The organism is Ruegeria sp. SAZA006, from assembly GCF_059613465.1.
In genome coordinates, this window is the sequence record NZ_JBXWSO010000003.1 from 220,192 (window position 1) to 274,281 (window position 54,090).

Annotated in this window: 62 protein-coding genes (2 of these 62 cut by a window edge); 24 read left to right on the plus strand and 38 right to left on the minus strand. The window is 61.9% G+C overall.

Translation table 11 applies throughout. The annotated features are described in order from the left end of the window. On the minus strand, positions 1-216 hold the 5' portion of the coding sequence (locus tag AC2FNZ_RS02040; RefSeq protein ID WP_496832101.1) for a DUF4956 domain-containing protein. Its footprint begins 543 nt before the window's first position; 216 of the gene's 759 nt are visible here — the first part of the coding sequence; its start codon is at positions 214-216; the stop codon falls past the left edge of the window. Positions 217-411: 195 nt separating this feature from the next. On the opposite strand from AC2FNZ_RS02040, the gene AC2FNZ_RS02045 reads away from it, so the two are divergent. Then, positions 412-1,326, plus strand: coding sequence for an SdiA-regulated domain-containing protein (locus AC2FNZ_RS02045; protein WP_496839373.1), 915 nt, complete (start codon positions 412-414; stop codon positions 1,324-1,326). Positions 1,327-1,517: 191 nt separating this feature from the next. On the opposite strand, the gene gyrB is transcribed toward AC2FNZ_RS02045, so the two are convergent. Together gyrB and AC2FNZ_RS02055 are read right to left on the minus strand one after the other, a co-directional pair. Further along, entirely contained in the window at positions 1,518-3,935 is a 2,418-nt protein-coding gene (gene gyrB, locus AC2FNZ_RS02050; RefSeq protein WP_093963605.1) for a DNA topoisomerase (ATP-hydrolyzing) subunit B, read from the minus strand. Positions 3,936-4,060: 125 nt separating this feature from the next. Further along, a complete protein-coding gene (locus AC2FNZ_RS02055) occupies positions 4,061-4,633 on the minus strand; it encodes a TetR/AcrR family transcriptional regulator (protein WP_093963606.1) in 573 nt (190 codons plus the stop codon). A gap of 97 nt (positions 4,634-4,730) precedes the next feature. On the opposite strand from AC2FNZ_RS02055, the gene AC2FNZ_RS02060 reads away from it, so the two are divergent. Further along, complete coding sequence (locus AC2FNZ_RS02060) at positions 4,731-5,297, plus strand: carboxymuconolactone decarboxylase family protein (protein ID WP_496839374.1); 567 nt, start codon at positions 4,731-4,733, stop codon at positions 5,295-5,297. A 5-nt stretch (positions 5,298-5,302) separates the two neighbouring features. Here AC2FNZ_RS02060 and recF read toward each other — a convergent pair whose 3' ends face one another. From recF to mutM, 6 genes are all read right to left on the minus strand, one after another. Continuing rightward, complete coding sequence (recF, locus tag AC2FNZ_RS02065) at positions 5,303-6,403, minus strand: DNA replication/repair protein RecF (RefSeq protein WP_176432468.1); 1,101 nt, start codon at positions 6,401-6,403, stop codon at positions 5,303-5,305. Positions 6,404-6,462: 59 nt separating this feature from the next. Beyond that, positions 6,463-7,584 carry a DNA polymerase III subunit beta gene (dnaN, locus tag AC2FNZ_RS02070; RefSeq protein ID WP_093963609.1) on the minus strand — a complete coding sequence of 374 codons (1,122 nt, stop codon included), beginning with the start codon at positions 7,582-7,584 and terminating at the stop codon, positions 6,463-6,465. Positions 7,585-7,805: 221 nt separating this feature from the next. Beyond that, positions 7,806-9,197 carry a chromosomal replication initiator protein DnaA gene (gene dnaA, locus AC2FNZ_RS02075; protein WP_093963610.1) on the minus strand — a complete coding sequence of 464 codons (1,392 nt, stop codon included), beginning with the start codon at positions 9,195-9,197 and terminating at the stop codon, positions 7,806-7,808. 542 nt (positions 9,198-9,739) lie between these two features. Continuing rightward, complete coding sequence (gene rpsT / locus AC2FNZ_RS02080; protein ID WP_093963612.1) at positions 9,740-10,003, minus strand: 30S ribosomal protein S20; 264 nt, start codon at positions 10,001-10,003, stop codon at positions 9,740-9,742. 230 nt (positions 10,004-10,233) lie between these two features. Then, on the minus strand, positions 10,234-11,010 hold the full coding sequence (gene acuK, locus AC2FNZ_RS02085) for an acryloyl-CoA hydratase (RefSeq protein WP_093963613.1): 777 nt from the start codon (positions 11,008-11,010) through the stop codon (positions 10,234-10,236). 66 nt (positions 11,011-11,076) lie between these two features. Next, positions 11,077-11,928, minus strand: coding sequence for a bifunctional DNA-formamidopyrimidine glycosylase/DNA-(apurinic or apyrimidinic site) lyase (gene mutM, locus AC2FNZ_RS02090; RefSeq protein ID WP_093963614.1), 852 nt, complete (start codon positions 11,926-11,928; stop codon positions 11,077-11,079). An 86-nt stretch (positions 11,929-12,014) separates the two neighbouring features. Between mutM and ubiE the strand changes: the two genes are divergently transcribed. After that, complete coding sequence (ubiE, locus tag AC2FNZ_RS02095; protein WP_093963615.1) at positions 12,015-12,767, plus strand: bifunctional demethylmenaquinone methyltransferase/2-methoxy-6-polyprenyl-1,4-benzoquinol methylase UbiE; 753 nt, start codon at positions 12,015-12,017, stop codon at positions 12,765-12,767. A gap of 3 nt (positions 12,768-12,770) precedes the next feature. Next, a complete protein-coding gene (ubiB, locus tag AC2FNZ_RS02100) occupies positions 12,771-14,300 on the plus strand; it encodes a 2-polyprenylphenol 6-hydroxylase (protein ID WP_496839375.1) in 1,530 nt (509 codons plus the stop codon). A gap of 94 nt (positions 14,301-14,394) precedes the next feature. On the opposite strand, the gene AC2FNZ_RS02105 is transcribed toward ubiB, so the two are convergent. Beyond that, positions 14,395-15,570, minus strand: coding sequence for an acetyl-CoA C-acyltransferase family protein (locus AC2FNZ_RS02105; RefSeq protein ID WP_496839376.1), 1,176 nt, complete (start codon positions 15,568-15,570; stop codon positions 14,395-14,397). 117 nt (positions 15,571-15,687) lie between these two features. Here AC2FNZ_RS02105 and AC2FNZ_RS02110 point away from each other — a divergent pair, with 117 nt between their 5' ends. From AC2FNZ_RS02110 to AC2FNZ_RS02135, 6 genes are all read left to right on the plus strand, one after another. Beyond that, a complete protein-coding gene (locus tag AC2FNZ_RS02110) occupies positions 15,688-16,254 on the plus strand; it encodes a helix-turn-helix domain-containing protein (protein ID WP_496839377.1) in 567 nt (188 codons plus the stop codon). Positions 16,255-16,371: 117 nt separating this feature from the next. After that, positions 16,372-17,556 (plus strand): glycine C-acetyltransferase, encoded by a 1,185-nt coding sequence (locus tag AC2FNZ_RS02115; RefSeq protein ID WP_496839378.1) that lies wholly within the window; start codon positions 16,372-16,374, stop codon positions 17,554-17,556. Beyond that, positions 17,556-18,506 carry a PLP-dependent cysteine synthase family protein gene (locus tag AC2FNZ_RS02120; RefSeq protein ID WP_170342413.1) on the plus strand — a complete coding sequence of 317 codons (951 nt, stop codon included), beginning with the start codon at positions 17,556-17,558 and terminating at the stop codon, positions 18,504-18,506. The genes AC2FNZ_RS02115 and AC2FNZ_RS02120 overlap by 1 nt, the downstream gene beginning before the upstream one ends. Positions 18,507-18,526: 20 nt before the next feature. Then, positions 18,527-19,555: an L-threonine 3-dehydrogenase gene (gene tdh, locus AC2FNZ_RS02125; protein ID WP_496839449.1), complete on the plus strand. Its 1,029-nt coding sequence runs from the start codon at positions 18,527-18,529 to the stop codon at positions 19,553-19,555. A 64-nt stretch (positions 19,556-19,619) separates the two neighbouring features. Continuing rightward, positions 19,620-20,507 carry a tryptophan 2,3-dioxygenase gene (locus tag AC2FNZ_RS02130; RefSeq protein ID WP_496839379.1) on the plus strand — a complete coding sequence of 296 codons (888 nt, stop codon included), beginning with the start codon at positions 19,620-19,622 and terminating at the stop codon, positions 20,505-20,507. 3 nt (positions 20,508-20,510) lie between these two features. Beyond that, positions 20,511-21,338: an alpha/beta hydrolase gene (locus AC2FNZ_RS02135; protein ID WP_496839380.1), complete on the plus strand. Its 828-nt coding sequence runs from the start codon at positions 20,511-20,513 to the stop codon at positions 21,336-21,338. Between the two features lie 52 nt (positions 21,339-21,390). Here AC2FNZ_RS02135 and infB read toward each other — a convergent pair whose 3' ends face one another. The 6 genes from infB to pip form a co-directional block, all read right to left on the minus strand. Continuing rightward, the gene (gene infB, locus AC2FNZ_RS02140) at positions 21,391-23,877 is read right to left on the minus strand and encodes a translation initiation factor IF-2 (RefSeq protein WP_496839381.1); all 2,487 of its coding nucleotides are present in this window, start codon (positions 23,875-23,877) and stop codon (positions 21,391-21,393) included. Positions 23,878-23,885: 8 nt separating this feature from the next. Continuing rightward, positions 23,886-24,509, minus strand: a complete 624-nt coding sequence (locus AC2FNZ_RS02145; RefSeq protein ID WP_093963623.1) for an RNA-binding protein — start codon at positions 24,507-24,509, stop codon at positions 23,886-23,888. A 22-nt stretch (positions 24,510-24,531) separates the two neighbouring features. Continuing rightward, positions 24,532-26,151 (minus strand): transcription termination factor NusA, encoded by a 1,620-nt coding sequence (gene nusA / locus AC2FNZ_RS02150; RefSeq protein WP_093963624.1) that lies wholly within the window; start codon positions 26,149-26,151, stop codon positions 24,532-24,534. Then, the gene (rimP, locus tag AC2FNZ_RS02155) at positions 26,151-26,741 is read right to left on the minus strand and encodes a ribosome maturation factor RimP (protein WP_093963625.1); all 591 of its coding nucleotides are present in this window, start codon (positions 26,739-26,741) and stop codon (positions 26,151-26,153) included. The genes nusA and rimP overlap by 1 nt, the downstream gene beginning before the upstream one ends. Before the next feature lie 182 nt (positions 26,742-26,923). Then, the gene (locus AC2FNZ_RS02160; RefSeq protein ID WP_496839383.1) at positions 26,924-27,745 is read right to left on the minus strand and encodes an ABC transporter substrate-binding protein; all 822 of its coding nucleotides are present in this window, start codon (positions 27,743-27,745) and stop codon (positions 26,924-26,926) included. Then, positions 27,742-28,719 (minus strand): prolyl aminopeptidase, encoded by a 978-nt coding sequence (pip, locus tag AC2FNZ_RS02165; protein WP_496839384.1) that lies wholly within the window; start codon positions 28,717-28,719, stop codon positions 27,742-27,744. The genes AC2FNZ_RS02160 and pip overlap by 4 nt, the downstream gene beginning before the upstream one ends. A gap of 48 nt (positions 28,720-28,767) precedes the next feature. Here pip and ubiG point away from each other — a divergent pair, with 48 nt between their 5' ends. Beyond that, positions 28,768-29,514: a bifunctional 2-polyprenyl-6-hydroxyphenol methylase/3-demethylubiquinol 3-O-methyltransferase UbiG gene (ubiG, locus tag AC2FNZ_RS02170; protein ID WP_496839385.1), complete on the plus strand. Its 747-nt coding sequence runs from the start codon at positions 28,768-28,770 to the stop codon at positions 29,512-29,514. A 3-nt stretch (positions 29,515-29,517) separates the two neighbouring features. Here ubiG and AC2FNZ_RS02175 read toward each other — a convergent pair whose 3' ends face one another. Genes AC2FNZ_RS02175 through AC2FNZ_RS02190 form a run of 4 tightly spaced genes read right to left on the minus strand, consistent with a single transcriptional unit; the run spans position 29,518 to position 31,760 of the window. Then, positions 29,518-29,958: a MarR family winged helix-turn-helix transcriptional regulator gene (locus tag AC2FNZ_RS02175; RefSeq protein ID WP_093963629.1), complete on the minus strand. Its 441-nt coding sequence runs from the start codon at positions 29,956-29,958 to the stop codon at positions 29,518-29,520. A gap of 14 nt (positions 29,959-29,972) precedes the next feature. Further along, positions 29,973-30,803 (minus strand): carbon-nitrogen hydrolase family protein, encoded by an 831-nt coding sequence (locus AC2FNZ_RS02180; protein WP_496687532.1) that lies wholly within the window; start codon positions 30,801-30,803, stop codon positions 29,973-29,975. After that, complete coding sequence (grxC, locus tag AC2FNZ_RS02185; protein WP_005979317.1) at positions 30,803-31,060, minus strand: glutaredoxin 3; 258 nt, start codon at positions 31,058-31,060, stop codon at positions 30,803-30,805. The genes AC2FNZ_RS02180 and grxC overlap by 1 nt, the downstream gene beginning before the upstream one ends. Before the next feature lie 37 nt (positions 31,061-31,097). Further along, positions 31,098-31,760 carry a ComF family protein gene (locus AC2FNZ_RS02190; RefSeq protein WP_254432982.1) on the minus strand — a complete coding sequence of 221 codons (663 nt, stop codon included), beginning with the start codon at positions 31,758-31,760 and terminating at the stop codon, positions 31,098-31,100. A gap of 82 nt (positions 31,761-31,842) precedes the next feature. Between AC2FNZ_RS02190 and AC2FNZ_RS02195 the strand changes: the two genes are divergently transcribed. Both AC2FNZ_RS02195 and hemH read left to right on the plus strand, forming a co-directional pair. After that, positions 31,843-32,673: a methyltransferase domain-containing protein gene (locus tag AC2FNZ_RS02195; RefSeq protein WP_496839386.1), complete on the plus strand. Its 831-nt coding sequence runs from the start codon at positions 31,843-31,845 to the stop codon at positions 32,671-32,673. 55 nt (positions 32,674-32,728) lie between these two features. Then, on the plus strand, positions 32,729-33,778 hold the full coding sequence (gene hemH, locus AC2FNZ_RS02200; RefSeq protein WP_496839387.1) for a ferrochelatase: 1,050 nt from the start codon (positions 32,729-32,731) through the stop codon (positions 33,776-33,778). Between the two features lie 74 nt (positions 33,779-33,852). On the opposite strand, the gene AC2FNZ_RS02205 is transcribed toward hemH, so the two are convergent. Further along, positions 33,853-34,035, minus strand: a complete 183-nt coding sequence (locus tag AC2FNZ_RS02205) for a hypothetical protein (RefSeq protein WP_005979327.1) — start codon at positions 34,033-34,035, stop codon at positions 33,853-33,855. Between the two features lie 138 nt (positions 34,036-34,173). After that, a complete protein-coding gene (locus AC2FNZ_RS02210) occupies positions 34,174-34,773 on the minus strand; it encodes a L,D-transpeptidase (protein ID WP_093963635.1) in 600 nt (199 codons plus the stop codon). A gap of 169 nt (positions 34,774-34,942) precedes the next feature. Here AC2FNZ_RS02210 and dalA point away from each other — a divergent pair, with 169 nt between their 5' ends. Further along, on the plus strand, positions 34,943-35,461 hold the full coding sequence (gene dalA / locus AC2FNZ_RS02215; RefSeq protein WP_093963636.1) for a divisome-associated lipoprotein DalA: 519 nt from the start codon (positions 34,943-34,945) through the stop codon (positions 35,459-35,461). 59 nt (positions 35,462-35,520) lie between these two features. Here dalA and ptsN read toward each other — a convergent pair whose 3' ends face one another. The 7 genes from ptsN to AC2FNZ_RS02250 form a co-directional block, all read right to left on the minus strand. Then, entirely contained in the window at positions 35,521-35,985 is a 465-nt protein-coding gene (ptsN, locus tag AC2FNZ_RS02220) for a PTS IIA-like nitrogen regulatory protein PtsN (protein WP_093963782.1), read from the minus strand. A gap of 63 nt (positions 35,986-36,048) precedes the next feature. Beyond that, positions 36,049-36,612 carry a ribosome hibernation-promoting factor, HPF/YfiA family gene (gene hpf, locus AC2FNZ_RS02225; protein ID WP_170342438.1) on the minus strand — a complete coding sequence of 188 codons (564 nt, stop codon included), beginning with the start codon at positions 36,610-36,612 and terminating at the stop codon, positions 36,049-36,051. Between the two features lie 252 nt (positions 36,613-36,864). Further along, positions 36,865-37,623 carry an LPS export ABC transporter ATP-binding protein gene (gene lptB / locus AC2FNZ_RS02230; protein ID WP_093963638.1) on the minus strand — a complete coding sequence of 253 codons (759 nt, stop codon included), beginning with the start codon at positions 37,621-37,623 and terminating at the stop codon, positions 36,865-36,867. Then, the gene (locus tag AC2FNZ_RS02235) at positions 37,623-38,114 is read right to left on the minus strand and encodes an LptA/OstA family protein (protein ID WP_170343140.1); all 492 of its coding nucleotides are present in this window, start codon (positions 38,112-38,114) and stop codon (positions 37,623-37,625) included. The genes lptB and AC2FNZ_RS02235 overlap by 1 nt, the downstream gene beginning before the upstream one ends. Before the next feature lie 3 nt (positions 38,115-38,117). Then, entirely contained in the window at positions 38,118-38,717 is a 600-nt protein-coding gene (gene lptC, locus AC2FNZ_RS02240; RefSeq protein ID WP_170359908.1) for an LPS export ABC transporter periplasmic protein LptC, read from the minus strand. Between the two features lie 12 nt (positions 38,718-38,729). Then, on the minus strand, positions 38,730-39,698 hold the full coding sequence (locus tag AC2FNZ_RS02245; protein WP_170372450.1) for a KpsF/GutQ family sugar-phosphate isomerase: 969 nt from the start codon (positions 39,696-39,698) through the stop codon (positions 38,730-38,732). Beyond that, positions 39,695-40,309 (minus strand): ribonuclease D, encoded by a 615-nt coding sequence (locus AC2FNZ_RS02250; protein WP_496839388.1) that lies wholly within the window; start codon positions 40,307-40,309, stop codon positions 39,695-39,697. The genes AC2FNZ_RS02245 and AC2FNZ_RS02250 overlap by 4 nt, the downstream gene beginning before the upstream one ends. 132 nt (positions 40,310-40,441) lie before the next feature. On the opposite strand from AC2FNZ_RS02250, the gene AC2FNZ_RS02255 reads away from it, so the two are divergent. The 8 genes from AC2FNZ_RS02255 to AC2FNZ_RS02290 all read left to right on the plus strand — a co-directional run bounded on the left by AC2FNZ_RS02255 (position 40,442) and on the right by AC2FNZ_RS02290 (position 47,606). After that, on the plus strand, positions 40,442-40,696 hold the full coding sequence (locus AC2FNZ_RS02255) for a metal-sensing transcriptional repressor (protein WP_496839389.1): 255 nt from the start codon (positions 40,442-40,444) through the stop codon (positions 40,694-40,696). After that, complete coding sequence (locus tag AC2FNZ_RS02260) at positions 40,696-42,015, plus strand: MFS transporter (RefSeq protein WP_496839390.1); 1,320 nt, start codon at positions 40,696-40,698, stop codon at positions 42,013-42,015. The genes AC2FNZ_RS02255 and AC2FNZ_RS02260 overlap by 1 nt, the downstream gene beginning before the upstream one ends. 56 nt (positions 42,016-42,071) lie before the next feature. Next, on the plus strand, positions 42,072-42,500 hold the full coding sequence (locus AC2FNZ_RS02265) for an Lrp/AsnC family transcriptional regulator (protein ID WP_093963783.1): 429 nt from the start codon (positions 42,072-42,074) through the stop codon (positions 42,498-42,500). 72 nt (positions 42,501-42,572) lie between these two features. Beyond that, on the plus strand, positions 42,573-43,277 hold the full coding sequence (locus AC2FNZ_RS02270; protein WP_496839391.1) for a transglycosylase SLT domain-containing protein: 705 nt from the start codon (positions 42,573-42,575) through the stop codon (positions 43,275-43,277). 63 nt (positions 43,278-43,340) lie between these two features. Continuing rightward, the gene (gene flhA, locus AC2FNZ_RS02275) at positions 43,341-45,368 is read left to right on the plus strand and encodes a flagellar biosynthesis protein FlhA (protein ID WP_496839451.1); all 2,028 of its coding nucleotides are present in this window, start codon (positions 43,341-43,343) and stop codon (positions 45,366-45,368) included. After that, a complete protein-coding gene (locus AC2FNZ_RS02280) occupies positions 45,365-46,138 on the plus strand; it encodes a flagellar biosynthetic protein FliR (RefSeq protein WP_496839393.1) in 774 nt (257 codons plus the stop codon). Before flhA ends, AC2FNZ_RS02280 begins: the two co-directional genes overlap by 4 nt. Next, positions 46,135-47,223, plus strand: coding sequence for a flagellar type III secretion system protein FlhB (gene flhB / locus AC2FNZ_RS02285; protein WP_496839394.1), 1,089 nt, complete (start codon positions 46,135-46,137; stop codon positions 47,221-47,223). Before AC2FNZ_RS02280 ends, flhB begins: the two co-directional genes overlap by 4 nt. Continuing rightward, positions 47,220-47,606: a hypothetical protein gene (locus AC2FNZ_RS02290; RefSeq protein ID WP_093963649.1), complete on the plus strand. Its 387-nt coding sequence runs from the start codon at positions 47,220-47,222 to the stop codon at positions 47,604-47,606. The genes flhB and AC2FNZ_RS02290 overlap by 4 nt, the downstream gene beginning before the upstream one ends. A gap of 28 nt (positions 47,607-47,634) precedes the next feature. Here the strand turns inward: AC2FNZ_RS02290 and AC2FNZ_RS02295 are convergent, their stop codons facing one another. From AC2FNZ_RS02295 to AC2FNZ_RS02335, 9 genes are read right to left on the minus strand one after another with little or no spacing between them, the layout of a single operon-like run. Beyond that, on the minus strand, positions 47,635-48,147 hold the full coding sequence (locus AC2FNZ_RS02295) for a flagellar basal body-associated FliL family protein (protein ID WP_496839395.1): 513 nt from the start codon (positions 48,145-48,147) through the stop codon (positions 47,635-47,637). A gap of 12 nt (positions 48,148-48,159) precedes the next feature. Next, positions 48,160-48,888 (minus strand): flagellar basal body L-ring protein FlgH, encoded by a 729-nt coding sequence (gene flgH / locus AC2FNZ_RS02300; protein WP_170369927.1) that lies wholly within the window; start codon positions 48,886-48,888, stop codon positions 48,160-48,162. A 2-nt stretch (positions 48,889-48,890) separates the two neighbouring features. Beyond that, a complete protein-coding gene (flgA, locus tag AC2FNZ_RS02305) occupies positions 48,891-49,307 on the minus strand; it encodes a flagellar basal body P-ring formation chaperone FlgA (RefSeq protein WP_170369929.1) in 417 nt (138 codons plus the stop codon). Continuing rightward, positions 49,307-50,092 carry a flagellar basal-body rod protein FlgG gene (gene flgG, locus AC2FNZ_RS02310; RefSeq protein ID WP_496839396.1) on the minus strand — a complete coding sequence of 262 codons (786 nt, stop codon included), beginning with the start codon at positions 50,090-50,092 and terminating at the stop codon, positions 49,307-49,309. Before flgG ends, flgA begins: the two co-directional genes overlap by 1 nt. A 24-nt stretch (positions 50,093-50,116) precedes the next feature. Continuing rightward, positions 50,117-50,827, minus strand: a complete 711-nt coding sequence (locus tag AC2FNZ_RS02315) for a flagellar hook-basal body complex protein (protein WP_496839397.1) — start codon at positions 50,825-50,827, stop codon at positions 50,117-50,119. Then, positions 50,827-51,099, minus strand: a complete 273-nt coding sequence (locus AC2FNZ_RS02320; RefSeq protein WP_093963653.1) for a flagellar biosynthetic protein FliQ — start codon at positions 51,097-51,099, stop codon at positions 50,827-50,829. Before AC2FNZ_RS02320 ends, AC2FNZ_RS02315 begins: the two co-directional genes overlap by 1 nt. 3 nt (positions 51,100-51,102) lie before the next feature. Further along, the gene (fliE, locus tag AC2FNZ_RS02325) at positions 51,103-51,393 is read right to left on the minus strand and encodes a flagellar hook-basal body complex protein FliE (RefSeq protein WP_170407017.1); all 291 of its coding nucleotides are present in this window, start codon (positions 51,391-51,393) and stop codon (positions 51,103-51,105) included. Between the two features lie 12 nt (positions 51,394-51,405). Continuing rightward, positions 51,406-51,792 carry a flagellar basal body rod protein FlgC gene (gene flgC / locus AC2FNZ_RS02330; protein WP_480633932.1) on the minus strand — a complete coding sequence of 129 codons (387 nt, stop codon included), beginning with the start codon at positions 51,790-51,792 and terminating at the stop codon, positions 51,406-51,408. Positions 51,793-51,802: 10 nt separating this feature from the next. Continuing rightward, the gene (locus AC2FNZ_RS02335) at positions 51,803-52,192 is read right to left on the minus strand and encodes a FlgB family protein (protein WP_170359880.1); all 390 of its coding nucleotides are present in this window, start codon (positions 52,190-52,192) and stop codon (positions 51,803-51,805) included. 87 nt (positions 52,193-52,279) lie between these two features. On the opposite strand from AC2FNZ_RS02335, the gene AC2FNZ_RS02340 reads away from it, so the two are divergent. Both AC2FNZ_RS02340 and AC2FNZ_RS02345 read left to right on the plus strand, forming a co-directional pair. Next, positions 52,280-53,617: a FliI/YscN family ATPase gene (locus tag AC2FNZ_RS02340; RefSeq protein WP_496839398.1), complete on the plus strand. Its 1,338-nt coding sequence runs from the start codon at positions 52,280-52,282 to the stop codon at positions 53,615-53,617. A 94-nt stretch (positions 53,618-53,711) separates the two neighbouring features. Further along, positions 53,712-54,090, plus strand: the 5' end (the start) of a protein-coding gene (locus tag AC2FNZ_RS02345) for an OmpA/MotB family protein (RefSeq protein WP_170583021.1). The gene runs 461 nt beyond the window's last position; the window shows 379 of its 840 coding nt (coding positions 1-379); its start codon is at positions 53,712-53,714; its stop codon lies off the right edge, out of view.

A 54,090-nucleotide genomic window follows, 5' to 3' on the forward strand; every position in this document is an offset into this window, starting at 1 on the left:
AAAGACGATCAAGCCGGCCAGAATGATCGTGACCAGCACATCAAGAGAAAAGAAATACAGTTCCTGTTTGCCGCGAAACTGGATCCATCTACGTTCGATCAGAATTTCCGATTCCGATGCCCCGGCAAGCATCGTTGCCGGGTCGATTTGCGACATCGCCGCAGCGGGCAACAGCAGCATCAACAACACAGTCACAAACGGGAAAATCGTATTCAAATCATCGTCCTTCCTGATTGTGCCCAGACAGTACACGTCATCACGCGCAAATCGCGCCCCTTACAAGTCAATCCCAACAAGGAGGATCAGGTAAAGAGTTCAAAGCGCATTCTCCCGACATCGCAGACAAGTTGTGATACGAATGCGATAAAGGGGTGTGTCACACACACGAGAAAATCGAAGGGCAGAAAGCACGTGTTTCCGTCAAAGCCTGAAGTTTCACGGCGCTTCTGCAAATTTGGAAGACCCGCTCTTGCGGCCAGCTTCCTAGCGGCAGCGTTTTTGCCTTGGTCTGGCTCTGCCTATGCAAAAAGTGCTGATCTGGTTCTGGTCGATAGATTCAAGGTGGCGGACAAATCAAAAGGATTTTCCGAACCTTCCGGTTTGTCGCTGTCCAACGCTGAAGGCTTCCTGTGGTCTGTAAGCGACGCTGAGCCCAAACTGCACCTCCTTGGAATCGACGGAGTATTGGGAAACTCCTTCCAGTTGCCGTCTTTGGCCGGATCAGATTTGGAGGGCGTCGCGTCGCGAAGAGATGGGTCGGTTTTGCTCCTTCAGGAAACCGATCGATCGATATTGGTCGTTCAACCAACCGACCCTATCCAACTGACAAGGGTCCCACTTGCCTCCCTCAAGGGGTACCCGGCCGCTGCCGAACTGCTTGTCGGCAACCCACTGAACAAGGGGCCTGAGGGCATCACCGTCGATCCGGACACTGGGCGAGTATTCGTTGTCATTGAAGGACAACCGCGTCTGTTGCTGGTCGTGTCACCGGACCTGACTGAAATTGAGGAAGTCATCCCTTTGGATCGTGGGTCTGGTTTTGTATCGGATCGCGTGAATGACGATGAACTGGATGTAAGCGGTTTGGCTTGGTCCGTGTCAGGTGTGCTGTGGATTCTCAGCGACAAGGGACGCCAGATCTTTTTGTACGATCCAGAGACGAGAAAAGCAGATACGATCGAACTGACGTATATGAAAAACGGAGACCGAAAGGTCGTAAAGCACCCCGAAGGGATCGCCTTGGATGAGGCCAAAGGGCTTCTCTACATCCTCACAGACGATGGCGAGAAGTCGCGCCTGTACGTTTTCAATAACCCTGAGTTTTGATCGCTATTGTACGGAACTCACACCGAAGGGATGACTTAGCCAAGCAAGCCCGCATTGGGTCCAACTTCCTTGATCCGCACCACTCAGAACTGCTCGTTCAGGTCCGCTCCCAGGCCACGTTCTTGGCCGTAGGAGCGTCCCGAGTAAAAAACTGCCGTCAGTTTGGCCAGTTCAGTCGTCTTTCGAAGCGACTAGAAATCAAGGTTTTCCACGCTCAGCGCGTTTTTCTGGATGAATTCACGGCGCGGCTCGACCACATCGCCCATCAGCTTGGTGAACAAGTCATCGGCCTCGACCATGTCATCGACACGCACCTGCAGCAGTGTCCGTGCATCCGGATCCAGCGTAGTTTCCCACAACTGATCGGGGTTCATCTCGCCCAAGCCCTTGTAGCGCTGGAGCGACAGGCCTTTTTCGCCCTCTTCCAAAATGGCGCGCAGCAGATCCAGCGGGCCGTGGATGACCTGCGACCGGTCGCGGCGGACCAATGTGGCCGGCAGGTTGTAGACGTCCTGCAGGCTCTGGGTAAAGCTGCCTGTCTTGCGTGCCTCGCCGGAACGCAGCATCGGACCATCCAGCGTGCGGACTTCCTCGACGCCGCGCAGGATGCGCGCCAGTCGGATACCGTGATCCTGAGTGATCCGGCCCTGCCAGCCGCGCTCGTATTCCAGCGCGATCAAGTCCAGCCGCGCCGCGACCTTGTCGGCCACGCCCTGCAGGTCGGCATCCACCGCCCCGGGCACAAAGGCCCCGGCAACGGCGGCCTGTTCCAAGATGTGACGCGGGTAATGCGTCGGGAAGGCGTCCAATACGCGCTTGAGTTGGCGCGCCTCGTCCACCACACGGGTCAAATCCTGACCCACGATCTCTTCACCCGAGCCCAACTTGAGCACGGCGCCCTCGACACCCTGGTTGATCAGATAGTCGTCAAGCGCTGCCTGATCCTTCAGGTAAACCTCTGACTTTCCTCGTGAAACCTTGTACAGTGGCGGCTGCGCGATGTAGAGATATCCACCCTCGATCAACTCGGGCATCTGACGGTAGAAGAACGTCAGCAACAGGGTCCGGATATGTGCGCCGTCCACGTCGGCATCGGTCATGATGACGATCTTGTGGTAGCGCAGCTTCGAGATGTCGAACTCATCCCGGCCGATACCGGTGCCAAGCGCCATCACAAGGTTGCCGATTTCCTGGCTGGACAGCATCCGGTCAAAGCGCGCACGCTCGACGTTCAGAATCTTGCCGCGCAAAGGCAGAACCGCCTGCGTCAGACGATCGCGACCGGTCTGCGCCGATCCGCCGGCCGAGTCCCCCTCGACCAGGAAAACTTCGCTTTTGGCCGGGTCCTTTTCAGAGCAATCCTTGAGCTTGCCGGCCAGATAGTTGACGTCCATCGCCGTCTTGCGTCGGGTCAGTTCGCGGGCTTTCCTCGCCGCTTCGCGCGCCAAGGCGGCCTCGATGATCTTGCCCACGATGGTCTTGGCCTCGTTGGGGTTCTCCTCGAACCACTCGGCCAGCTTCTCGTTCATCAACCCTTCGACAGCCGGTCGCACTTCCGAGCTGACCAGCTTGTCCTTGGTCTGGCTGGAAAACTTCGGGTCAGGGACCTTGACCGACAGCACGCAGGTCAGGCCTTCGCGCGCATCATCGCCGGTGAAGCTGACCTTTTCCCTTTTCGCGATCCCGCTGGACTGCGCGTAGTTGTTGATCGTGCGGGTCAGCGCTCCACGAAAGCCAGCGACATGCGTGCCGCCATCCCGCTGGGGGATGTTGTTGGTAAATGGCAGGACGGTTTCGTGATAGCTGTCGTTCCACCACATCGCGATCTCGACCCCGATATCGTCGCGCTCGCCCTTGATATAAATGGGCTCGGGCATGGCCGGAGTTTTCGACCGGTCGAGGTATTTCACGAATTCCTTGACGCCGCCCTCGTAGAACAGTTCTGTCTCAAGCCGCTCGGCCGGACGCTCGTCAATCAGGATGATCCGCACGCCCGAGTTCAGGAAGGCCAGTTCGCGCAACCGCTTCTCCAGCGTCTCAAACGCATACTCAAGGTTCGAGAACGTATTGGTCGAAGCCAGGAACCGCACCTCGGTTCCGGTCCGGTCGCCGCATTCGCCGACCACTTTCAGATGCTCCGAGGTTTCGCCGCCTTCAAACCGGGCGAAATGCTCTTTGCCGTTCCGCCAGATGCGCAGCTCCAGCCAATCGGACAGGGCGTTCACCACCGACACACCCACGCCGTGCAGGCCGCCCGACACCTTGTACGAGTTCGAGTCGAATTTCCCGCCGGCGTGCAGTTGGGTCATGATGACCTCGGCCGCCGAGACACCTTCTTCGGGGTGGATGTCCACCGGAATCCCGCGGCCATTGTCGCTGACCGAGACGCTGGAATCTGCGTGAATCTTGACAGTCACATGGTCGGCGTGACCGGCCAGAGCCTCGTCAATGCCGTTGTCCACGACCTCGTACACCATGTGGTGCAGACCGGACCCGTCGTCGGTGTCGCCGATATACATTCCGGGGCGTTTGCGGACAGCCTCCAACCCCTTGAGAACCTTGATGGAATCTGCGCCGTATTCCTGATTTGCCTGTGCGTCTTCGGACATGCCGTCAGTACCTATATTATTTTGGTAAGTTATACGTTCTCTGGTGGGGAATGTCACGTCATCCCCCCAGATTTTGTGCCGGTTCTTTCGGGCGCGGGCCGAGCGGCTCGGCCGACCTCAGACGGTCACAATCTATCCAGATCGGCGGCGATATCAGCGGCGATTTGGCGGGCATCGACATCGCCGCGCTCGGCCGACAGGCGCAGGCCCAACAAGTCGGACTGGTAGCGCGCCGCCAGCCGTTTGGGATCATGGTCGGCACCGATCTGCCCCCGCGCCTGCGCCTGCCGGAACAGATCGGCGAAACAGGTTTTCATCCGTGACAGATGGGCTGCAGCCAGTTGCGCCAGATCGTGGTCCTTTGCGCTCAACTCGGCATAGGTCTTGGCCAGCATGCAGGCCTTTGCGGGCGCGTTGGCAGCCTCGACAACCAAACGCGGCTGGGTCTTGAGCGCACCCAGCGGCCCCGACTCCCGGGCCAGAGCCTCAAGCCGCGCGATACCTTCATCCGCATAGCGTTCCAGCGTCAGGGCATACAAGGCGTCCTTGGACCCGAAGGCGGCGTAAAAGCTGCCTGGCTTCAACTTCAGCGCACGCTCGAGATCCTTCAGGGACGTGCCCGCCCAGCCCTGACGCCAGAACAGGTCTCGGGCCTGCGCGATCAGCGCGTCACGGTCATAGGCAGGTTTGCGGGGCATGTGATCACCAATTCTTGAACGATTACTCAAATATATACTTGAGTGATCGCTCAATAAAGCCTATTTCGGACTCAGCCGCCAGAAAAGGAGACCCAAAATGGCCGATTTTCCCTCGCATGACCTGAACACCGCCCCTGAAGGCTCGAAACCCCTGCTCGAGAAATCGCAGGCCGCGTTCGGCCGCCTGCCGGGCCTGCACAAGGTCATGGCCGAAAGCCCTCAGCACCTGGAGGCCTACCAGGTTCTGCACCACCTGTTCCTGCAGACCGATTTCGACAATGACGAGAAAACCGTCGTCTGGCAGACCATCAACGTCGAAAATGAATGCCACTATTGCGTTCCGGCGCATACCGGCATCGCCAAGATGATGAAGGTGTCCGACGAGATCACCGAAGCGCTGCGCAATGAAACCCCGCTGCCCACGCCCAAGCTCGAGGCGCTGAGGACGTTCACGCTGCAGGTGATGAACCAGCGTGGCAATGTCACCGACGCGCAGTTGCAGGCGTTCTTCGATGCGGGTTATTCGCACCGCGCCGTTCTGGACGTGATCCTGGGCCTGGCGCAGAAAACCATGTCGAACTACGTCAACCACATGGCCCAGACGCCGGTTGACGAGGTGATGCGCCCCTTCCTATGGGAACGCAAGGTCAGCGAGCCGGCCTGATCCGCTCAGGCGGGGGTGACGGTTGAGCCGTCACCCGCGTCATTGACCACGAATGACTGCGCCCGGTCGCCCAGTTCGGCGAACAGCTCGGGGCCTGTTCCGGTCATCCAGGCCTGCGCCCCCAGCGCGCAGATTTCATCATACAGCGCCGCCCGGCGGTCCGCGTCCAGATGGGCCGCCACCTCGTCCAGCAAAAGAATCGGCGGTGCCCCGACCTGCGCGGCCAACGCCCTCGCATTGGACAGAATCAGCGACACCAGCAGCGCCTTCTGCTCTCCGGTCGAACACTCACTGGCAGCAACGCCTTTGGCGGCAAAAACCCCGTACAGATCCGAACGGTGCGGCCCAACCAATGTGCGCCCCGCCGACAGGTCGCGGAACCGGCTTTCGGCCAGCGCCTCCAACAGATCCTGCGCGCTTTCGGGCATGTCCCCTTCAGACTGAACAAGTTCCAGTTCCGCCGAGGGAAAGGCGGTCTCGGCTTGCTCCTGCGCCGCGCGCAATTGCGCCAGAGCGCTTAGTCGCGCAGTATGAATGCGATGCCCGGTTTCCGCCATCTGGGCCTCGAGCGCGGCGTACCAATGCGCGTCGCGCACCTGCTCTTTCAGCAGGCGGTTCCGTTCGCGCATGGCTTTCTCATAGGTCAACGCGGCCTCTGCGTGGCTTGGGTCGAAACTCAGCGTCACCCGGTCCAGAAACCGCCGCCGGCCTTCGGCGCCTTCGATCCAAAGCCGGTCCATTGCGGGCATCAGCCAGACGACGCGCGCCAGCTTGCCCAGATCGATCTGGCTGGCTGTCTTTCCGTCGATCCGAACCTGCCGCGCCGCGCCCCCCTCGGACCAGGTTTCGATCTCGGACCGGCGGCCCTGAACGTCCAGCAACCCGCTCAGCTTCCAGCCCAGCGCCTCGGGCCGGCGCGTCATCTCGGCGGCGCTGGCCCGGCGCATGCCGCGGCCGGGCGAAAACAAGGATACCGCCTCGAGGATATTGGTCTTGCCGGCCCCGTTCGGCCCGTACAGAGCCACCGGCCGCCCGTCCAGCGCCATGCGCGCCAGCTTATGCGACCGAAAATGCGAGACCGTCAATTCGGTCAGGGCCAAAGCCATGCCCCCTCCCTTCATCCTTGCACAAACACGCGCGCCGGACGCATCCCGCGCTCGCGCGATCAGACGCGCATCGGCATCACGACATAGACCGCGCTCTGGTCATTGCCTTCGCGCATAAGGGTCGGATCGCCCGCCGAATTGAACAGGAACACCGCGTTCTCGCGGTCCACCTGGCTCGCGATTTCCAGCAGGTACTTGGCGTTGAACCCGATTTCCAGCCGTTCGTCGCCATAGGCCACGGCCAGTTCCTCCTCGGCCGCGCCGCTGTCGGGCGCATTCACCGACAGGACCAGCTTGTCGCCGTCCAGCTGCAGCTTCACCGCACGGGACCGCTCGGACGACACGGTGGCCACCCGGTCGACAGCCTGGGCGAACTCGGCCGCGTCCACTTCCATCTTGCGGGTGTTGTTCTGGGGAATCACGCGAGTGTAGTCGGGGAAGGTCCCGTCGATCACCTTCGAGGTCAGCGTGATGTCGGGTGTGGCAAAGCGCACCTTGGTTTCGCTGACCGACACCGCGATGTCCATGTCGTCATCTTCCAGCAGCTTGCGCAGCTCGCCCACCGTTTTGCGCGGCACGATCACGCCCGGCATGTCCTCGGCCCCCGCCGGAAGATCGGCGTCAATCCGGGCCAGGCGGTGGCCGTCGGTGGCCACGCAGCGCAGAACCTTGCCGCCTTCGGGGCCATCGGCCACATGCATGTAGACGCCGTTCAGGTAATACCGCGTCTCTTCGGTCGAGATGGCGAATTTCGACTTGTCGAACAGCCGCCGCAGCAGGGCCGCCGAAGCGGTGAAGTTCGACTGGTATTCCGAGGACGCCATCACAGGGAAATCCTCTTTCGGCAGGGTCGCCAGCGAGAAGTTCGACCGCCCCGCCTCGACCGTCAGCCGGCCAGCCGCGCTGTCGGCCGTCAGCGTGACCAGCGCGCCATCGGGCAGCTTGCGCACGATCTCGTGCAGGGTCGTTGCTGCGACCGTGGTTGCGCCGGCCTTCTCGACCTGCGCGGGGGCCTTGTCGACCACCTCGATATCCAGATCGGTCGCGCGGAACAGAACCTGATCGCCCTCGGCCTCGATCAGCACGTTGGCCAGGATTGGAATCGTGTTGCGGCGTTCCACAACGGATTGGGCCTGCGAAACGGCCTTGAGCAGCGTGCCGCGTTCGATGCTGATCTTCATACCCTCAATTCCTCTGATTTGAGTGCTTACATGGGCGGGACTGGCAAGTTAGCGGTTCAGCCCTGAGGCACAAGGATTTTTTACCGATTTCTGGGTCGGAACGCGCAAACCGTCAAGGTCCCGAGCAGCCCTGCGCCCCAGTTCCGTGGAAATCGTGGAAAAATGCGCACAGAAAAACCGCCCCCGCGCAGGGCCGGGGCGGTTTTCCGAGTTGCAGGGGCTCAGGCTTCGAGCGCGCGGCGCAGCATTTCCACATCTTCGGCGATCTGACCGTCGGTCAGCTTCAGCTCTTCAATGCGTTTGACGCCGTGCATGACGGTGGTGTGGTCGCGTCCGCCAAAGCGGCGGCCGATCTCGGGCAGCGACCGGCTGGTCAACTGCTTGCACAGATACATCGCCACCTGACGCGGGCGGGCATAGGACCGCAGGCGTTTCGGCCCGATGATGTCGGACAGGCGGATGTTGTAATAGTCGGAAACCTTGCGCTGGATCTCTTCGACGGTGATCTTGCGCTCGGAGGCGCGCAGCACATCGGCCAGACAGTCCTGCGTCAGTTCCATGTCGATCTCGCGACCGACCAGCGAGGCAAAGGCGAACAGCCGGGTCAGCGCCCCTTCCAGAACGCGCACGTTGGTCGAGATGCGGTGGGCTAGGAATTCCAGGACACCATCGGCGATCTTCAGGTCGGGATAGGTCTTGGCGTATTGCTGCACCTTGTTCTGCAGAATGCCCAGGCGCAGCTCGTAATCGGTCGGGTGCAGGTCAACCACCAGTCCGCATTGCAGACGCGACTTGACCCGTTCCTCCAGATCCTTGATTTCACCCGGCGCGCGGTCGGCCGAGATGATGATCTGCTTGTTCTGATCCACCAGCGCGTTGAACGTGTGGAAGAATTCCTCCTGCGTCGAATCCTTACCGGCGATGAACTGCACGTCATCGACCATCAGCACGTCGACCGAACGGAACAGGTGTTTGAAATCCATCATCCGGCGTTCACGCAGGGCCTGCACGAAGCGGTACATGAACTGTTCGGCAGACAGGTACAGCACGTTGAGCTCGGGACGTTTGGTCTTCAGCTCCCAGGCGATGGCGTGCATCAGGTGCGTTTTACCGAGGCCGACACCACCGTACAGAACCAGCGGGTTGAAAGTGACGGGGCCGCCTTCGGAAACACGGCGCGCGGCGGCATGGGCCAGTTCGTTGGGCTTGCCGACGACGAAGGTGTCGAAGGTAAAGCGTGCATCCAATGGCGCGGCCTGCAGCGACTCGAGCGCTTCATTGGTTCCGTTGCCTTCCGGTGCCAGCTCGATATTGACAGGCTCGGGCTGATGTTCGACCGGCTGAGTCGCGGCGGCGGGACGTGCTGGTGAGTTGGCGGCCACCCGGAAGGCCAGGCGCTGAACCGACTCTCCGGCCGTGTTCAGCTCGTACAGAATGAGGTCTGCAAAATTTTGACTGACGTAGTTCCCCATGAAGTTGGTCGGAACCGAAAATACGGCCACGCCTCCCTTCAATTCCTGAAATTCCAGTGGTTCAATCCAGGTCGTAAAATTGTTCCGGCCCACGGCCTTCAGCAATTTGTTACGCAGTTGTCCCCATTTTTCTTGTGTCATCCAGCGCCTCACGCATCCCAATATTTTTGACCCAATCGGCCTTATGATTGTGACCGGTATCCCGGTTCTTATGCGTTCACTCGCGCGCAGATATTCAGTCGCCGAAACCCCAAGAATCGGCGGGAATATCAGTGGTCACGACGCTTGCCTGTTTGACGGCGACCAAAAAGTACAGCCGCCCAAACCGCGGTTTGCGCCACGCAGTTCTAGTTTTCGACAGGGCTAAGATCATCGGAGTAGCCGAGATCCGCAGCAGATCGTCAAACCGGTTGGCACCGGTTGCCGACATTCGCCCCTGGATCATTCTGATGCCCGTCAGTCCGATCGCAGGAACAGCCTGTCCCCCCAAGCGAGTGAATCGCTGAAACTGTCGTAGCAAGAGGCAGTGGGGCCGGGCAACGAAACTCTGATATTGACTCGGGTCTTTGGGCGAAAGAATCTCTCGGTTTCGTGAAGGCGCGGCATTCTGGCAACAACGCAAAAGGCGCCGCACGGGGCGACGCCTTCGAAACTGGAATGAACCAGCAAGCGTTGACGCTAGGTCAACCCAGCGCCTTGACGCGCGCCGACAGGCGCGACATCTTCCGGGCTGCGGTGTTCTTGTGGAACACGCCTTTGGTGACGCCTCGCATCAGCTCGGGCTGGGCCGCGCGCAGCGCGGCGGTTGCCGCGTCCTTGTCGCCGGATGCGATTGCTTCTTCGACTTTGCGCAGGAAGGTGCGGATGCGCGAGCGACGGGCTTTGTTGATTGCATAACGCTTCTCGTTCTGACGAGCGCGCTTCTTTGCCTGGGGCGAGTTTGCCATGTGTCTCTGACCTTTGTTCGGTACGTTTGTCTAGGGTTGCACGTCACGGAATTACCCGCACCGGATCAGAAATCACGAGTGTGAATCGGGCCAAGCGGGCCGCACGCGCATGTATGGTGGCGGTCAATAGCCAAGTTTTCAGTGTTTGCCAAGCCGATTCTTGGCCTTGTTGCCCGCCATGAAAAAAGGCGGGCAGCGCCCGCCTGATCCAACCGTCTTGTCGGCGCCGCCTATTTGTCGCGGAACTGGGCCGCGCGCTTTTCAAGGAATGCGGCCATGCCTTCCTTCTGGTCTTCGGTCGCAAACATCGAGTGGAACACGCGACGTTCGAACAGCATGCCCTCGCTCAGCGGCACCTCGTAGCTGCGGTTGACCGCCTCTTTCGCGGCCATCGCGGTCAGCAGCGATTTCTCGGCAATCTTCTGGGCCGCGCCGGTTGCCTCTTCAATCAGCTTTTTGGCCGGCACCACGCGCGACACGAGGCCCGAGCGCTCGGCCTCTTCGGCATCCATGAAACGCCCGGTCAGGTTCATGTCCATCGCCTTGGACTTGCCCACGAACCGGGTCAGGCGCTGGCTGCCGCCCATCCCGGCGATGACGCCCAGATTGATTTCAGGCTGGCCGAACTTGGCTGTGTCGGCGGCGATGATGAAATCGCACATCATGGCCAACTCGCACCCACCGCCCAGCGCATAGCCCGCCACCGCCGCGATGATCGGTTTGCGGATCGCGGTGATCCGGTCGTTGGCGTCGGCAAACAGATTGGTGGTGTAGACATCGACAAAGCTCATCTCGGACATCTCCTTGATGTCCGCACCTGCCGCGAATGCCTTTTCCGATCCGGTGATGACGATGCAGCGCACCTTGTCATTGGTGTCCGCGTCCTCGAGCGCCTCGCACAGTTCACCCAGAAGCTGAGTGTTCAGCGCGTTCAACGCATCGGGTCTGTCGAGCTTGATTAGGGCGACGTGGTCTTCGATTTCGACGATGATCGTCTCAAAAGCCATGAGGTCTGAGCTTTCGGTTGTTCCGTTCAGGTCCAATTCCTTACCACGCGGAAAACTCGGATCAAGCTATCTTTGGCATTGCGCGCAATAGAAGGTTGAGCGTCCCGACTGGGTGATTCTGCGGATCTCGGCCCCGCAACCCTCGGTCCGGCAGGGCTGGCCCTCGCGCCCGTAGACGTCGAAACTGTGCTGAAAATATCCAAGCTCTCCATCAGCTTGCCGGAAATCACGCAGCGAGGATCCACCGGCCTCGATGGCCTCGGTCAGCACCGTCCGGATCACCGGAACCAGGGCTCCGACACGCCCGGCCGAGATCTGACCCGCCTTGCGACGTGGCGACACTCTGGCGCGGTAGAGCGCCTCGCAGACATAGATGTTGCCCAGCCCGGCGACGATTCTCTGATCCAGCAGCGCCGTCTTGACCGGTGTGGCCCGGCCGCGGAAGGTGTCGATCAGATAGGTCTCGTTGAAGTCGTTGCCCAGCGGCTCCGGCCCCAGCACAGCCAGCAGCTTGTGCTGCTCGGCGGTGGCCGTGGGCATCAGATCCATCGCCCCGAACCGGCGCGGGTCATTGAAGGTGATGCGCGCGCCATTGGCCATGTGAAACACCACGTGGTCATGCTTCTGCGGCATCGGATGATGATGCACGAACTGTCCCAGCGGATCGCCCGACACGGTCATGCGGCCCGACATGCCCAGATGAATCAACAGGGTCTCGCCGCCGCTCAGATCGGCAAGGATGTATTTCGACCGTCGCCGCAGACGTTCGACCCGCTGACCGGTCAACCGTTCGGCCATCCGCTCGGGAAAGGGCCAGCGCAGATCGGGGCGGTTCACGTCCGCCCTTTCGACCACCACGCCTTCCATCGCCGGGGCAAGGCCGCGTCTTACTGTCTCGACCTCGGGCAATTCGGGCATTAGACGGCTCCTATTCCAAAGGGCCGCATTGTGCCCCGGTTTCCAGGCCCTATAACAGAGACGAAATTCGACGAACGGCAAGGCTTATGTCCGACAACAGCGACAAGACCACTCATTTCGGTTTCGAAACCGTCCCCGAGGCCGAAAAGGCCGGGCGTGTGCAGGGCGTATTCAACTCGGTCGCGTCGAAATACGACGTGATGAACGACGTGATGTCGATGGGCATCCACCGGGTCTGGAAAGACGCGATGATGGACTGGCTGGCGCCACGCCCCGGCCAGCGGCTGCTGGACGTGGCGGGCGGTACGGGCGACATCTCGTTCCGCTTCCTCAAGCGGGCGGGCCACGGCCATGCCACCGTTCTGGATCTGACCGAGCCGATGCTGATCGAGGGGCGCAAGCGCGCCGAGGCCGCGCAGATGGCCGACAGCCTGGACTGGGTGGTGGGCGACGCGATGGCCCTGCCGTTCGAGGACAACACCTTCGACGTCTACACCATCTCCTTCGGCATCCGGAACGTGACCCGCCCGCAAGAGGCCCTGAACGAGGCCTACCGTGTGCTCAAACCCGGCGGGCGACTGATGGTGCTGGAGTTCAGCCAACTGCCCAATGACGGGCTGCAAAAGCTCTATGACCTCTACAGCTTCAACGTGATACCACGAATGGGCAAGCTGATCGCAAACGACTATGACAGCTATCAATACCTGGTCGAATCGATCCGCAATTTCCCCGATCAGGATACCTTTCTGGGCATGGTGCGCGCCGCCGGGTTCGAGAACGCGAAATACCGCAACCTCAGCATGGGCATCGCCGCCCTGCATTCCGGCTGGAAGATCTGACGCATGCGCGGCCCCCACAACATCATCCGCCTGATCCGCACGGGCGCCACGCTGGAGCGCACCGGCGCCATGAACGTGGTGCTGGACGCGTTCGAGGCCCCGCGCGCGTTGCGGATCCTTGCCCACACCTTAGGCAAACCGTTCCAATGGCTGGGCTACAAGGGCGACCCGTCCATGCCGCCGGCGACCCGGGCGCTGACCGCCCTGGGCCCGGCCTACATCAAGTTCGGTCAGGTCCTGTCCACGCGCCCCGATGTCGTGGGCGAAGAGCTGGCAGAACAGCTCCGGGTCTTGCAGGACAAGCTGCCCCCCTTCCCACGCGACGTGGCCATGGCCGAGGTGGAAAAGGAGCTGGGCCAACCTCTGGATGAGATGTTCTCGGAATTCAGCGAACCGATCGCGGCCGCCTCGATCGCGCAGGTCCACAAGGCGAAATTGGCCAGCACCGGCGAGGATGTGGCCGTCAAGGTCCTGCGCCCCGGCATCGAACGCGCGTTCCGCAAGGATGTGGATGCGTTCTATTTCGCCGCCCGGATCGTCCAGCTTTTCGCCCCCGGTGCGCGCCGACTGCGCCCGATGGAAGTGATCGAGCATTTCGACGGCGTCGTCCGCGGCGAACTGGATCTCAGGCTCGAAAGTTCGGCAGCCTCGGAATTTGCCGCCAACACGCAGAATGACGAAGGCTTCTGGCTGCCGCCCGTGGTCTGGTCCCTGTCCGCGCGCCGGGTCATGACGCTCAGCTGGGCCGACGGTATCCCTTTGGGCGACAACGCCGCGCTGGACGCGGCCAATCACGACCGCCGCGATCTGGCCGAGCGGGTGCTGCGCCTCTTCCTGCTGCACGCCCTGCGCGATGGCTTCTTCCACGCCGACATGCACCAGGGCAACCTCAAGGTCGCCGCGAACGGCGACATCATCGCCTATGACTTCGGCATCATGGGCCATATCGACGAATACACCCGCCGCGTCTATGCCGAGATTCTCTTCGGCTTCATCCGCCGCGACTACAAGCGCGTGGCCGAGGTGCATTTCGAGGCTGGCTACGTCCCGGCTGACCAGGACGTCGATGAATTCGCCCGCGCCCTGCGCGCGGTGGGCGAGCCGATCTTCGGCATGGATGCCACCCATATCTCGATGGGCCGCCTGCTGAACTACCTGTTCGAGGTGACCGAACGCTTCGGCATGGAAACCCGCACCGAACTGATCCTGCTGCAACGCACGATGGTGGTGGTCGAAGGCGTCGCCCGCTCGCTCGACCCGCATATGAACATCTGGGAGGTCGCCCGCCCCGTTGTCGAGGACTATATCAAGCAGTCCATCGGCCCCCGCGCCGCCCTGCGTGATTTTGGAAGAACAGCGCTGGTTCTTGCGCGGTTCGGGCCCCGCCTGCCTGATCTGGTCGAAAATGCCCTGATCGCCCAGACCCGCAAGGATGATCCATCCGGCTCAGATTTCTGGCCCAAGGCCATTCCCGCCGCAATCGGGGCCGCCGCCGGGGCAGTGGCCGTCCTGATCCTTTCGGGCCTTGGCTGAAAGGCGCCGTCGCTTCATCTGGCCAAAAATATCCTCGGGGTGAATCGCGCCCCGGCGCGATGGGGGGCAGACAGCCCCCCTGCCCGACCCGAGATCAGAGCAGTTCGATGGCGATGGCAATCCCCTGCCCGCCACCGATGCACATGGTGATCAGCCCTTTCGACCCGCCGATGCGCTCCAACTCGTACAGAGTCTTCAGCGTGATGATCGCCCCGGTGGCCCCCACCGGATGACCCAGGGCGATGGCCCCGCCATTCGGGTTCACCTTCGCCGGATCCAGCCCCAGTTCCTTGTTCACCGCCAGCGCTTGGGCGGCAAAAGCCTCGTTGCTTTCGATCACATCGAAATCGCCCGCCGACAGGCCGGTCCGCTTCAACAGGTTGCGCACGGCCGGAACCGGGCCGATTCCCATCACCTCGGGGCGAACGCCGGCATGGGCATAGCCCAAGATGCGCGCCTTGGGCGTCAGGCCGGCTTTCTCTGCGGCATCCGCCGTGGCCAGAACCATCGCCGCCGCGCCGTCATTGATGCCCGAGGCGTTGCCCGCGGTCACACGCCCGTCCTTCTTGAACACCGGACGCAGCCCGGCCAGGGCCTCGGCCGTGGTGGCTTTGGGATGCTCGTCGACCTTGAAATCGACCATGTCGCGCTTGACCTTGACCTGCACCGGCGCGATCTGGCTGTCGAAATAGCCCGCTTCGATCGCGGCCGCCGCCCGTTGCTGGCTGGTCAGCGCAAACGCGTCCATCTCCTCACGTGTGATCTGGTGCTCATCGGCCACGTTCTCGGCTGTGACGCCCATATGCCCGGTTCCGAAGGGGCAGTTCAGCGCGCCCAGCATCATGTCCAGCGACTTGATGTCGCCCATCTTGGCGCCCCAACGCGCTTGCGGAACGATGTAGGGACTGCGCGACATACTCTCGGCGCCGCCGGCCACGGCAAACTCGGCATCTCCCAGCATCAGCGATTGAACCGCCGACACGATGGCCTGAGCGCCCGAGCCGCACAGCCGGTTCACGTTCATCGCCGGAGTGCCGTTCGGAATGCCCGCCTGCATCGCCGCGACGCGCGACAGGTACATGTCGCGCGGCTCGGTGTTGATGACATGTCCGAACACCACATGCCCGATCTGGTCGCCTTCGACGCCGGACTTCTCAAGCGCGGCCTTGGTCACGACGGTGGCCAGATCGATCGGCGCGGTCGCGGCCAGCGACCCTCCGAACGTACCGATTGCGGTGCGGGCACCGTCCAGAATCACGATATCGGTCATGTCTCTCTCCTCTTGGATTTGCGCGCAGTATGCACCCGCAGCATGGGCCTGTCGCGCGGGACGTTCCGTCATCGGCGGAATTGACAATTCGCGCCCGGACGCGCAAGAAATTCCGCCATGACGGAAAATTCAGACGATATCCTGACACGCCTGCCCGCCCGCCTGAAAGAGGCCCGGCGCGCCAAGGGCCTGTCACTGGAAGCGGTGGCCAATCTCAGCGGCGTCTCCCGGTCGATGGTCAGCCAGATCGAACGCGGCGAAAGCAGCCCCACGATCTCGACCCTGTGGAACCTGACCCGTGCGCTGCAGGTCGATTTCGCCGGTCTTCTGGAAGAGTCCGAGACCACCGACCAGATCGAAGTGCTGCGCAGCGCCGAGGTGCCCAGCATCGATAATATGGGCCAGTCCTGCCGGATCCGCATCCTCTCGCCACCCGAGGAGGCCGGCGGGCACGAGGTCTATGATATCCGGTTCGATGCAAACGGAGCGCTGAACAGCCAGCCCCATGCCCGCGGCGCGCGCGAACAGCTGACCGTGCTGGAAGGGGCCGTCCGCGTCACCTCGGGCGCCGCGACGATGGAACTGCACCAGGGCGACACGGCCCGGTATGCGGCCGACGTGGCCCACGCCATCGCGGCGCCGGACGGACCCGCCCGCGTGTTCCTGATCGTCAAGAACGCCTGATCCCCACAAATCGGCCGATTTCCGCCTTCACGGATTTTTTTCCGCCATACTGAAAATCTCCTATTTGGGACGCGCTTCCGTTATGTTAGATACGCGACTCAGAAAAAGGAGATCGCCATGGCTGATGCATTCCTGTCCCACGTTTCGGACACCCTCTCGCAGATCAAGGCGGAAGGCCTGTACAAGACGGAACGAATGATCACCTCGCCTCAGGGCGGCGAGATCACGGTGGGCGGACGTCAGGTCATCAACCTGTGTGCCAACAATTACCTGGGTCTGGCCGACCATCCGGCGCTGATCGAGGCCGCGAAGAACGCGATGGAGCCCAAGGGGTTCGGCATGGCCTCGGTCCGGTTCATCTGCGGCACGCAGGACATCCACCGCGAGCTGGAGCAGCGGCTGGCCAGGTTTCTGGGCAAGGACGATTCGATCCTGTTCGCGGCCTGTTTCGACGCCAATGGCGGGTTGTTCGAACCCCTGCTGGGCCCCGAGGATGCCATCATCTCGGACAGTCTGAACCATGCCTCGATCATTGACGGGATCCGGCTGTGCAAGGCCAAACGCTATCGCTACATGAACAATGACATGAACGACCTCGAAGCCTGGCTGAAACAGGCGCGCGCGGACGGGGCCCGGCATATCATGATCGCGACCGACGGCGTGTTCTCGATGGATGGCTACCTGGCCAACCTGCCCAGGATCCGCGAACTGGCCGACAAATACGACGCGGTCGTGATGGTCGATGACTGTCACGCCACCGGATTCATGGGGCCGCGCGGCGCGGGCACGCCGGATCATTTCGGCGTGGAGGTGGACATTCTGACCGGGACATTGGGCAAGGCACTTGGGGGGGCAATCGGCGGTTACATCGCCGGGCCGCAGCCAGTGATCGACCTGCTGCGGCAGCGGGCGCGGCCCTATCTGTTCTCGAACTCGCTGCCGCCCTCCATCGTCGCCGCCGGGCTTGAGGCGATCCGCCTGGTCGAAGGCGGCGACATGCTGCGCAAGCAACTGTTCGGCAATGCAAAATACTGGCGCGCCGGGCTGGAGAAGCTGGGGTTCGACCTGCTGCCGGGTGAACACCCGATCATTCCCGTGATGTTGGGCGAGGCGCAGTTGGCGCAGGACATGGCCGCCCGCCTGTTCGACGAAGGCGTCTATGTCTCGGGCTTCTTCTTCCCGGTGGTCCCGCGCGGCCAGGCCCGCATCCGCACCCAGATGAACGCGGCGCTGACCCGCGACGAGCTGGACCGCGCCCTGGCCGCCTTCGGCAAGGTCGGCAAGGCGTTGGGGGTCATCTGATGGTTCTGAACTCGGTCATCGACGCGATCGGCGATACGCCCCTGGTCGAGCTGTCCCGGGTTTGCCAAACACTGGATCTGGACGGCCGTATTCTGGCAAAGCTGGACTATTTGCTGCCGGGCTTCTCGAAAAAGGATCGGGCCGCCCGTTCCATCATCGAACAGGCCCGCGCCGACGGCAGCCTGATCCCGGGGCAGACCGTGGTCGAGCTGACCTCAGGCAACATGGGCACCGGCCTGGCGATTGTCTGCGGCATTCTGGGGCACCCGTTTGTGGCGGTCATGAGCGCAGGGAACTCGGTCGAACGCGCCCGCATGATGCGCGCCTTAGGCGCCGAGGTGGTGATCGTCCCCCAGGCCGAAGGGGGCAAACCGGGCGAAGTCTCGGGCGCCGACCTGGCGTTGGTGGATGACGCCGCCCGCCGCATCACCGCCGAGCGCAACGCATTCCGCGCCGATCAGTTCGGCCACGCGGGCAACCCCAAGGCTCATGCCGCTGGGACGGGCCCGGAAATCTGGGCCCAATCAGCAGGTGCCGTGACGGCCTTTTGTGATTTTGCCGGCTCTGGCGGCACACTTTCCGGGGTCTCTGACTACCTGTCACCCCTTGGGGTGCGGTGCTATGCGGTCGAACCCGACGGCGCTCGTGCCTTGGCCGGTGAACCCGTCCGTGCGACCGATCATCCCATCCAGGGCGGCGGTTATGCTATGTCGGATCTGACGCATCTGAACGGAGTGCAATTGGCCGGTCATCTGTCCGTCACCGGCGCATCAGCGCGCGACGCCGCCCGCCTATTGGCCCGCACCGAAGGCATCTTTGCGGGCTTTTCCGCCGGGGCGAACCTGGCTGCCGCCATCGACCTGCTGCGTGGCCCCGAACGGGGTGGCTGCATCGCGATCGTGATGTGTGACAGCGGCTTGAAATACCTGTCGACCGATTTGTGGGAGTGATCCGGATGCGACCCAACACCATGAAAGCGCTGGAAAAGTCCAGGCCCGAGGAAGGGCTTTGGATGGTACAGGCCCCGGTCCCCGAGATCGGCCCCGACGAGGTTCTGATCCGCGTGAAGAAGACCGGGATCTGCGGCACCGACATCCATATCTGGAACTGGGATGAATGGGCGTCGCACACGGTGCCCGTCCCCATGATCACCGGTCACGAATTCGCCGGCGAAATCGTCGAACTGGGCCGCAATGTGGCCGGGTTGAAGATCGGCCAGCGCTGCTCGGGCGAGGGCCACCTGATCGGCACCGACAGCCGCCAGAGCCGCGCGGGCAAGTTCCACCTGGACCCGGGCACGCGCGGGATCGGGGTGAACGAACAGGGCGCCTTTGCCCAATATCTCAAGCTGCCGGCCTTCAACGTGGTACCCCTGCCCGACGACATCCCCGACGAGATCGGCGCGATACTCGACCCGCTGGGCAATGCGGTGCACACCGCCCTGAGCTTCGATCTGCTGGGCGAGGACGTGTTGATCACCGGCGCCGGCCCGATCGGGATCATGGCCGCCGCGGTGGCCCGCCACGCAGGCGCCCGGCATGTGGTGATCACCGACATCAACCCAGACCGGCTGGCGCTGGCGCAGCATGTCGTGCCGTCGGTCCGGGCCGTGAATGTGGCCGAGGAAGAGCTGCAATCGGTGATTTCCGACCTGGGCATGAGCCAGGGTTTTGACGTGGGGCTGGAAATGTCGGGCTCGCAGGCGGCGCTGGACCAGATGGTTGAAGCGCTGGTGATGGGCGGCAAGATCGCCCTGCTGGGCATTCCGCCCGGCAAATCGCCCGTCGACTGGAGCCGCATCGTGTTCAAGGCGATCACCATCAAAGGCGTCTACGGCCGCGAGATGTTCGAGACATGGTACAAGATGATCGCGATGCTGCAGAACGGGCTGGATGTCAGCCGAGTCATCACCCATCGCTTTGCCGTCGATGATTTTGCGCAGGGCTTTGCCGCCATGAAGTCGGGAAAATCGGGCAAGGTGGTGCTGGACTGGGCCTGACCCTCTGGATAGTTGCAAACGCACCTTCTAGACAGGTGCGCACACATGCCGGGGAGGACATGAAATGGCCGACAATGCCAAGGGCGACCGCCCGCTGGAACGCGGAGTCGAAGACACGCTGGTGACCGATTTCGCGGGCACGCACCGCAAAAGCTATGGCGACTTCCTGCAGCTCAAGACCCTGCTGAACCTGCAGAAAACCTTTCAGGACCCGGCCCAACCCGATGAGATGCTGTTCATCATCATCCACCAGGTCAGCGAGCTGTGGCTGAAACTGATGCACCATCAGCTGGTCGAGGTGCGCCGGTTCCTGCAGCAGGATGAGTTCGGCCCCGCGATGAAGAACCTGGACCGGATCAAGGCGATCCAGAGGCAGCTGATCGCCGCGTGGGAAACCCTGCTGACCATGACGCCCGCCGACTACATGACCTTCCGCAAGGCGCTGGGCAATTCATCCGGCTTCCAGAGCTACGGCTATCGCCAGATCGAATTCATCCTGGGCAACAAGGACACCGCCACGCTGAAGGTGCATGAACACGACCCCGAAGTGATGGAGATGCTGACCGCCGCCCTGGTCAAGCCGTCGCTGTATGACGAGGTATTGCACATGCTGGCGCGGCAGGGTTTTAACGTGCCGCAAGACCTGCTGGACCGGGACTATTCGAGGACCTATTCCGGCGATCCGCGCATCGTCGAGATCTGGGCCGAGATCTACCGGAACACGGGCCGGTATTGGGACCTGTATGCGCTGGCCGAAAAACTGATGGATGTGGAATCGCTGTTCCAGCGTTGGCGCTTCGACCATGCGACCGCCGTCGAACGTGTGATCGGTATGCAGCCCGGCACCGGCGGCTCCAGCGGCGTGGCCTTCCTGCGCAAGGCGCTGGACTTGCGGTTTTTCCACGATCTCTATAACGTTCGCAGCGACCTGATGTATGGCGGACAGAGCTGAGCCATGCTGTATCGCGGATTTTCCCAAGAACAGCTGGAACGCGAATACGCTCCCAGTTCGATGATTGGCGGTGACCTTGCGCCCTATCTGGCAGCCTTTTCGGCGCTCAGCGCGCAGGCGCGGGCGCAACTGACGGTGCAAGAGAACCTCGGCTATGGCCACACGCCCGCGCAGGTGCTGGATTTCTTTCCCGCCCGCACGCCCAATGCGCCGCTGCATGTGTTCATCCATGGCGGCTATTGGCAGGCGCTCAGCCAGCGCGATTCGGCGATGATGGCGCCCGCGCTGGTCGAAGGCGGGCAGGCCTTTGCAACGGTGAACTACACGCTCGCCCCCGACGCGCGGCTGGGCCAGATGGTCGATGAATGCCGGACCGCGCTGCTATGGCTGGCCACCCGGGCCAAGTCGCTGGGGTTCGATGCCTCGCATGTCACCCTGTCCGGGCACAGCGCCGGTGCGCATCTGGCAGCGATGGTCATGGCGACCTCGGCCGACCAATTCGCCCGGATCGGCCTGCGGGTGCGCGAAGTCATCTTGATCAGCGGCGTCTACGACCTGGAACCGATCAGCCTGACCCCGGTCAACGATCCGCTGCAGCTGACCCCGGTCGAGCTGCACGACCTGTCCCCTATCCTGAACCTGCCCGCGCCCGGGCCACGCTATCGGGTCACGGTGGGCGAGCGGGACACGGGCGAGTTCATCCGCCAGAGCCGCGACTATGCCGAAGCGTTGCGCAAAGCCGGGCATGCCGTCAGCTTTGATCTGCAGCCGGGCACGCATCATTTCGACATCATCCTCAAGGACGGGACGTTTCTGAACAACCACCCCTGAATGTGAAAACGGCGGCCCCAAAGGACCGCCGTTTCTTTCAATTTCGACCGGATCAATCCAGCGTGCGCGTGACTTCCTCGCGCTCGAAGATCTCGATCACGTCGCCGGGGCGGATATCGTCGTAGTTCTCGAACGCCATACCGCATTCCTGACCCGACTGAACCTCGGCCACTTCGTCCTTGAAGCGTTTCAGCGTCTTCAGCGTGCCTTCGTGGATCACCACGTTGTCGCGCAGCAGGCGCACGCCGGCCGAACGGCGGGCAACGCCCTCGGTGACCAGACAGCCGGCAACTTTGCCGACGCCGGTGACCTTGAACACTTCCTTGATCTCGGCATAGCCGATGAACTTTTCGCGGATCTCGGCGCTCAGCAGGCCCGAGGCAGCGGCTTTGACGTCATCCACCAGGTCGTAGATCACCGAGTAGTAGCGGATCTCGACGCCCTTCTGGTTGGCGGTGTTGCGTGCCGAAGCATTTGCCCGCACGTTGAAGCCAAAGACCGGAGCACCCGACGCTTCGGCCAAGCCGATATCGGTTTCGGTGATGGCGCCGACGCCCGAGTGCAGCACGCGCACGCGCACCTCGTCGTTGCCGATCTTCTCCATCGCCTGCACGATCGCCTCGGCCGAGCCCTGCACGTCGGCCTTGACCAGAATGGGCAGCTCGGCCACGTTCTCGTCTTCCTTGGCCTTCTGCATCAGCTGTTCCAGCGTGGTCGCGGCACCGGCGGCGGCGCGCTTGTCCTTGGCGACCTGCGCGCGGTACTCGGCGATCTCGCGGGCCTGCGCCTCGGTCTCGGTCACGTTCAGAACGTCACCGGCCTCGGGCGTACCGTTGAGACCCAAGACCTCGACCGGAACCGAAGGACCGGCCTCCTGAACGCGCTCGCCCTTGTCGTTGATCAGCGCGCGGACCTTGCCGTACTGCTCGCCCACGACGAAGATGTCGCCCTGGCGCAGCGTGCCCTTCTCGACCAGCACGGTCGCGACAGGGCCGCGGCCCACATCCAGCTGCGCCTCGATCACAGCACCTTGCGCGGCGCGGTTCGGGTTGGCCTTCAGCTCCAGAATCTCGGCCTGCAGCGCGATGGCTTCCAGTAGATCGTCCAGACCCTGTCCCGTGATGGCCGAAACTTCGACATCCTGAACCTCGCCCGACATCTTTTCGACGACGATCTCGTGCTGCAGCAGGTCGGTGCGCACCTTGTCCGGGTTCGCATCGGGCTTGTCGATCTTGTTGATCGCCACGATCATCGGAACACCGGCGGCCTTGGCGTGGTTGATTGCCTCGACCGTCTGCGGCATCACCGCGTCATCCGCCGCAACCACCAGCACCACGATATCCGTTACCTGAGCACCGCGCGAGCGCATCGAGGTAAAGGCCGCGTGGCCCGGCGTGTCCAAGAAGGTCAGCGTGGTGCCGTCGTTGGTCTGCACCTGATAGGCGCCGATATGCTGGGTAATGCCACCGGCCTCGCCCGCAACGACTTTCGCGTCGCGGATCGCGTCCAACAGCGAGGTCTTCCCGTGGTCGACATGACCCATGATGGTAATGACCGGCGGACGGGGCTGCAGGTCTTCATCCTTGTCTTCGACATCCGAGATTACATCCTCGACATCCGCGTCCGAAACCCGCACGACCTTGTGGCCGAATTCTTCGATGATCAGTTCGGCAGTATCGGCGTCGATGGTCTGGTTCTGCGTGACCATCATACCCATGTTCATCAGCGACTTGACGACGTCAGCGACGCGTTCGGCCATACGATTGGCCAGTTCCGAAACGACGATCGCCTCGGGCAGCTGAACCTCGCGGATCACCTTTTCACGCTCGACCGAGCCGCCCATGGCTTTCTGCCGCGCACGCTCCTGCTTGCGTTTCATCGCGGCCATGGACCGCTGGCGGCCACCTTCCCCGCCACGCAGAGCCTGGTTCAACGTCAGCTTGCCCGAGCGACGGCCGTCGTCGCGGCCCTTGCCGCGGGTTTGGCGCTGTTCGCGCTCGCGGTCGGTCTTGCGCGGCGTTTCCGCTGGTGCAGGCTTGCTGGCCGCGGGGGCCTTGGCCTTGGGTGCCTCTTTCGCGGCCGCGGCTTCTGCTGCGGCGCGCTGAGCGGCTTCATCGGCCTCTTTCTGCTTGCGCTCTTCTTCCTCGGCTTTCTGCCGGGCTTTCTCCTCGGCCTCGCGCTGTTCGCGCTCCTTGGCTTCCTGTTCGGCGCGGCGGCGTTCACGCTCTTCGGCGCGCGCTTTTTCCTCGGCCTCGCGGCGTTCGGCTTCCTCGGCCTCACGGGCCTTGGCCGCCTGCAATGCCTTCAGGCGCCGATTCATCTCGGCATCGGAAATCCCGGCTGGCCGGCGCGAAGGATCACCCGACGGCGCAGCGCCACCGCTGGGCTTGGACGCTCCCGGCTTGGGAACCACCACGCGCTTGCGTTTGGTTTCCACCACGACATTCTTGGTACGTCCGTGGCTGAAACTCTGTTTCACATTCCCGGGGCGTGCCCCGCCACGAAGACCCAATGTCTTTTTGCCGTCACTATCGCTCATAAAGCTTCTTACCCTTCCGCGCGGCCCTTGCCGCCGTCATCCATATCGCGCAAGCCACGCAGGCGCTGCGCTTCCTCTACAACACGTTTGGCGAGTCCGCCAGAGGCGAGCGCCGCATGAATCACCGTTTGGCGCCCAAATGCCGCCCCAAGCTCGTCTGCGGTCAGCCAGCCGATGTATTTCCCGAAATGCGGCGTGCTCAGCTTGGACTTGCCGCGCCCGGAACCATCGACCGCCTGAATCAGAACCCAAGCCTCTTCGCGATCAAGCCAGGACTTGACCTTTTCATACCCGGCGACCGCATCGCCGGATTTTCGCGCCAGACTGATCAACTCGATCACGCGGCGCGACAATTGACGCTCCACCTCGTCCACAAGGTCCTGCGGTACAGTCACCTGCGCCTTGAACCCGCGTGCAAACAGCTTCTTGCCGACGGCTGTGTCCAGCGCCTTGCGATCCGCCGAGACATAAACGCCCCGACCCGGCAACTTGGACGCGACATCCGGGAAAACCTGCCCATCCGGGCCGGTTACAAAGCGGATCAGCCCGTACCGAGGCTGCACCTCGCCCGTGGCGATGCATTTCCGCTCTGGCCCTTCGGACCGTTCCTTTTGGACGCCACCGCGACCCATGTGTGCCACCCGAGGCCTGGAATCAGGCCTCGGCCTCCTCGTCTGCTGCTTCGTCCTCGACGTCTGCCTCGGGCTGCTCCAGATCGGCGGGGTCGACCCAGCCCAACATGACCCGAGCGGTCATCACCAGATCCTGCGCCTCTTCCAGCGTCACGCCAAAGGGTTCGAGAATACCGTCATCCTTGACCCGCTGGCCATCAACCGTGGTCCAGCCTCCGGCCAGTTCCCAGTCAGCGCAGGTTGCAAAGTCTTCCAGCGTCTTGACGCCGTCCTTGGCAAGCGCCTCAACCATTTGGGGTGTCAGACCCTCAAATTCAATAAGGCTGTCCTCGGCACCCAGGCTGCGGGCGCTGTCCAGCGCCGCCTTGGCCTGCGCCTCGAGGAATTCGCGCGCACGCGCTTGCAGCTCGTTTGCGGTGCCTTCGTCGACGCCATCGATCACCAGCAGTTCGTCCAGCTCGACATAGGCCACTTCTTCCAGGTTGGTGAAGCCTTCCGAGACCAGCAGCTGGGCAAAGAACTCGTCCAGGTCCAGGCTGTCCATGAACAGCTGCGTGCGGGCTTCGAACTCCTTCTGACGGCGCGCCGATTCTTCGGCCTCGGTCATGATGTCGATGTCCAGACCGGTCAGCTGGCTGGCCAGACGCACGTTCTGACCACGGCGACCGATCGCCAGCGAAAGCTGTTCTTCGGGCACGACGACTTCGATCTTGCCGGCTTCTTCGTCCAGAACCACCTTGGAAACCTCGGCGGGCTGCAGCGCGTTCACAAGGAATGTCGGCTGGTCTTCGTTCCACGGGATGATGTCGATCTTTTCGCCCTGCAGCTCGTTCACGACGGCCTGCACGCGGCTGCCGCGCATACCAACGCAGGCGCCGACGGGGTCGATCGAGTTGTCATACGAGATGACCGCGATCTTGGCACGCGAACCGGGATCACGGGCCACGGCCTTGACCTCGATGATGCCGTCATAGATTTCCGGCACTTCCATCTTGAACAGCTCGGCCATGAACTCGGGCGCCGTGCGCGACAGGAAGATCTGGTGACCACGCGTTTCGCGGCGCACTTCCTTGATGTAGGCGCGCACCCGGTCATTGGGGCGATAGCTTTCGCGACCGATCTTGTCGTTGCGGCGCAGAACAGCCTCGGCCCCACCCAGATCGACGATCACGTTGCCGAATTCCTCACGCTTGACGGCGCCGTTGATGATGGTGCCGACACGATCCTTGAAGTCTTCGTACTGGCGGTCACGCTCGGCCTCACGAACCTTCTGCAGGATCACCTGCTTGGCCGACTGAGCCGCGATCCGGCCCATTTCCACCGGCGGGACTTCTTCCACGAATACATCACCAATCTCGGGCGATTCCATGTATTGCTTGGCCTGCTCGACGGTCATCTCGGCCTGATAGTTCTCAAGCTCGTCATCCGCGACCACGGTGCGGACCCGAGTAAAGGTTGCCTTACCGGTCTTGCGATCGATGGACACGCGAATGTCCATCTCGGCGCCGTAACGGCTCTTGGCGGCACGGGCGAGCGATTCCTCCATCGCTTCGACGACCAGACCGGGGTCGATCATCTTTTCGCGGGCCACGGCCTCGGCGGTCTGCAGCAGCTCCAGCTGGTTGGCTGAGGTGATTGCCATCAGTTCGTCTCCTCTTCGGACCCTTCGGTCTCAATCTCGTCGAAAGCGTTTTCGTTCAGGGCGCCGGCGTCTTTGCGCTGGCGCAGCATTTCCTTGATCAGGTCATCGGTCAGGACCAGCTTGGCGTCGCTTAGCCAGTCGAATTGCAGACCGATGGTCACGGTCTCTTCGCCGTTGGGGATGTTGACCAGAACCTCATCCCCCTCGACACCGGCCAGTTCCCCCTTGAAGCGGCGGCGGCCGTCGATCAGTTCGGTCGTTTCCAGCTTGGCCTCGTAGCCCTCGAACATCTCGAAATCCTTCAGCCGCGTCAGCGGGCGGTCGATGCCGGGGCTGGACACCTCGAGCGTATAGGCGTCAAGGATCGGGTCCTCGACGTCCAGCGTGGCGCTGACCGCGTTCGAGATCTCGGCGCAATCATCCACCTCGATGCCGCCATCGGGCTTGTCGGCCATGATCTGCAGCGTGGTCTGCTTGCCGCTCATCAGACGGATACGGACCAGCTCATACCCCAGATCCTCGATCACCGGAGTGATGATCTCGGCCAGTCGTCGGTCGATCGCCGCCTTGGCTATCAGGTCATTTGTCATATGGTGCTCTACCCTTCGATCGGGCACAAAAAAACGGGCGCGCGGCCCGTCGAATTTTCCGGTGGAGCCTCGAACCAGAAGTCCGACGCGCCGCTGTTGCAACTGCATATACGCAGGACGCCCCGAGTCTGCAACCCCTGCCGTAAACCGACGGACAATCGGCGCCGATTTTCAGGCCGGTTTCAGGCCATCCACCAGCGTTCCGCGATGCGCCCATCGTCCAACGGCGCGCCCCGCCCGATCCGGCGCGGCAGGCCCACGGTGCCGGAGATTGCCAGCGACATCTCTGATTCGCTGGGGAAGAACCGCACGCCACCCAGACCGCGCAGCCCTTGCGCCGCCGGCAGCACCGACACGTCCACGTATCGGTCACGCAGCGCCTCGGCGCGCACGGCCGGGTCGGGGATCACGATGATGTCGACCGCCTCCAGCCAGCCGGCATGGCCATCCTTGTAGTGGCCCGCGACCCGGCGGCCGCGGAAATGGCGCCCGTCTTCGGCCCGTTCGACCCGGTAACACCCGGTGCCGTTTGCCTGCTGCAGCGGCGAAACGCTCTGCCCGTCGCGGGTGATGACGAACCGGGTATCGGCCAGCGTGAAAGGCAGGCCGGGGTTGGCCTCGGCCAGTTCGATCCGGATGCGGTCCGGCGCCAGGGCTTCGGCGCGCCCGACCTCGGACAGGACCGCCAGAACATCCGCGGCCGTCAGCGCCGCGCCGTCGTGAAACACCGCATCCGCACGCAGGTCGAAGGTCCATACCCGGGCCTCGGAATCGGTCTGCCATGCGGTCGCAAGCTCGCCGCGCAGAGTGCCGTCCGGCGCGATCTCGGTCAGGGTGTCGAACACCGCACCCCGGGCCAGCCGGTCCAGGCTGTCGTCACGCGGTACGGCGATGCGCAGCACGCCGCCCGATTTCGGCGTATCCGCCAGCGAGGCCCCCGTCGCGGCCAGCAGGGCTGCAGCGGCACCCGAGGTGAACAGGGCACGGCGGTCGATGCGGGTCATGCCACCTCCTGCGCGGTTCGGTCCATGATGCGCACAAGTTCGGCGCTGATCCCGGGTTCCGACAGGGCGTGACCAGCCTGCCGCACCATCTTCAGCTCGGCCTCGGGCCATTTCTCGGCCAGGCTCCAGGCCGCCTGCGGGGGGCAGATCATATCGTAACGGCCCTGCACGATGTGGCCGGGAATATGCGCGATCCGGTCCATCCGGTCCAGAATCTGGCCGTCATATTCCAGAAACGCCTTGTTGATGAAATAGTGATTCTCGAGCCGCGCGAAGGTGCGCGCATATTCGCCGGGGCTTTCACCGACGGCCCCGTTGGTGTGGATCGAGGCCAGCGCGTTTTCCCAGTGCGACCAGGCGCGGGCGTACAGGATCTCGGTCGCGCGATCGCCCGAAAACAGCCGCTTGTTGTAGGCGCCGATGGCGTCGGACAGTTCCGAGTCGCGCAGCAGCGAGGTGAAGCGCGCCCATTGCTCGGGCCAGAACTTGCCGGCTCCACCACCATAGAACCAGTCGAGTTCCGCCTGCGTGGCCAGAAACACGCCACGCAGAACCAGGCGGGTCACCCGGTCGGGATGGGTTTGGGCATAGATCAGCGCCAGCGTGGCGCCCCAGCTGCCGCCGAACACGATCCAGTCGTCGATCTCGAACAGTTTCCGCAGACGCTCGATATCTGCCACCAGGTGCCAGGTCGTGTTGTTCTCGACCGAGGCCGTGGGCCGCGACCGACCGCAGCCGCGCTGATCGAACAGAATCACCCGGTAGACCTCGGGGTCGAAATAGCGCCGCATGGCCGGGCTGCAGCCGCCGCCGGGGCCGCCATGCAGAACCACCACGGGAATCCCGTCGGGATTGCCGCATTGCTCCACATAGATGCGGTGCCCGTCGCCCATATCCACCACGCGCTGGTCGAACGGATCGACCGGCGGGTAAAGATATTGCACTGCGCGCTTTTGGTCCGGGTACTTGTCCATTATGGCCCTATATAGTCTTACAGCGTAAAAGAGCACACGGAGACAGGAATGCAAGCGCATCCGAACACGGTGGACCCGTCCGAGATCGCAAAATTCGAGGCCATGGCCGCCGAATGGTGGGACCCGCACGGGAAATTCAAACCTCTGCACATGCTCAATCCGTGCCGTCTGGACTATATCACACAGCAGATCGCGGGCGAATTTGACCGGGACCTGACGGCTGCGAAACCGTTCGAGGGCCTGCGCCTGCTGGATATCGGCTGCGGCGGCGGGCTGCTGAGCGAGCCGATGGCGCGGCTGGGCGCCGAGGTCGTGGGCGCCGACGCGGCCGAGCGCAACCTGCCCGTGGCCCGCATCCACGCCGAGCAATCCGGCCTGCAGATCGACTATCGCCACACCACCGCCGAGGCATTGGCCGACGCGGGTGAACAGTTCGACGTGATCCTGAACATGGAGGTGGTCGAGCATGTGGCCGACCCGCTGGCCTATCTGACCGCCACGCAGCAGCTGCTGAAGCCGGGCGGGTTGGAAATCTGCTCGACCATCAACCGCAACCCGAAATCCTATGCGATGGCGATTTTCGGGGCCGAGGTCGTCATGCGCTGGCTGCCGCGCGGCACGCATGAATGGTCCAAGTTCATCACCCCGGACGAGCTGTTCGATCTGCTGCGCCAGGCTGGTCTGGACCCGGTGGACCGCAAGGGGTTCGTGTTCAACCCGATCACCTGGAGCTGGTCGATCTCGGACCGGGATCTGAGCGTGAACTACGTCACCGCCAGCGTGAAGCCGGGCTGAAGACTATTCCTCTTCCAGTTTCATGCGCAGGTCGCGCAGAACCGGCAGGGTCGCGCGCACACGCTCAAGGCCTAGTTCGCCCACGACCCGGTTGATCAGAGGTGCGATGGCCGAGATCGCCTGATCGCGCGCCCGTCGGCCTGCGGGGCTGATCGCCACCATCTTGCGGCGGGCATCGTCCCAATCGGGGCGGATGTGGATGTATCCGGCCCATTCCAGTTTGGCCAAGGTGTTGGTCATCGCCCCACGGGTCACATGGAATGTGCGGGCCAGTTGGGCAGGCGTCCGCTCGCCCCCCACGAACACCAGGTGGTTCAGCACCGAGAAATGCGAGATTTCCATTCCCTTGGGCAGAACCCGGCTCAGCCGGTTCCGCAGCAATTGGTCCGCAGTCAGGATCTCGCTGAACAGCGCGACCGCCAGGGCGTTGGTTTCGTCAGTCATTACCCGGCTCTGGATCAGGGCCCGTCGAACGGGCGAACATGTGTCAGGGACGGCACGCGCCGCCGTGCCTCTGTAACAGACCTATCATCCAGATCAAAAAAGTGAATGCCGGTCTGAGTGCCTGCGTCGATCAGCACCTCGCCCCAGGGCGATACGACCATGCTGTGCCCGTGGGTATGGCGCGTTTTGCCCCGGGTTTTGGGGTGTTCTCCGGTCTGCGCGGGGGCAATGACCCAACAGCCGGTCTCGATGGCGCGGGCGCGCAGCAGCGGTTCCCAATGGGCCGCGCCGGTCACCGGAGAGAACGCCGCCGGAACCGTCAGGATCGTGGCCCCGCCCTGTGCCAGCGCGGCGTGCAGATGCGGGAACCGGATGTCATAGCAGATGGTCATGCCGACCTTGCCGAAGGCGGTCTCGGCGATCTCCGCCCGCGACCCGGGGCGATAGCTGGCCGATTCGCGAAAGGTCTCAGTCTCGGTGACCTGCACGTCAAACATGTGGATCTTGTCATAGCGCGCCACGATCCCGCCCTGCGGGTCGATCATGAAGGACCGGTTGGCGAACCGCCCGTCGGCGTCATGTGTCTTCAGCCCCAGCGATCCGATCAGCAGCCATACGCCCAATTCCGCCGCCTGTTCGCGCAGGCCCGCCAGGGTGATGTCGTCTTCTTCGTGCTGCAGCACCTCGCGCTGGCGCGTTGCGCTGGTCGAGACGCAGTTGGTGACCTCGGGCGTCAGGATGAACCGCGCGCCCCGGTCCGCGGCCTCGGCCATCATGGCACGCACCATGTCCAGGTTCGCGGCCGGGTCGTCCGACGAGGTGATCTGCAGCAGGGCGGTTTTCATCAGGCGGCCAACAGCGGGTCCAGCTTGCCGGCCTGTTCGAGTTCGTACAGGTCGTCGCAGCCACCGACATGGGTGTCACCAATGAAGATCTGTGGCACCGTGCGCCGTCCGCCCGCCCGCTGGATCATCTCGGGCTTGCGTTTGGGGTTCATCAGAACGTCGATCTCCTCATAGGCGACGCCTTTCTGGTTCAGCAGCCGTTTGGCCGCGTGGCAAAAGCCGCACAGCGGCGATGTATAGATGACAACCGGTTTCATGGTCCGTTCCCTTGGATTTCGCGCAATTTAGGGGGAATTAGGCATCCTTGGCAACGCGCGCCAGTACCAACACGGAAATATGAGCCGCACCGGCCTCTTGGCAGGCCCGGCTACAGGCCGCCAGCGTCGCGCCCGACGTCATGACATCATCCACCAGCAGAACAGACCGCCCGCGCAGAACTTGACCGCGGCGCGGATGCAATGTGATTGCTTCGCGCAGCGTTTCGGCACGCTCGGCCGCCGTTTTGCCTTCCAGCGGTGGGGTGCGCCGCTTGCGTCTCAACAGATCCGGACAGACCGGCAGGCCCGCCTCCTTTCCCAAGTGGAGCGACAAGAGCGCGGACTGGTTGTATCGGCGCTTCAGCAGCCGCGACCAATGCAGCGGCACCGGAGCGATCACCGTATCCGGTCGAAACAGCGTGCGACCTGCCTGCGCCATCCAACGCGCCGCAGGTTTTGCCAGTTCGGAACGATCCCCGTGCTTCAGGGCCAGAACCAGTGACCGCGCCCGCCCCTGATACAGCAATGCCGCGCGTCCCTCGGCCCACGGTTGCGGGCGGCGCAAGCAATCATCGCAGTCGATTCGGTGACCATCATCGCTGCCAGGAACGGGCGCACCGCAACTGTGGCAGACTGTTCCGCCGATGAACGGGGTTTCGCGCCAGCACGGCCCGCACAAGCCGAAATCCGAGGCCGCCATCTCGCCGCAGCCGATGCAGCGTGGGGGATATACGACCTCGATCGCGGTTTGAATCCGCTGCCATATGCGATAATTGCGGCCTATGGATTTGCCAGCACCCAATGCACCCTCGCTGTTCGATCGCAAAGCGCTTGCGGCACACCGCGCGCGGATCAGCGACGAGGCCCTGTTTCTTCACCACGCCGCCATGGACGAGGTGCAGGATCGCCTTTCCATGGTTAACAAATCGTTTACCGCGCCAGCGATCGTAACCCCCTGCCCCGACATCTGGGCGCCGGTCCTGCCGGGCGCCTGGGTCGTGGCCGATGACGACGTGTTGGATCTCAAACCCGCTGCGCATGACCTGGTGGTTCATGCGATGGCCCTGCATTGGGCCAACGATCCGGTGGGCCAGCTGATTCAATGTGTCCGCGCGCTGCAGCCCGACGGTTTGTTGTTGGTGGTGTGTCTGGGCGGTGAAACCCTGCACGAATTGCGGGCAGCGCTGGGTCAGGCCGAGGTCGAGGTGACCGGCGGTCTCAGCCCCCGTGTCGCGCCGATGGCCGAGTTGCGAGATCTTGGCGCGCTGCTGCAGCGTGCGGGTTTTGCATTACCTGTTGCGGACAAAGTGCCCCTGACGGCGACTTACCGCGACCTGTGGCACTTGATGCGGGACCTGCGCGCGATGGGCGAAACCAACGCCATGACCCAGCGGTTGAAACACCCGTCGCGCCGCGCGCTCTTTTCCCGGGCCCAAGAGATTTACGCCGCGCATTTTTCATCTCCCGAAGGCCGGCTGACTGCCACGTTCGAGTTGATCTGCCTGACGGGCTGGGCGCCGGACGCCAGCCAGCCCAAGCCACTGCGCCCCGGCTCGGCCCAGATGAGACTGGCCGACGCCCTTGGCACGAAAGAAGGCAAACTGTCCGATTGACCCGCTGACGGAACCGATTATGTCAGCCTCTAAACCAAAATTCAGGAAGCTTACAATGTTCGATGCCACCCGCCCGGAACACGCTCCGGCAGACCACCCAAAAGTGAAGATGGGCCGCGTCGGCGTTCTTCTGGCCAATCTCGGCACGCCGGATGACTACAGCTATTGGCCGATGCGCCGCTATCTGAACGAGTTCCTGTCCGACCGGCGGGTGATCGACTATCCGGCCTGGAAATGGCAGCCGATCCTGCAGGCCATCATCCTGACCAAACGTCCCTTCAGCTCGGGCGCGGCGTACAAGTCGATCTGGAACCACGACAAGGGCGAAAGCCCGTTGATGACCATCACCAAGGACCAGACTGCCAAGATGCGTGCGGCGATGCAGGAACGCTATGGTGACAAGGTCATGGTGGAGTTCTGCATGCGTTACGGAAACCCCTCGACCAAGTCGAAGGTTCGCCAAATGGTGGCCGAGGGCTGCGACCGCATCCTGTTCTTCCCGCTGTATCCGCAATATGCCGGCGCCACGACCGCAACCGCGAACGACCAGTTCTTTCGCGCACTGATGGACGAGGCGTGGCAGCCCGCCAGCCGCACGGTACCGGCCTATTTCGACGAGCCGGCCTATATCGACGCCCTGGCGCAGTCGGTCGAGCGCGCCTATGCGGCCATGGAGACCAAGCCGGACGTTCTGGTCTGTTCCTATCACGGCATGCCGGAACGCTATCTGATGCAGGGTGATCCGTACCACTGCCAGTGCGCCAAGACGTCACGGCTGCTGAAAGAGCGGCTGGGCTGGGCGGATGATCAACTGGTGACCACCTTCCAGTCGCGATTCGGACCCGAGGAATGGCTGAAGCCCTACACTGTCGACCACGTCGCGGAACTGGCCCGGCAGGGCAAAAAGAACATAGCCGTCATTGCCCCGGCATTTTCTTCGGACTGCATTGAAACGCTGGAAGAGATCAACGAAGAGATACACGAAAGCTTTGAGCACGCCGGCGGTGAAAGCTTTACCTACATTCCCTGCCTTAACGACGAGGACGCGCATATCGCCGCCTTGGGCAAGGTTGTCGAGGACAACCTCAAGGGCTGGCTGGACTGAATCGGCCCGGGATTAAGCACGAAAAAAGGCGGTGGAGATCCACCGCCTTTCTTTTTTGTCGTAGTCCGTTGGACTTAGCCTGCGGCAACAGCTGCGGCAACAACGACCAGCAGGATCAGCGGCAGGATGATGCCCTGCGACGAGCCCTGGGTTTCTTCGACGACAACAGGTGCCTCAACAACCGGCTCTTCCAGGTTGCCAGCATATGCGGTCGAAGCAGCAGCGGTCAGTGCAGCAGCGAGTACAAGTTTCTTCATATTAACCTCCAGAGTTTGCGCGATCCCAATTGCGGAACCACACACCTAAGACTTACCTCGTGGTTTTTTCTAATCAGCAAAGCAGAACGAATGCAATTGCAACTTGCAGTGCAAGCGGGTTGGCGCGCGAAAATGTCGTCAAATTAGCAACACTTGCGTCCCGACCTTCGCCATGGCGTACAGCTCTGCGATGTTCTCGTTGAACAACCCGATGCACCCGTTCGACGACCGGCGGCCAATTTTCCGCGTATCGTGGGTTCCGTGGATCCGGTAATACTTCCAGCTGAGATACAAAGCGTGCGTCCCCAGCGGGTTATCGGGCCCCGGAGGGATGTAATCCGGCCATTCCGGGTTTCTTTTCTTCATCGACGGCGTCGGCGACCAGCTGGGCCCCTCGACCTTGCGGATGACACTCGTGCGACCGCGGCGGGTCAGTTCTTCGGTCAGCGGAACCGACGACGGGTACAGCTTGTAGACGGTCTGGTCTTCCGACCAGTAGTGCAAAGCGCGGGAAACGGTGTCGACCAGAATCGCCCCGTTCCGGGTGTTCGAGAAGTAGGGCTGCCATTGCTGCGCCTTGAAGCCCGACACATTGCGGCGAACGGCCGGTTCAGCCTCGGGTGCAGGGCGCAATGGGTCGCCCGGGATGTATTGGGCGATCGCCGGGCTGGCGAGCAAAGACGATGCGCCTGCGAGGAATCCGCGGCGGGACGAAGAGAAAACGCGTTTCTTGACCATGGTGACAGGTCCTCTGCGAAAGATGTGCAAGAATCCGCTCTATGTTATTGCCAGAATGCTTCAGTCGCAAATCAAACCGGCAGAATCATGCGGGTTCGTGCATTTGAGCCTTTGCTCATGGGCCGCTGGCAGGGTATTGCCAATTGGAAACAAGCAAACCGGACTCATCATGACGCGCATTTTTTCCCTGCTCTTGATTTGCCTTGTCGCACTGGCGGCATGTACCGACGTGAGCGGCACTTCAACCCTTGGTGCGGATGGGCGCCCGCTGCCCAAAGCCTACAAGATCCGGGGCAATCCCGAAAAACTGCAGTTCCGCATGCTTGATTCCGTAAACGCCCTGCGGCAGGCGTCTGGACTGCAGTCGGTGCAGTTGAACGCGCAGCTGAACGCAGCGGCGGCGACACACGCCAAGGACATGTCGCGGCAGAACCGTCCCTGGCATTTCGGCTCGGACGGATCTTCGCCGCTCGACCGGGTGGCCCGTGCCGGTTATGCGGGCCGTTTCCTGGGTGAAGCGATTTCCGAGACCTACGAAACCGAAACCGAAACCCTGGCTGCGTGGATGCAGGAACCGGGTCCGCGATCGGTGATCATGGACCCGCAAGCAACCCAGATGGGGTTTGCATGGCATCAGGAAAACGGCGGGAAGATCTGGTGGACGCTCGAGATGGGAACCGGCGGTTAAGCATGGCCCAGACAAAAAAAGCCCCCGAAAACCGGGGGCTTTTTTCTTTCTAACAGGTCTCAGGCAGCTTGCATGGACTGAGCTGTGGTCAGGATCGCATACAGCTTGACCGGATCCGGGTTGGCCCGAAGCTTCGAGCAGACCGCGCTGTCGCGCAGCGTGCGCGATACGAGCGCCAATGCCTTGAGATGCTCGACACCGGCGTCTTCCGGAGCGAACAACGCAAAGGCCAGATCCACGGGCTGACGGTCGACCGATCCGAAGTCGATGGGCTTTTCCAGCATGACGAACACGCCGGCAACCGAGTCGATCTCGGACAGACGGGCGTGGGGCAGGGCAACACCATGGCCAACGCCGGTCGGCCCGAGGCTTTCCCGCTCCAGCAGGCAGTCTACGATGGTCTGCGGATCAAGTCCGAGTGCGCCCGCGGCGACGTCACCGATTTCCTGAAACAACCGCTTTTTGCTGGACGCTGCAGATAGCACGCGCACCGCTTCGGGCTTCAGTATGCTCGACAAATCCATGTTTTGCTCCACGGCGACGCCCCCAGAATCCGGGATCCGGGGGCCCCGCCCAATTCTTGCCTGTTACGGATCGATCCAGCCGATATTGCCGTCATCCCGGCGATACACGACGTTCAATCCGTCCTTGTTTTCATTCCTGAACACCAGCACCGGGGCGCCGGCCAATTCCATTTGCATGACAGCTTCGCCGACACTCAACGATGGGATCTTGGTTTCCATCTCAGCCACGATGATGGGCTGCAATGAGTCGGGTTCGTCGGCCACGTCCGATTCGTTCGAGGCGAGGATATAAGATGACGCTCCGAAGAGTTCAACCGGCTGAGCCCGTTCACGATGGTGGTCCTTGAGGCGGCGCTTGTAGCGACGCAGTTGTTTCTCCATCTTTTCGCAGCACGCCTCGAATGCCGCATAGATTTCGGTTGCATGTGCCTTGGCCTGGGCTGTCAGGCCCGTGGACATATGTATGGTGGTTTCGCACACATACTCATGCGCTGAACGGGAAAAGACGACGTTGGCATCCGTCGGTCGCTGAGCATATTTGCTCACGACCTCGCCCAATGCGTCCTGCACGTGTGTCTGCAAGGCTGCACCAATGTCGATCTGTTTGCCGCTGATTTGGTAACGCATGTGATCTCCTTCACAATTCACACCCATTATGACGTCACGTCGGGTGACATGCTTGTTTTTATCGGGTGGGGGGTAGAGACATGTTTCGCGGTTGTCCTCGGTAGGGCCCTTCGGAGAAGGGAGATCGAGATCCAGTCTGGAACCGCGAAAATGCCATGTACCAATTGAGCCAAGAGGCGGCAGAAGAGTCAATCAAAACAGGAGTGTATATACGCGAATTCTGTCATGCGCCTGGCGCAATGAAAGCTAAGCCTATGAAATCTTGAAGTTTTCACCCAGGTACACGCGCCGGACATTTTCGTTTTCCACCACCTCGTCGGGCGATCCGGACATCAGCACCTGCCCGTCGTGCAGGATGTAGGCGCGGTCCACAATTTCCAGCGTTTCCCGCACGTTGTGGTCGGTGATCAGCACGCCGATTCCACGCTTCTTCAGATCCGCCACCAGATGCCGGATATCGCCCACGCTGATCGGGTCGACGCCGGCAAATGGCTCGTCCAGCAGCAGGTACTTGGGGTCGGCGGCCAGACAGCGGGCTATCTCGACGCGACGGCGCTCACCGCCCGACAATGCAAGGGCAGGCGCCCGCCGCAAATGCTCGATCGAAAAGTCCGAGAGCAGCTCTTCCAGACGTTCCTTGCGGCGGTGCACATGCTTCACCGCAATGTCGAGCACGGCCGAGATATTGTCCTCGACGCTCAAGCCACGAAAGATCGACATTTCCTGCGGCAGATACCCGATGCCCATGCGCGCCCGGCGATACATCGGCAGCGTGGTCACATTCTGACCGTCCAAAGTGACCGTTCCGGCCTCGGGGAACACCAGCCCGGCAACGGAATAGAACGTGGTCGTCTTGCCCGAGCCGTTCGGCCCTAGCAACGCCACGACCTCGGACCGGTCCAGCGTCATCGATACGTCCCGGATCACGGTCTTTTTGCGATAGGATTTGCGCAGTTTCTGAATCTTCAGACCCTGAGACCCTTCGGCAACGGACAGTTGCGGGCCCGCCATCAATTGCCGCCCTGCTGAAGGATCGTCTTGACCCGTCCCGACATGGTCGCGGTTCCGCTGGTCAGGTTCGCAATCATCTGGTCGCCGCTGATCGTGCTGGGCCCCTGCGTCAGCAGAACGTTGCCCTTCATCACGATCACACCCGAGTCGATGGTGTATTCCGCCCAATCCCCTTCGGCGGCATCCGGCGGGCTGACAAGCACGACGTTTTCCGACGCCTCCATGCGTTCGATCCCCGACCGATCCTGGTTGTAGATCACCAGCACGCGACCGGCGGACAGGCGCATTTCGCCCTGCACGACAATGACGTTGCCAAGAAACTCGGCCGAACCGTCCTCTTGATTGACGTTCAGTGTCTCGGATGTCACTTCGACCGGCAGACTGGGATCGGCCTTCACCGACCCAAAGGCCACCTGCGCTTCCTGCGCGGACGCTGGCACCGAACCCACGGCCAGGGCGAAACAAACGAGGACGAAACGAAAATCAAACACAGTCTATCTTTCGGCTTTTTTCGGCTCATATAACAGCTTAACGCCATCTGTAAAAAGAATATGGACCGGTCCACCGTCTTTTTCAGCGCCGAATGTCATCCGCCCGGCCGAGAAATTGCCGATTGGTCCCGTTCCCTGCACCTGACCTGGCGTATCGCCCCGGATCTCGTCCAATGAAGTATTCAACAGGTCTGTCGTCACCCGGATACCGTCTGTGGTGGTGATCACCACGTCCCCCGTGAAGGTGGCCGTCGCCTTGTCCGGTCGGATCGACCCCGAGTTGGAGTCCAGTGTGATCACCCCACCGTTCAGCAGGCCGAACCGGCCACGGAATTCGGTTGCTCTTGGATCGCTGTCGGCAGTTCCCTGGCTGGCCCGAACTGCCTCGACCTGGACATCTTCGCCCTTGCGGGTGGTCCCCCGATAGTTCGGGCGGGTCACAAGCTGCCCCTCAAGCCGTTCGTCGATATCCTGCTGGGTGAACGGACCCGAGACGTTGGTTTCGATGCTGCGCGACAGCAGGAATACCGTGGACAGCAGCAGAATCGCCGCCAGCGGCAACAGAACCTTCAGGAACTGCACCATTCGGGAATAGCGGTCCACCTGCGCCTCCTGTCAGCCCAGCCCGACGCGCAGGCAATCGTGAATATGCAGAAGGCCCTGCGCCAATCCCGGCTGTTCGGGGTCGACCACGAACAACGAGGTGATCTTGCGCGCGTTCATGATCGCCACGGCTTCTTCGGCCAGCGACTCCGGTGCGATCGTGGTCGGATTGCGGGTCATGACCTGTGCGGCTGTATTGTCCAGCAGCCCCTCCATGTGGCGCCGCAGGTCGCCGTCGGTGATGATACCGGCAAGTTTGCCATCCGCGTCCGTCACCCCGACCACGCCAAAGCCTTTCTGGCTGATCTCGATCAACGCGTCGCTCATCGGTGTATCGGCAGAAACCAGCGGCACCGCATCGCCACTGTGCATCAGATCGCGTACGGCGCTCAGCTGCGCGCCCAGTTTGCCGCCCGGATGGAAGGCGCGGAAATCCTCTGGTTTGAAGTCGCGATATTTCATCAGCGCAATCGCCAGCGCATCACCCATGGCCAGCGTCAGCGTGGTCGAGATCGACGGCACCATCCCATAGCCGCAGGCCTCGCCCAGAGAGGGGATCAGCAAATGCACGTCCGCCTGTTTCATCAACGAGCTTTCGGGCTTGCTGGACAGGCCGATCAAAGGGATGCCGAACCGCCGGGTAAAGGCCAGTAGATTGGCCAGTTCCGGTGCTTCGCCCGAATTTGAGATCGCCAGAACCACGTCTCCTTTCGACACCATCCCCAGATCGCCGTGGCTGGCCTCGGCCGGATGAACGAAATAGGCCGGCGTGCCGGTGCTGGCCAGGGTTGCCGCGATCTTGTGACCGATGTGTCCCGACTTGCCGATCCCGCTGATGATGATCCGCCCTGTGGCCTGCAGGATCAGCTGAACGGCTTCGGCAAACCGGTCGTCAAGGCTGTCGGCCAAAACATCCAACGCCCGGGCTTCGTCGGTGATTACCTGACGGGCAACCTTCAGAAAGGATTCATTGTCTGTCATGAGTGCGCAAAAATATCCGTTTCAGGCCATCCGGCCAGATCCAGTCTGGCACGCATCGGCAGGAAGTCAAAACAGGCCTGCGCCATTTCGGTGCGCCCTTCACGCTCCAGCCGCGCGTTCAAGGCATCACGCAGACGGTGCAGATACAGGACGTCGGAGGCCGCATAATCCAGTTGGGCCTCGGTCAGGGTCTCGGCACCCCAGTCGCTCATTTGTTGCTGTTTCGAGATATCGACGCCCAGCAACTCCTGACACAGGTTCTTGAGACCATGACGATCGGTATAGGTGCGCACAAGGCGGCTGGCGATCTTGGTGCAATACACCGGAGCGGCCAGCGCCCCGAAGGCATGATACATCGCGGCAATGTCGAACCGCCCGAAATGAAACAGCTTCAGCACATCCGGGTTTCCCAGCATGGCACTCAGGTTCGGCGCCGAGGTTTGGCCCTTTTCGACCTGCACGATATGGCAATCGCCGTCACCCCCGGACATCTGAATCACGCACAGGCGATCCCGGTGCGGGTTGAGACCCATGGTCTCACAATCAATGGCCACGATCGGGCCCAGATCCAGCCCATCGGGCAGGTCGTTCTTGTACAGATGGTTCGCCACACGTGCTTCCTTCGTTCGGTATCGTCCCCGAAATAGGGTGTTTGGCCTGCAAACTCAACGCCATCCGGACCGATGCCGCGATTGATCTCCGGTAGGCTTGATGCATCCCCGTGGGGGGGATAGGGTTAATACATGAACCTTCACAAGCATTCAACACACCCGCAGATCATCGCGCGCCTGAAACGCGCACATGGGCATCTGGCCAAGGTCATCGCCATGCTGGACGACCAAGAGCCCTGTCCGGATATCGCTCAGCAGCTTTTCGCCGTGGAAAAGGCGATCACGAATGCCAAGCGGACACTGATCCATGATCATGTCGACCATTGCCTGGCTTCGGGCGACGCCGACTCGGTCGACGCCTTCAAGACCATCACCAAGTACCTGTGATGCTGAGCGTTCTGCAAAACCGGGTCTATCGTCACCTGCTTGCGGCGCAAATCGTGGCCTTGACGGGCACAGGTCTTGCCACGGTGGCCCTGGGGCTTCTGGCCTACGATCTGGCCGGAAGCTCTGCGGCCCTGGTTCTGGGTACGGCACTGACGATAAAGATGGTTGCCTATGTTACGGTCGCGCCGGTGGCGGCGGCCTTTGCGGAACGGCTAAACCGGCGAAAACTCCTTGTGACGCTGGACCTCGTCCGCGCCGCAGTGGCGCTGTGCCTGCCGTTCGTGACCGACATCTGGCAGGTCTACGTTCTGATCTTCGTTCTGCAATCTGCCTCGGCCGGGTTCACCCCGGCGTTTCAGGCCACGATACCGGATGTCCTGACCGACCAGCAGGACTATACCAAGGCGCTGTCGCTGTCGCGCCTGGCCTATGATCTGGAAAGTCTGGTGAGCCCGATGCTGGCCGCGTTCCTGCTGATCTTCGTCAGCTTCGACAACCTGTTTCTGGGGACAAGCCTCGGCTTTGTCGCCTCGGCCTTGTTGGTCATGTCGGTTGCCCTTCCCTCACCCACGCCCGTCCGGCCGCGCGGGATCTTCGACCGCACGACCCGCGGTCTGCGGATCTATCTGGCCACACCACGCCTGCGGGGATTGCTGGCTTTGAGCTGGAGCGCCGCAGCACTCAGCGCGATGGTCTTGGTCAATACCGTCGTCATCGTGCGTGCAAGCCTGGGGCTGTCCGATAGTGCCGTAGCCATCGCGCTGGCCGGATTCGGCAGCGGGTCAATGCTGGCGGCATTTGCCTTGCCGGCGGTATTGCGGCGGTTCGAGGACCGCAAAGTGATGCTGACGGGTGCGACGATTGCCACAGCGGCCTTGGCGTTTGCTGCAATCCTGTCTGCAGCTGTACCCATGAGCCTTGCCGGGCTGTCCGCAATCTGGGCACTGGTCGGCTTCGGATACTCGGCAACCCTGACCCCGTCGGGGCGCCTGCTGACCCGATCGGCCCACGCCGAAGACCGTCCGGCCGTCTTCGCCGCCCAGTTCACCCTGTCGCATGCCTGCTGGTTGGTTCTCTACCCGCTGGCCGGATGGGTCATGACAGCGTTCGGTGCGACCGTAGCAATGGCTTTGTTGACCGTTCTGTCGCTGTGCGGTCTGGTCGGAGCCCTGTTGGCATGGCCTCGCGCCGAGCCGGGAGCGGTCATCCACCAGCATCCGGACCTGCCGATCGACCATCCGCACCTGTCCGGATCAGCAGAGCACGCCCACCCGATCATCATCGACGATCTTCACCCCCGTTACCCGCATCAGCCTTGAGCGCAGGCGCCAAACTGGCATACACCCGAACCATCCCTTCGGAAGACGGAGCATCGATGGACCAGCTTGATCGCCGCATCATTGCCGCGCTGCAACACAACGCGCGCGCCTCGACCACCCATATCGCGGCAACGCTCGGGGTGGCGCGGACTACGGTGCATGAACGTATCAGCCGGATGGAGAGAAACGGTGTGATCGCCGGATATTCAGTGATCCTGCGTCAGGCCGAGGACACGCCCAAGGTCCAGGTCGTTGTCCTGCTGGAGGTACAGCAGAAAGAAACCGCCCGCATCATCAAGCGGCTCGAAGCCTATCCAGAGGTCAAGCTGTGCCTGTCGATCAATGGAGAATTCGATCTATTGCTGTCCGCCGAAGCGCCGCGGATCGAGGATCTGGACATTCTGGTTGATGAGCTTGCGGCGATCCCGGGGGTGCTGCGGACCAACACCAGCGTTGTGTTCGGTCGCCGCATCGATCGGGGCTGAGGTCCCGATAACCCTCTGTAAACCCAAAACTGGCTAGCTTGGCCCGGACACAAGAATCCCCGGACCGGCAGAATGCCAGAGCTTAAGTTTTTCATCTCGATCGCCGTTTGGCTAACCGCCGCCGCGCCTGCCGCCCTGGCATGGTCGGATGGCCACGCGACTGATGTCTGCGACCGGGCCGCGCGCCGGGCGGCAATGGCCGAAGGTGTACCGCAGGATATCCTGTTGGCCGTCACCCGAACCGAGACCGGGCGCACGATGAAGGGCCGCCTGACACCCTGGCCCTGGACCGTCAATGTCGAGGGCAAAGGGTACTGGTTCGCCACCGAAACCGAGGCCAAGGCCTTTGTCTTCGACGTGTTCAAAGCGGGTGCCCGCAGTTTTGATATTGGCTGTTTCCAGATCAACTACCGCTGGCATGGCAAAGCCTTCCGGTCCATAGACGCTATGTTTGATCCGGACCAGAACGCCGCCTACGCGGCGCAGTTCCTGAAGACGCTCCATGCCGAACAGGGTTCGTGGGGGCATGCGGTTGGCGCCTATCACTCGCGTACGCCGGGCCTTGCACAGGCTTATACGGACCGGTTTGAAACCATCCTGGCCAATCTCGACGGCGTACCGTCGGCGCAACCGGGACACACGGGGCGCGATCCGTTTTCACGAGCGGCCGCGCCTTTGATCCCGCCCGGTCGTGGCCGAACCGGGCCGGGCCGCTTGGGCTCATTGGTTCCCGCCTCGGCCGCTGCCGCTGCCTTCATCGCGTTCGATCAGGAGTGACGCGTGCCAAAGCTTGACGCCCGATCCCTGTTTTCACCCACCGTTCTACTGGCGTTGGCCTTGATGACGGTGATCGTCATGATGATCCTGCCAATGCCATCCTGGGTACTGGACATTGGCCTTGCGGCCTCGTTCGCACTGGCCATCCTGATTTTCACCCTGACCCTGTTCATCGAGCGACCGTTGGATTTCTCGTCCTTTCCAACGATCCTGCTGGCTTCGCTGATGCTGCGCCTGTCGCTCAACGTGTCGTCGACCAAGCTGATCATCGGGCAGGGTCATACCGGGCCGAACGCGGCCGGTGACGTCATCGAGGGCTTTGCCCAATTCGTCATGAGCGGCAGCATCTTCCTGGGCCTCGTGGTATTCGGTGTGCTGCTGATCGTGAACTTCATGGTGATCACCAAAGGTGCGGCGCGCATGGCCGAAGTCGGGGCCCGCTTTGCCCTTGACGGAATGCCGGGCAAACAGCTTGCCATCGACAGCGACATGTCTGCCGGCGCCATCGACCATCAGCAAGCAAAGGAACGGCGCGAGCTTGAGCAACAGGAAACCACCTTTTTCGGGTCGCTGGACGGGGCATCCAAATTCGTCAAGGGCGATGCAATTGCAGGGCTGCTGATTACCCTGCTCAACCTGGTGATGGGGTTGATCATGGGGGTGATCGTGCACAGTATGCCGGTCGCCTCGGCGTTTGAAACCTATGCGATCCTGACTGTTGGTGACGGGTTGGTCACGCAGATACCGGCTGTCATCATCTCCATCGCATCCGCCCTGTTGCTGGCCCGCGGTGGCACGCAGGGTGCAACCGACACCGCCTTGTTCTCGCAACTGGGGCGGCATCCGGCTGCGCTGGCAACCGTTGCGATCCTGATGGTGCTGTTTGCGCTGGTGCCCGGGTTGCCTTTTCTGCCGTTCATTCTCGGTGGCGTGATCCTGGGCTATGCGGCCTTCGTTGTTCACAGAAAGCAATCAGCTGCCACAGAGGCGGCACAGATGCCGGCTTCGGACGCCGAGCCCAAGGCATCACAAGGCATCGGAGACGTCCTTGACCTCGACGACGTTCACCTCGAATTTGCCCCGGATCTGGTCAGCATGGTGTTGAACCCCGGCACCGGATTGGACGCCCGGATCGCCAACATGCGGACCTACGTGGCGTCGAGCTTTGGATTGATCCTGCCGGAGATCCGACTGACAGACCGGGCCGACTTGCCGACGGGCACTTACGTCATTCGTGTTCAGGGCGTCGAACAGGCCCGGGGGGTGCTTCACCCCGACCTGATCCTGGCGCTGGTGCAGGACGGGCTGGACCTGTTGCCGGAAGGCAATGACGTCACCGAACCCGTCTACGGCGCGCCCGCCCGGTGGATCCTGCCCAAGGATCAAGAGGCCGCCGCGCTGAGCGGCGCAACCATCGTCACCCCGCCCGAGATTCTGGCCACCCATCTGCTGGAAATCATCAAGCAGAACTTCCCGCGCCTGCTGACCCTTAAATCCCTGCGTCGGCTCCTGTCCGAGATGACCCGCCTCAGCGACCCGGTCCGGGCCGAGGCGAACCGAAAGCTGCTGGACGAGCTGATCCCCGACAAAGTTCCGATTGACACCCTGCATGCGGTTTTGAGGCTGCTGCTCGAAGAACGGGTTTCGATCCGCAACATGGCGCTGATCCTTGAAAGCGTGGCCGAGGCGCGGATGACCACGACACAGCCTGAGGCGATCTGCGAGATCGTGCGCCAGCGACTGGGCTTCCAGTTGGTGGCGGACCTGAAGCGCGGCGACGGCTCGATCCCCCTGATCCAGCTGGCGCCGGAATGGGAGGAGACCTTCTCCACCTACCAGATCGACACTCCGAATGCTGGATTGGATGTGGCGCTGCCTCCCAATCTGTTCAACAAATTGGCCGATGGAATCGTCACGACGATAACACGCAGCGCGGATCAGGGCGTGTTCCCGGCGTTGGTAACCTCGACGCGGCGGCGCAGGTTGCTGCGTACTATCATACACGCGCGGGGAATTTCGAATCCTGTCCTGTCGTTCGAGGAAATCGGGCTCGAAGCGCGGCCGGCCTTGGTTGGAACGGTGCCGGCGTGATTGGGCTGCCGCCGGACTTGCTGGCTCAGCTGGGGGGCGGTCTGTGGTCCTCGTTTGCGGTTTTTCTCAGGGTTTCAGCGCTGGTTTCCCTGCTGCCAGCTTTCGGAGAGCGCAGCATTCCAACCCGCGTAAAGCTGGGGGTCGCAATGGCATTCACGCTGGTCGTCGCGCCGTCGGTTTCCATTGCCGTGCCCAACGGGGGCCTGATGCCGCTGGTTCAATTGGTACTGACCGAAATCCTGATCGGCCTGACCCTCGGGATCGGACTTCGGCTACTTGTGCTCGCCCTGCAAACCGCCGGATCGATGGCCGCGCAAGCCACGTCGTTGTCGCAGATCCTGGGTGGCGCGGCTGCCGATCCGGCCCCGGCGATGGGACATTTTTTGACCCTGTCCGGGTTGGCCCTTGCCACACTGATGGGCGTTCACATCCGGGCGGCCCAATTCCTGATCGACAGCTATTCACTATTCCCGGTGGGTGCCGCCCCGACGGCGACCGATCTGTCCCGTTGGGGGGTGTCGCAGGTATCGCGCAGCTTTGCATTGGCCTTTGGACTGGCCATGCCGTTTGTCATTGCATCATTGATCTACAACCTGGCCCTTGGTGTCATCAACCGGGCCATGCCTCAACTGATGGTCGCCTTTGTAGGCGCGCCGGCGATCACCTTTGCCGGATTGTTCCTTTTGTTCGCGGGAACGCCGATCATCCTTGCGGTCTGGTCTGACGTCCTGTTCCAGTACTTGCTTGATCCGATCGGAGCCCCGGAATGAGCGGTTCGGACGACGACACCGACAAGTCCTTCGAGGCGACACCGCAGAAACTGCAGAAGGCTCGGGAGAAGGGTGAGGTCGTCAAATCAAATGACCTGTCCGCCGTTGCCGCCTATTCCGGCCTGACAATCGCTCTTTTGGCGGTCGGGCAGTTTTCGACCGAACATTTGGGATCATCCCTGATGGTCCTGATTGATCAGGCCCCGGAACTTTCACTGTTGTTGGCGTCTGGCAGCGCGGCTGCGCCCGTCGGCGGGCTGATGAAAAAGGTTGCCGTTTCCGCAGGCATTCTGTTGGCGGTTCCAGCGGCGCTTGTCTTGTTGAATTTGCTGGCGCAGCGCGCCCTGGTGTTTGCCCCAAGCAAGCTGACGCCGAAGATGTCACGCATTTCGATCCCATCCAATGCCAAGAACAAGTTCGGCCGTGCCGGGCTTTTTGAGTTCTTCAAAAGCTTCATCAAGCTGGTGATCTACGGCATATGCCTTGCCGTGTTTTTGAAATCCAACCTGGCGGACATCCTGACCGCTGCAGCCAGCCCCGTACGAGCCTCCATCCCGCTGATGATGAACCTTCTGTTTCGGTTCCTGTTCATCGTCGTCGCCGTCACGCTGGCCATCGGGGTCATCGACTACCTGTGGCAGTATTCCGAGCACATGCGCAAAAATCGAATGTCGCGCAAAGAACTGCAGGACGAGACGAAAGACTCGGAAGGCGATCCGCATGTCAAACAGCAAAGACGCCAGCGCGCGCAAGAAATTGCGACCAACCAGATGATGGCCGAGGTGCCAAAGGCCGATGTGGTCATCGTCAATCCCACCCATTTTGCGGTGGCATTGAAATGGACCCGAGCTCGTGGAACCGCACCCGTCTGCGTCGCAAAGGGCGTTGACGAAGTTGCCGCGACAATCCGCCGAACGGCGATGGAGTCAGGAGTTCCGATTCACTCGGATCCGCCGACGGCGCGGGCCCTGCATGCGACCGTCGAGATCGGAAAGGAGATAACGGAAGACCTGTATCGCCCGGTCGCTGCGGCCATCCGATTTGCCGAAGCCATGCGAAAACGCGCGAAGGGAGCGGTCGGATGACGCGCGCGAAGCTAAGGGATCTAGCGGCGGTCACGGCGGCTTCTTTCGAACGAGAGTTTCAGAAACTGAAACCGATACTTGAGGCCGAAAGCCGCATTCAGGCACAGATCAGCGCGCTGAACGCTCAGGTCGCCCAAACGGCGTCGGACGCCGCGCAAACCCCTGGGTACCAGATCGCCGGCGCGGACGTCTTGTGGCACGGGTGGGAGTCCAGAACCCGGCGTGACCTCAACACTGAATTGGCTCGGGTCAGATCCCGGAAACTGGCAATGATGGAGGACCTTCGCCGAGCATTCGGCCGCAAGCAAGCGGTTGAGTCGTTGCAGCGCGATCAAGAAACCGCGCTGCGAATTGCACGCGCCAGGAAACTGATAAACCAGTAAAACGAAAGCCGAAGCCCGCCCTCTGGCGTTAGGTGTCCTGGCGGCTTACGCTCATGATCAAAACACGGGACACGTCATCGCCAAGGTCCTTTCGGGCAACCTCCAACAGAGACTTTCGCAGCACCTCGAGATTGTCCGATTGCGTGAATTCGCCGTCGAACCCACCAATATTCGCGTGATCAAACAGAACTTGAAGAAACCCGTCCCGCAGTTTCGGTTCGATTTCGTAGAACTCCTCCGAGATGCCCGGCCGGGTTTCCAGGCTCAGCGACATGGTCACAAGAGCAGAGATTTCGTTTTTTTCGACGACCGGAACGACGAACTGTTTGGTCAACTTGAGATACTCATAGGGACCGGCCTTGCCGGATGTCTCACTGTGGCCGGAGGTTTTATTCGCCTTGTCTGTTGTCTCCTCGGCGTGGCGCTCCGGCGCTTTGGCATCGGCCTCGGTATCCGCTGATCCCGGTGTCAAAAAAAGCCCAGCCGCAGCACCGGCCCCGAGGCCTGCAACCGAAAAGAGAACGGGGAGCAGTTTCTTCATCATTTGAACACCTTAGAACGGCAACAGCGCGTCCAGCACCTGTTGCCCGTATCGTGGCTGCTGAACATCCGTGATCTGGCCGCGGCCGCCATAGGACACCCGTGCAGACGCGATCTTGTCATAGGTAATCTCGTTCTGGCGCGAGATGTCCTGCGGACGCACATAACCAGACACCAGCAACTCGCGAAGTTCGAAATTCACCCTCAGTTCCTGTGTTCCTGAAATCGACAGGACGCCGTTCGGCAGGACATCGATCACTGTTGCGGCGACGCGCAGCGTCAGCTTTTCCTTGCGTTTCACCGACCCCTTGCCCTTGCTGACCGACGCGGAATCGATCGAAACCGCCTCGTCCAGTGACGCACCATCTGGCAGGTGCTTCGCTGCGCGCTGGGGTAATCCCAAGAGGCCGGGAACCTTGAGATCTTCCGAGCTGCCGCGCGACCGGTTTGTATCGTTCGAGATTTCGGCCTTTTCATCCAGCTCGATCACGACAGTCAGAATATCGCCCTTCTTGATGGCGCGCTGATCGCCCAGCAGAGACTGCTGACCCCCACTCCACAGAGACGCGCGGTCCACCGCGCGCTGGGATTGAGTGTGCAACGGCAAACCCGGCCACAACATCGCCACGTGTTCCGGAGTTTCCGTAGTTGGCGACAGGCTGGGCGGTTTGCCCAAATGGTCCAAACGCCCGCAGGCGGAAAGGGACAGGATGGCCAGCAACAGGGATCTGGACAGTTTCATGATCAAAATACCTCGATTTGGCCGTCGGGACGGATTTTTCCGGTTACCGTCGTTCGTGACGACAGGTTCATGACGCGGATGCGATCTCCGGCGGCTCCGCGGCCCAGCGCACGCCCTTCGACCGCGATGGACAGTCCACCTTTCACGAAGACAAGCGTCACCAGATCGTTTCGATCGACCAGAGCGGGAGGGCCGACACTTGCCTTCAGAATTGGCCGACCGGGATACAAAGCGGTTTTGGCTTCCTTCCCGATCAGGTCTGCAGGATCATTTACCGCGCCGGGCGCCTCACCGGATTTCACCTGAAGATCAGCGGATTCAATTATCTCCTTGGCCCGGATCGTTCTGGTCGGCACGACTATGTCAGCGAAGGCGGCAACCGGAAGAAGCCACAGGGATATGAAGCCCACGACCCGCATCAGCGTACCTGTGTCGTCGCGCCCATCATCTGGTCGACGGCCGAAATCACCTTGGCATTCATTTCATAGCCGCGCTGCGCCTCGATCAGATCCGTCACCTCACGTACCGCATCAACCGAGCTGTCTTCCAAATAGCCTTGACGCAGCATTCCGAGCCCGTCCTCGCCTGGGGTGCCCACGATCGGAGCGCCTGAAGCCTCGGTTTCCTTGAACAGATTGCTGCCGATGGCCTCGAGGCCCTTGGCATTGGAAAAGCTGGCCAGCGTTAATTCCCCCAGCAGTTGCCCTTCCGCGGTGTCGTCAAAGTAGGCGTAGACCTCGCCGGACGCGTTGATGGAAATCGACCGCGCGTCGTCCGGGATAGTGATTTCGGGGGCGACCGCAAACCCGTCCGACGTGACGATGAGGCCTTCGGCCGATCGCTTCAGACTGCCGTCACGGGTATAGGCCGACTGACCGTTTGGCAGCACCACCTCGAGATACCCGCGCCCTTCGATCGCAATGTCCAGGTCACTGCCCGTCGCGGACAACGCGCCTTGGGCCAACTCGACGGTCACGGCTGCAGGACGAACACCCAGACCAAGCTGTATTCCCGTCGGCAGGACAGTCCCGTCCGCGGCGTTCACCGTGCCGGCGCGAGCCATCTGCCGATAGTGCAGATCCGCAAATTCAGCCCGCCGGGCGTTGTAGCCCGTGGTCGACATGTTCGCCAGGTTGTTCGAGATCGTCTCGACCCGCATTTGTTGCGCCGCCATTCCGGTCGCGGCAATTTTCAGGGCTCGCATTTCGGTTTCTCCTGCAGTTTCAGATCAGCGCATCAGGGTCTTCACGGCGCCGCGGACCCTTTCATCTTCGGCGTCCAGAAAACTCTGCCCAAGCTCGTAGGCACGCTGGATTTCGATCAGCCGGGCCACCTGGCCGATGGCATTGACGTTCGAACCCTCCAGAAACCAGTTGAGAACCACCGGCCGCTCGACCGGCTCGACCTCGCCTTCCGGATTGAACAGGGTGCTGCCTTCCCGCACCAACTCGGTGCCTTCCGCGGGCTGAACCACCCCGATCTGCCCCAAAGCCTGTCCATTCACGCTGAGCGTCCCGTCGCCGCCCACATCAATGGTTGCTGCGTCCGGTGGAATGAAGACTGGGGCCCCGTTGCTGTCCAGTACGCGGTGCCCATCCATCGTAACCAGATCGCCATTGGCGTCCGGTGAAAAGCTTCCCGCCCGGGTCAGACGGTTGCCGGACGGAGTTTCAACCAAGAAAAATCCACTGCCTTCGATTGCAAAATCGAATTGCCCACCGGTTTCCGTCAGCACGCCTTGCGTAAAAGACGTGTTGCGCGCCTGAGCGCGGCTCATGGACAGAGAGGGGCTGCCGGGAAGGTCCCGCACAAACTCGGAAAACACCAAACCCTGCTGCCGGTAACCCGTCGTGTGCGCATTGGCGATATTGTTCGCGACCAGACGCATTTCGTTCATCAGCCCGGTTTGACGGGACAAGGTGACGTAGGCTGTATCCATCAGCGGCCTCCTGCAATCAGCGGAACCAGTGTCGAGGTGAAGAATGTGACCAGCGTCTGGGTCATGAACCCCATCGAGACCCAGAACACGATAACAATGGCCACCAACTTGGGAACGAAGGTCAGGGTCATCTCTTGGATGGACGTCAGGGCCTGGAACAAGCCCACGGCCAAACCCGTGACCAGCGCAACCGTCAGAATCGGAACTGATGTGATTACGGCAATCCACAGGGCCTGACGCACGACGTCATAGAACAGACCTTCGCTGAGCATCGTTCAGACCGGCATCCGCAGAATTTCCTGGTAGGCCTCAACGACCTTGTTGCGCACGACAACCGCTGTTTCGACAGCAAGTTCGGTCTGGGCCAGTGCCTGCACGAGGGCATGTGGGTCGGCCTGGCCAATCATGGCGGCATTGGCGACCTCTTCGCTGTGTTTCAGGGTTGCCGCAAAGTCCTGAAAGGTTGTGCGCAGCCCTTGTGCCGCGTCACTTGATTCCGGATCCGGTTGGGTGGCCGGGCGGGCATGCGCATAGCTCTGAGCCGCGGTGATCGATCGGATATCCATTCTGGCTTTCCTTTATTTTCTCAACAATTCCATGAGGCTGGCCGACATTTGTCGGGTCTGGTCGAACATCTTGAGGTTTGCTTCGTAACTGCGTTGCGCTTCACGCGCGTCGGCGATCTCGACCATCAGATCGACATTGGACCCTGCGTAATACCCGCTGGCATCCGCCATCGGGTGACTGGGATCATAGATCCGGGGCAACGCCCGCCGGTCCAGCCTGACCCGACCGGCCTGAACCAATTCAGTGCCGTCTTTTTGCACCGTCTCGAAAGGAACCGATTTGCGCCGGTAACCCGGAGTATCCGCGTTCGAGATGTTTTCCGAAACATGGCGCAGGCGCGCGGCTTCCGCCCGCAGCGCGCTGGCGGTGACGGCCAGGGATTTGGAGAAATCGCTCATGACGGCCTCCTCACGCCTTGCCCAGACCGGTGCGCAGGATCCCGATCGAAGATTTGTAGATGGCCAGCGCGCGGTCATGCTGTCGCTTGACCTCGACCGCATTCAGCATTTCTTCTTCAAGCGAAACACCATTGCCATTGGGATCGACGGCGCCGCCGCGCATATGTTCGGCCCAAGTCATGCCGCCCGGCCCGACACCGTTCAGATGACCTTCGCGGGTCGCGCTCATTGCGCTGGTGGCACTGGATTTTTCAAAGGCTTCCGCGAAAGGCTCAATATCGCGAGCCCGGTAGCCGGGCGTATCCGCATTGGCCATGTTGCGCGAGATGACGGCCTGCCGTTGTCCGGCATGGGTTGCCAGGGCGTACGCAACTTTAAAGACGTTCAGGTCCGAGAACATCGGGGCTTCTCCCTCGATCAATTTCAATCAAGGCTTAACCCCGATTCCTTTAGAAACCGTTTTCAGAAACCAATTGGAGCCGACGCCATGTCCGACCTCGATCCCTCGATTCTGAAGTGCCAGTTCGAACGGCTTTCTCCGGTGCGGCATATAGGTCTGGTCGCGGGTGTTTCCGGTGGGGTGATCGAAGTCGAAGGGCTGGCGGAACAAGCGCGCATCGGCGACCATCTGATTTTGCAGCGACGCCACGACCAACCGTTGGCTGGCGAAGTGCTGCAGGTCGAGGCCGGCGCTGTTCACATGCTGCCTGGCACAGCCCCTGACGGCGTGCGCTTGGGAGACCGGGTCTATCTTGAGCCGACTCCGGTTTTTGCACCCGGTTTGCATTGGCTTGGTCGCGTGGTCGATCCGTTCGGCAAACCGCTAGACGGCAAACCGCTTCTGCCCGGGGCGCAGGCCCGCAACGTCATGTCCGCGCCACCCCGGGCCGTCGACCGCAAACCGCTGGGAGACCGTATGCCCACCGGGTTGGCGATTTTGAACACCCTGCTTCCGATCGTCCAGGGGCAGCGTGTCGGTCTCTTTGCGGGGTCGGGTGTGGGAAAATCAAGTTTGCTGGCAACGCTGGCCAGATCCATGCAAGCCGATGCCGTGGTCGTCGCGCTGGTAGGCGAACGCGGGCGCGAGGTGAATGAATTCGTCGAGACCGCGTTGGGCGCCGAAGGTCTGAGGCGCTCGATCGTGGTCGCGGCCACGTCCGACCAATCAGCACTGGCCCGCCGGCGCTGCGCCTGGTCTGCGATGGCAGCGGCCGAGTTTCTGCGGGATCAGGGTCTGAGCGTTCTGTTCCTATGCGACTCGGTCACCCGGTTCGCCGAGGCGCATCGCGAGATCGCCGTAGCCATGGGTGAGGCCCCGTCCCTGCGGGGCTTTCCACCTTCGGTTACACCGATGATCGCCGGCCTTTGTGAACGCGCCGGTCCGGGAACCGCCGATCAGGGCGACATAACCGCCGTGTTCAGTGTTCTGGTCGCGGGTTCGGACATGGATGAACCGGTGGCCGACATCCTGCGCGGCGTTCTTGACGGGCATATCGTGTTAAGCCGCGAGATCGCCGAGCGAGGGCGCTTTCCAGCCATCGCGCTCAGCCGGTCGGTCTCGCGCTCTTTACCGGCTGCGGCGACACCCGAGGAAAACAAGCTGATCGCTGAAGCCCGCCGGTTGGTCGGGAGCTACGAGCAGTCCGAAGTGATGATCAAGGCGGGTCTGTACACGCCGGGCACTGACCCCCTCCTGGATCAGGCGGTTCGCATCCATGACGAGCTTGACGGCTTTTTCGGCAAACTCGATCCGGACGGAATCCAAAACAGTTTCAACCGCCTTTCGGTCATCCTGCGTCGGGCCAGCGCCGGGATGACCCAATGAGCGGGTCGGGAAAGGTCTGAACAGTTTTAGATATTAAGCCTCCCTTAATCCCCGCACTGCTAATCCAATGGGTGGGTGAAAAAGGGTGGTTTAGATGGGTGCGCAATCAAATGCGGCGCCGATCATCATCAAGAAGAAGCGCGTTTCGGGTGGCGATGGCCATCACGGCGGCGCCTGGAAGGTCGCTTATGCGGACTTCGTGACGGCCATGATGGCGTTCTTCATGTTGATGTGGCTGCTGAACGCAACGACCGAAAAGCAACGCAAGGGTTTGGCGGACTACTTCTCTCCGACAATTCCGATCAATCCCGTTTCCGGCGGGGGCGACGGGGCCTTTGGGGGCGACAATATGTTCTCGGAGAAAACCATGGTGATGGACGGCTCGGGAGCGACGAACAAGAACCCGACCGAGGCCAAACGCGCACGGGGATCGACCGGTGTGGATGCCGATGGCGGCGGGCGCGGCGCGTTCG

Excerpts from the sequence above, each read along its gene's own strand:
- flgA (WP_170369929.1), bottom strand. The coding sequence starts at position 49,307 with ATGCGGGTCGTGGGCTTCATATCCCTGTGGCTTCTTCCGGTTGCCGCC.
- AC2FNZ_RS02210 (WP_093963635.1), bottom strand. The coding sequence starts at position 34,773 with ATGGTCAAGAAACGCGTTTTCTCTTCGTCCCGCCGCGGATTCCTCGCA.
- AC2FNZ_RS02120 (WP_170342413.1), top strand. The coding sequence starts at position 17,556 with ATGGTTCTGAACTCGGTCATCGACGCGATCGGCGATACGCCCCTGGTC.
- AC2FNZ_RS02130 (WP_496839379.1), top strand. The coding sequence starts at position 19,620 with ATGGCCGACAATGCCAAGGGCGACCGCCCGCTGGAACGCGGAGTCGAA.
- AC2FNZ_RS02260 (WP_496839390.1), top strand. The coding sequence starts at position 40,696 with ATGCTGAGCGTTCTGCAAAACCGGGTCTATCGTCACCTGCTTGCGGCG.
- hemH (WP_496839387.1), top strand. The coding sequence starts at position 32,729 with ATGTTCGATGCCACCCGCCCGGAACACGCTCCGGCAGACCACCCAAAA.
- AC2FNZ_RS02160 (WP_496839383.1), bottom strand. The coding sequence starts at position 27,745 with ATGACCCGCATCGACCGCCGTGCCCTGTTCACCTCGGGTGCCGCTGCA.
- ptsN (WP_093963782.1), bottom strand. The coding sequence starts at position 35,985 with ATGGATTTGTCGAGCATACTGAAGCCCGAAGCGGTGCGCGTGCTATCT.
- AC2FNZ_RS02055 (WP_093963606.1), bottom strand. The coding sequence starts at position 4,633 with ATGCCCCGCAAACCTGCCTATGACCGTGACGCGCTGATCGCGCAGGCC.
- fliE (WP_170407017.1), bottom strand. The coding sequence starts at position 51,393 with ATGGATATCCGATCGATCACCGCGGCTCAGAGCTATGCGCATGCCCGC.
- rimP (WP_093963625.1), bottom strand. The coding sequence starts at position 26,741 with ATGACAAATGACCTGATAGCCAAGGCGGCGATCGACCGACGACTGGCC.
- AC2FNZ_RS02190 (WP_254432982.1), bottom strand. The coding sequence starts at position 31,760 with ATGGCGGCCTCGGATTTCGGCTTGTGCGGGCCGTGCTGGCGCGAAACC.
- AC2FNZ_RS02195 (WP_496839386.1), top strand. The coding sequence starts at position 31,843 with ATGGATTTGCCAGCACCCAATGCACCCTCGCTGTTCGATCGCAAAGCG.
- hpf (WP_170342438.1), bottom strand. The coding sequence starts at position 36,612 with ATGCGTTACCAAATCAGCGGCAAACAGATCGACATTGGTGCAGCCTTG.
- ubiG (WP_496839385.1), top strand. The coding sequence starts at position 28,768 with ATGCAAGCGCATCCGAACACGGTGGACCCGTCCGAGATCGCAAAATTC.
- AC2FNZ_RS02145 (WP_093963623.1), bottom strand. The coding sequence starts at position 24,509 with ATGGGTCGCGGTGGCGTCCAAAAGGAACGGTCCGAAGGGCCAGAGCGG.
- AC2FNZ_RS02110 (WP_496839377.1), top strand. The coding sequence starts at position 15,688 with ATGACGGAAAATTCAGACGATATCCTGACACGCCTGCCCGCCCGCCTG.
- pip (WP_496839384.1), bottom strand. The coding sequence starts at position 28,719 with ATGGACAAGTACCCGGACCAAAAGCGCGCAGTGCAATATCTTTACCCG.
- ubiB (WP_496839375.1), top strand. The coding sequence starts at position 12,771 with ATGCGCGGCCCCCACAACATCATCCGCCTGATCCGCACGGGCGCCACG.
- AC2FNZ_RS02115 (WP_496839378.1), top strand. The coding sequence starts at position 16,372 with ATGGCTGATGCATTCCTGTCCCACGTTTCGGACACCCTCTCGCAGATC.
- dalA (WP_093963636.1), top strand. The coding sequence starts at position 34,943 with ATGACGCGCATTTTTTCCCTGCTCTTGATTTGCCTTGTCGCACTGGCG.
- AC2FNZ_RS02290 (WP_093963649.1), top strand. The coding sequence starts at position 47,220 with ATGACGCGCGCGAAGCTAAGGGATCTAGCGGCGGTCACGGCGGCTTCT.
- AC2FNZ_RS02135 (WP_496839380.1), top strand. The coding sequence starts at position 20,511 with ATGCTGTATCGCGGATTTTCCCAAGAACAGCTGGAACGCGAATACGCT.
- flgH (WP_170369927.1), bottom strand. The coding sequence starts at position 48,888 with ATGAAACTGTCCAGATCCCTGTTGCTGGCCATCCTGTCCCTTTCCGCC.
- mutM (WP_093963614.1), bottom strand. The coding sequence starts at position 11,928 with ATGCCCGAATTGCCCGAGGTCGAGACAGTAAGACGCGGCCTTGCCCCG.
- dnaN (WP_093963609.1), bottom strand. The coding sequence starts at position 7,584 with ATGAAGATCAGCATCGAACGCGGCACGCTGCTCAAGGCCGTTTCGCAG.
- AC2FNZ_RS02105 (WP_496839376.1), bottom strand. The coding sequence starts at position 15,570 with ATGACCGATATCGTGATTCTGGACGGTGCCCGCACCGCAATCGGTACG.
- infB (WP_496839381.1), bottom strand. The coding sequence starts at position 23,877 with ATGAGCGATAGTGACGGCAAAAAGACATTGGGTCTTCGTGGCGGGGCA.
- AC2FNZ_RS02245 (WP_170372450.1), bottom strand. The coding sequence starts at position 39,698 with ATGACAGACAATGAATCCTTTCTGAAGGTTGCCCGTCAGGTAATCACC.
- AC2FNZ_RS02265 (WP_093963783.1), top strand. The coding sequence starts at position 42,072 with ATGGACCAGCTTGATCGCCGCATCATTGCCGCGCTGCAACACAACGCG.
- ubiE (WP_093963615.1), top strand. The coding sequence starts at position 12,015 with ATGTCCGACAACAGCGACAAGACCACTCATTTCGGTTTCGAAACCGTC.
- flhB (WP_496839394.1), top strand. The coding sequence starts at position 46,135 with ATGAGCGGTTCGGACGACGACACCGACAAGTCCTTCGAGGCGACACCG.
- AC2FNZ_RS02315 (WP_496839397.1), bottom strand. The coding sequence starts at position 50,827 with ATGGATACAGCCTACGTCACCTTGTCCCGTCAAACCGGGCTGATGAAC.
- recF (WP_176432468.1), bottom strand. The coding sequence starts at position 6,403 with ATGGCTTTGGCCCTGACCGAATTGACGGTCTCGCATTTTCGGTCGCAT.
- AC2FNZ_RS02295 (WP_496839395.1), bottom strand. The coding sequence starts at position 48,147 with ATGAAGAAACTGCTCCCCGTTCTCTTTTCGGTTGCAGGCCTCGGGGCC.
- AC2FNZ_RS02340 (WP_496839398.1), top strand. The coding sequence starts at position 52,280 with ATGTCCGACCTCGATCCCTCGATTCTGAAGTGCCAGTTCGAACGGCTT.
- AC2FNZ_RS02060 (WP_496839374.1), top strand. The coding sequence starts at position 4,731 with ATGGCCGATTTTCCCTCGCATGACCTGAACACCGCCCCTGAAGGCTCG.
- AC2FNZ_RS02205 (WP_005979327.1), bottom strand. The coding sequence starts at position 34,035 with ATGAAGAAACTTGTACTCGCTGCTGCACTGACCGCTGCTGCTTCGACC.
- nusA (WP_093963624.1), bottom strand. The coding sequence starts at position 26,151 with ATGGCAATCACCTCAGCCAACCAGCTGGAGCTGCTGCAGACCGCCGAG.
- AC2FNZ_RS02335 (WP_170359880.1), bottom strand. The coding sequence starts at position 52,192 with ATGTTCTCGGACCTGAACGTCTTTAAAGTTGCGTACGCCCTGGCAACC.
- lptB (WP_093963638.1), bottom strand. The coding sequence starts at position 37,623 with ATGGCGGGCCCGCAACTGTCCGTTGCCGAAGGGTCTCAGGGTCTGAAG.
- tdh (WP_496839449.1), top strand. The coding sequence starts at position 18,527 with ATGAAAGCGCTGGAAAAGTCCAGGCCCGAGGAAGGGCTTTGGATGGTA.
- flgG (WP_496839396.1), bottom strand. The coding sequence starts at position 50,092 with ATGCGAGCCCTGAAAATTGCCGCGACCGGAATGGCGGCGCAACAAATG.
- acuK (WP_093963613.1), bottom strand. The coding sequence starts at position 11,010 with ATGGCTTTTGAGACGATCATCGTCGAAATCGAAGACCACGTCGCCCTA.
- AC2FNZ_RS02320 (WP_093963653.1), bottom strand. The coding sequence starts at position 51,099 with ATGCTCAGCGAAGGTCTGTTCTATGACGTCGTGCGTCAGGCCCTGTGG.
- gyrB (WP_093963605.1), bottom strand. The coding sequence starts at position 3,935 with ATGTCCGAAGACGCACAGGCAAATCAGGAATACGGCGCAGATTCCATC.
- flgC (WP_480633932.1), bottom strand. The coding sequence starts at position 51,792 with ATGAGCGATTTCTCCAAATCCCTGGCCGTCACCGCCAGCGCGCTGCGG.
- AC2FNZ_RS02270 (WP_496839391.1), top strand. The coding sequence starts at position 42,573 with ATGCCAGAGCTTAAGTTTTTCATCTCGATCGCCGTTTGGCTAACCGCC.
- flhA (WP_496839451.1), top strand. The coding sequence starts at position 43,341 with ATGACGGTGATCGTCATGATGATCCTGCCAATGCCATCCTGGGTACTG.
- AC2FNZ_RS02175 (WP_093963629.1), bottom strand. The coding sequence starts at position 29,958 with ATGACTGACGAAACCAACGCCCTGGCGGTCGCGCTGTTCAGCGAGATC.
- AC2FNZ_RS02255 (WP_496839389.1), top strand. The coding sequence starts at position 40,442 with ATGAACCTTCACAAGCATTCAACACACCCGCAGATCATCGCGCGCCTG.
- AC2FNZ_RS02180 (WP_496687532.1), bottom strand. The coding sequence starts at position 30,803 with ATGAAAACCGCCCTGCTGCAGATCACCTCGTCGGACGACCCGGCCGCG.
- dnaA (WP_093963610.1), bottom strand. The coding sequence starts at position 9,197 with ATGACACAAGAAAAATGGGGACAACTGCGTAACAAATTGCTGAAGGCC.
- rpsT (WP_093963612.1), bottom strand. The coding sequence starts at position 10,003 with ATGGCAAACTCGCCCCAGGCAAAGAAGCGCGCTCGTCAGAACGAGAAG.
- grxC (WP_005979317.1), bottom strand. The coding sequence starts at position 31,060 with ATGAAACCGGTTGTCATCTATACATCGCCGCTGTGCGGCTTTTGCCAC.